Origin of the sequence: Pseudomonas agronomica, assembly GCF_025917275.1 — a bacterium.
Lineage (GTDB): Bacteria > Pseudomonadota > Gammaproteobacteria > Pseudomonadales > Pseudomonadaceae > Aquipseudomonas > Aquipseudomonas agronomica.
The window spans coordinates 1-42,560 of the sequence record NZ_JAOSHO010000008.1 but is presented as its reverse complement, the minus strand read 5'-3'; the positions used below and the strand labels follow the sequence as shown (position 1 = coordinate 42,560).

36 protein-coding genes and 1 pseudogene are annotated in these 42,560 nt (G+C 60.8%); 21 read left to right on the top strand and 16 right to left on the bottom strand.

The window, feature by feature from the left end; all coding sequences use genetic code 11:
• The 7 genes from OC610_RS01740 to argH all read right to left on the bottom strand — a co-directional run.
• Nucleotides 1-1,116 (bottom strand): MFS transporter (locus OC610_RS01740; protein ID WP_264426252.1); only part of this gene is annotated, 1,116 nt, incomplete at its 3' end.
• A gap of 132 nt (nt 1,117-1,248) precedes the next feature.
• Nucleotides 1,249-2,151 carry a polysaccharide deacetylase family protein gene (locus OC610_RS01735; RefSeq protein ID WP_264426251.1) on the bottom strand — a complete coding sequence of 301 codons (903 nt, stop codon included), beginning with the start codon at nt 2,149-2,151 and terminating at the stop codon, nt 1,249-1,251.
• Entirely contained in the window at nt 2,144-2,986 is an 843-nt protein-coding gene (locus tag OC610_RS01730) for a polysaccharide deacetylase family protein (protein ID WP_264426250.1), read from the bottom strand. The genes OC610_RS01735 and OC610_RS01730 overlap by 8 nt, the downstream gene beginning before the upstream one ends.
• Nucleotides 2,987-3,138: 152 nt before the next feature.
• Nucleotides 3,139-3,963 (bottom strand): ABC transporter substrate-binding protein, encoded by an 825-nt coding sequence (locus OC610_RS01725; RefSeq protein ID WP_264426249.1) that lies wholly within the window; start codon nt 3,961-3,963, stop codon nt 3,139-3,141.
• Nucleotides 3,964-4,002: 39 nt separating this feature from the next.
• Complete coding sequence (locus OC610_RS01720; RefSeq protein ID WP_264426248.1) at nt 4,003-4,767, bottom strand: amino acid ABC transporter ATP-binding protein; 765 nt, start codon at nt 4,765-4,767, stop codon at nt 4,003-4,005.
• Between the two features lie 10 nt (nt 4,768-4,777).
• Nucleotides 4,778-5,656 carry an amino acid ABC transporter permease gene (locus OC610_RS01715; RefSeq protein WP_264426247.1) on the bottom strand — a complete coding sequence of 293 codons (879 nt, stop codon included), beginning with the start codon at nt 5,654-5,656 and terminating at the stop codon, nt 4,778-4,780.
• A gap of 139 nt (nt 5,657-5,795) precedes the next feature.
• Nucleotides 5,796-7,223: an argininosuccinate lyase gene (argH, locus tag OC610_RS01710; protein ID WP_264426246.1), complete on the bottom strand. Its 1,428-nt coding sequence runs from the start codon at nt 7,221-7,223 to the stop codon at nt 5,796-5,798.
• Nucleotides 7,224-7,518: 295 nt separating this feature from the next.
• Here argH and OC610_RS01705 point away from each other — a divergent pair, with 295 nt between their 5' ends.
• The gene (locus tag OC610_RS01705) at nt 7,519-8,484 is read left to right on the top strand and encodes a LysR family transcriptional regulator (protein WP_264426245.1); all 966 of its coding nucleotides are present in this window, start codon (nt 7,519-7,521) and stop codon (nt 8,482-8,484) included.
• Between the two features lie 72 nt (nt 8,485-8,556).
• Here OC610_RS01705 and rtcR read toward each other — a convergent pair whose 3' ends face one another.
• Nucleotides 8,557-10,176, bottom strand: a complete 1,620-nt coding sequence (gene rtcR, locus OC610_RS01700) for an RNA repair transcriptional activator RtcR (protein ID WP_264426244.1) — start codon at nt 10,174-10,176, stop codon at nt 8,557-8,559.
• 202 nt (nt 10,177-10,378) lie between these two features.
• Between rtcR and OC610_RS01695 the strand changes: the two genes are divergently transcribed.
• From OC610_RS01695 to OC610_RS01660, 8 genes and pseudogenes are all read left to right on the top strand, one after another.
• Nucleotides 10,379-11,605: an RtcB family protein gene (locus OC610_RS01695; protein ID WP_264426243.1), complete on the top strand. Its 1,227-nt coding sequence runs from the start codon at nt 10,379-10,381 to the stop codon at nt 11,603-11,605.
• A 3-nt stretch (nt 11,606-11,608) separates the two neighbouring features.
• Nucleotides 11,609-12,019, top strand: a pseudogene (locus OC610_RS01690) (RNA 3'-terminal phosphate cyclase); the annotation flags it as partial.
• Between the two features lie 77 nt (nt 12,020-12,096).
• Complete coding sequence (locus OC610_RS01685; protein ID WP_264426241.1) at nt 12,097-13,470, top strand: sigma-54 interaction domain-containing protein; 1,374 nt, start codon at nt 12,097-12,099, stop codon at nt 13,468-13,470.
• A gap of 183 nt (nt 13,471-13,653) precedes the next feature.
• Nucleotides 13,654-14,802: an iron-containing alcohol dehydrogenase gene (locus tag OC610_RS01680; RefSeq protein ID WP_264426240.1), complete on the top strand. Its 1,149-nt coding sequence runs from the start codon at nt 13,654-13,656 to the stop codon at nt 14,800-14,802.
• A gap of 75 nt (nt 14,803-14,877) precedes the next feature.
• A complete protein-coding gene (locus OC610_RS01675) occupies nt 14,878-16,320 on the top strand; it encodes a hypothetical protein (RefSeq protein ID WP_264426239.1) in 1,443 nt (480 codons plus the stop codon).
• A gap of 443 nt (nt 16,321-16,763) precedes the next feature.
• Nucleotides 16,764-16,979 carry a tautomerase family protein gene (locus OC610_RS01670; protein WP_201181601.1) on the top strand — a complete coding sequence of 72 codons (216 nt, stop codon included), beginning with the start codon at nt 16,764-16,766 and terminating at the stop codon, nt 16,977-16,979.
• Nucleotides 16,976-17,632 carry a DsbA family oxidoreductase gene (locus tag OC610_RS01665; RefSeq protein WP_264426238.1) on the top strand — a complete coding sequence of 219 codons (657 nt, stop codon included), beginning with the start codon at nt 16,976-16,978 and terminating at the stop codon, nt 17,630-17,632. The genes OC610_RS01670 and OC610_RS01665 overlap by 4 nt, the downstream gene beginning before the upstream one ends.
• A gap of 51 nt (nt 17,633-17,683) precedes the next feature.
• A complete protein-coding gene (locus OC610_RS01660) occupies nt 17,684-18,397 on the top strand; it encodes an SDR family NAD(P)-dependent oxidoreductase (protein WP_264426237.1) in 714 nt (237 codons plus the stop codon).
• Between the two features lie 431 nt (nt 18,398-18,828).
• On the opposite strand, the gene OC610_RS01655 is transcribed toward OC610_RS01660, so the two are convergent.
• Nucleotides 18,829-19,425, bottom strand: coding sequence for a TetR/AcrR family transcriptional regulator (locus tag OC610_RS01655; RefSeq protein ID WP_264426236.1), 597 nt, complete (start codon nt 19,423-19,425; stop codon nt 18,829-18,831).
• A 456-nt stretch (nt 19,426-19,881) separates the two neighbouring features.
• Between OC610_RS01655 and OC610_RS01650 the strand changes: the two genes are divergently transcribed.
• From OC610_RS01650 to OC610_RS01615, 8 genes are all read left to right on the top strand, one after another.
• Nucleotides 19,882-20,898 carry an SDR family oxidoreductase gene (locus OC610_RS01650; protein WP_264426235.1) on the top strand — a complete coding sequence of 339 codons (1,017 nt, stop codon included), beginning with the start codon at nt 19,882-19,884 and terminating at the stop codon, nt 20,896-20,898.
• 74 nt (nt 20,899-20,972) lie between these two features.
• On the top strand, nt 20,973-22,466 hold the full coding sequence (locus OC610_RS01645) for a class I adenylate-forming enzyme family protein (protein WP_264426233.1): 1,494 nt from the start codon (nt 20,973-20,975) through the stop codon (nt 22,464-22,466).
• Nucleotides 22,456-23,067, top strand: a complete 612-nt coding sequence (locus tag OC610_RS01640; protein WP_030138880.1) for an HAD-IB family hydrolase — start codon at nt 22,456-22,458, stop codon at nt 23,065-23,067. The genes OC610_RS01645 and OC610_RS01640 overlap by 11 nt, the downstream gene beginning before the upstream one ends.
• Before the next feature lie 3 nt (nt 23,068-23,070).
• Entirely contained in the window at nt 23,071-24,861 is a 1,791-nt protein-coding gene (locus OC610_RS01635; RefSeq protein WP_264426231.1) for an FAD-dependent monooxygenase, read from the top strand.
• A gap of 74 nt (nt 24,862-24,935) precedes the next feature.
• Nucleotides 24,936-26,015, top strand: coding sequence for an acyl carrier protein (locus OC610_RS01630; RefSeq protein ID WP_264426230.1), 1,080 nt, complete (start codon nt 24,936-24,938; stop codon nt 26,013-26,015).
• An 85-nt stretch (nt 26,016-26,100) separates the two neighbouring features.
• Entirely contained in the window at nt 26,101-29,517 is a 3,417-nt protein-coding gene (locus OC610_RS01625; RefSeq protein WP_264426229.1) for a polyketide synthase family protein, read from the top strand.
• Nucleotides 29,518-29,576: 59 nt separating this feature from the next.
• Nucleotides 29,577-30,053 carry an SRPBCC family protein gene (locus OC610_RS01620; protein WP_264426228.1) on the top strand — a complete coding sequence of 159 codons (477 nt, stop codon included), beginning with the start codon at nt 29,577-29,579 and terminating at the stop codon, nt 30,051-30,053.
• Between the two features lie 70 nt (nt 30,054-30,123).
• On the top strand, nt 30,124-30,819 hold the full coding sequence (locus OC610_RS01615; protein WP_264426227.1) for an outer membrane protein: 696 nt from the start codon (nt 30,124-30,126) through the stop codon (nt 30,817-30,819).
• Between the two features lie 123 nt (nt 30,820-30,942).
• Here the strand turns inward: OC610_RS01615 and OC610_RS01610 are convergent, their stop codons facing one another.
• The 6 genes from OC610_RS01610 to OC610_RS01585 all read right to left on the bottom strand — a co-directional run bounded on the left by OC610_RS01610 (nt 30,943) and on the right by OC610_RS01585 (nt 37,830).
• Nucleotides 30,943-32,112, bottom strand: coding sequence for a TIGR03364 family FAD-dependent oxidoreductase (locus OC610_RS01610; RefSeq protein ID WP_264426226.1), 1,170 nt, complete (start codon nt 32,110-32,112; stop codon nt 30,943-30,945).
• A 68-nt stretch (nt 32,113-32,180) separates the two neighbouring features.
• Nucleotides 32,181-33,200: a putative 2-aminoethylphosphonate ABC transporter substrate-binding protein gene (locus OC610_RS01605; protein WP_264426225.1), complete on the bottom strand. Its 1,020-nt coding sequence runs from the start codon at nt 33,198-33,200 to the stop codon at nt 32,181-32,183.
• A gap of 30 nt (nt 33,201-33,230) precedes the next feature.
• Nucleotides 33,231-34,058 (bottom strand): phosphonoacetaldehyde hydrolase, encoded by an 828-nt coding sequence (gene phnX / locus OC610_RS01600; RefSeq protein WP_264426224.1) that lies wholly within the window; start codon nt 34,056-34,058, stop codon nt 33,231-33,233.
• Between the two features lie 19 nt (nt 34,059-34,077).
• On the bottom strand, nt 34,078-35,781 hold the full coding sequence (locus OC610_RS01595; protein WP_264426223.1) for a putative 2-aminoethylphosphonate ABC transporter permease subunit: 1,704 nt from the start codon (nt 35,779-35,781) through the stop codon (nt 34,078-34,080).
• Nucleotides 35,782-35,794: 13 nt separating this feature from the next.
• Nucleotides 35,795-36,823 carry a putative 2-aminoethylphosphonate ABC transporter ATP-binding protein gene (locus OC610_RS01590; protein ID WP_408636517.1) on the bottom strand — a complete coding sequence of 343 codons (1,029 nt, stop codon included), beginning with the start codon at nt 36,821-36,823 and terminating at the stop codon, nt 35,795-35,797.
• Between the two features lie 143 nt (nt 36,824-36,966).
• Nucleotides 36,967-37,830 carry a LysR family transcriptional regulator gene (locus tag OC610_RS01585; RefSeq protein WP_264426221.1) on the bottom strand — a complete coding sequence of 288 codons (864 nt, stop codon included), beginning with the start codon at nt 37,828-37,830 and terminating at the stop codon, nt 36,967-36,969.
• 159 nt (nt 37,831-37,989) lie between these two features.
• Here OC610_RS01585 and OC610_RS01580 point away from each other — a divergent pair, with 159 nt between their 5' ends.
• The 4 genes from OC610_RS01580 to phnE are packed head-to-tail and all read left to right on the top strand — an operon-like array spanning nt 37,990 to nt 41,220.
• Nucleotides 37,990-38,841 carry a putative selenate ABC transporter substrate-binding protein gene (locus OC610_RS01580; protein WP_264426220.1) on the top strand — a complete coding sequence of 284 codons (852 nt, stop codon included), beginning with the start codon at nt 37,990-37,992 and terminating at the stop codon, nt 38,839-38,841.
• Nucleotides 38,838-39,635: a phosphonate ABC transporter ATP-binding protein gene (locus tag OC610_RS01575; protein ID WP_264426219.1), complete on the top strand. Its 798-nt coding sequence runs from the start codon at nt 38,838-38,840 to the stop codon at nt 39,633-39,635. Before OC610_RS01580 ends, OC610_RS01575 begins: the two co-directional genes overlap by 4 nt.
• Nucleotides 39,629-40,456, top strand: a complete 828-nt coding sequence (locus OC610_RS01570; protein ID WP_030138865.1) for a PhnE/PtxC family ABC transporter permease — start codon at nt 39,629-39,631, stop codon at nt 40,454-40,456. The genes OC610_RS01575 and OC610_RS01570 overlap by 7 nt, the downstream gene beginning before the upstream one ends.
• Entirely contained in the window at nt 40,453-41,220 is a 768-nt protein-coding gene (gene phnE, locus OC610_RS01565) for a phosphonate ABC transporter, permease protein PhnE (RefSeq protein ID WP_264426218.1), read from the top strand. The genes OC610_RS01570 and phnE overlap by 4 nt, the downstream gene beginning before the upstream one ends.
• Before the next feature lie 16 nt (nt 41,221-41,236).
• Here phnE and OC610_RS01560 read toward each other — a convergent pair whose 3' ends face one another.
• Nucleotides 41,237-42,478: an OprD family porin gene (locus OC610_RS01560; protein ID WP_269807870.1), complete on the bottom strand. Its 1,242-nt coding sequence runs from the start codon at nt 42,476-42,478 to the stop codon at nt 41,237-41,239.
• Nucleotides 42,479-42,560 lie beyond the last annotated feature (82 nt).

The following is a 42,560-nucleotide window of genomic DNA, read 5'->3' as shown; positions in this document are numbered from 1 at the left end:
CAGTGCGCTCAAGGCATAGAACATGGTCGGGGCCGGGGTGTGCAGCAGCAGGTAGCCGCAGATCACCGGGCTCAGGGCGCCACCGAGGGCTGCGAGGTTTTGGGCGCCGTAGTAGCTGCCGCGCAGTTCTTCCGGTGCCAGGGTGTCGACGAAAAGGAATTCGGCCGGGTAGATGATCATCTCGCCGAGGGTGAAGATGAACATGGCCACGCACCAGCTCACCATGTCGTCCGCCAGGCTGAAGCCGACCAGGCCCAGGATGAACAGGCCGGTGCCCGCGGCGATCCAGTGGCGCAGCTTTTCGCGGTCGAGGAACCGACCGATCTGGTATTGCAGCAGGATGACCGTGATGGCGTTGCAGGCGAGCAGGGCGGCCATGATTTGCAGAGCGCGTTTGGAATCGTGGGTCACCAGCAGGTACTGCGACAGGTAGAGGGTGAAGCGGCCGTGTACGACGGTGCTGAGCAGGCAGCCGCCGGTGAACATGATCAGGGTGCGGTCGTTTTTCAGGGTCTTCAGCGTCTTGAGAAAACTGGGCGGTGGCGTCAAGGCTGGTTTCGACGTTGCGTCGCTGGGGATGCCGGTCATCAGGAAGATGCTCGCAAATGCGATGCCTGCGGCGATCAGGAAGGGCGCGATCGGATAGACGCCGGCAATCACCACACCGAGCATGGGACCGGTGGCGTAGCCGATGTTGGTCAGGGTGTAGCGCAGGGAAAACGCCTTGGCACGCTGGCCGATGGGCAGGTTTTCGCTGAGGATCGCTTTGGAGCCGATAAGGAACAACGCGGACGCTGTCTCGGTGATGACGACGGTCAGGGTGGTCAGGTAGAGGTTTTCGGCGAAGGTCAGCAGCACGAAGCCGATGGCGCTGGAGAGCATCGCCAGGATCAGCAACCGGCGCTTTTCCAGGCGGTCGATGATGTAGCCGCCGTAGAGGGCCAGCAGGGTGGCGGTGAACACCGCGATGCCGAGCAGCAGGCCGACGTCCTGTTGGTCCAGGCCCAACTTGTTGCTCAGGAACAGCGTGAGCAAAGGGCTGGTGATGGCACGGCTGACGACGATGGTCAGTGACACGATCATCAAGCGTCGAATAACGAGCGAGTAAGTGGCCACGGTGATGCAAATGTCCTTATTCAGATGTTGGCGTGCACCGCGATGACTCGCGAACCGGAGCCAGAGTGATCATGCCTGACACCGATCCAGCGTGCGACCGGACGAATTGCGCCAGGTGCTGCAAACGTTCGCTCATGAAACATCGCCCCATGCAACATAGTCCCGATAATGCCGCTCGTAGACCGACGCCGGATGGTCCTCGGCCACCGGCGCAGCGGTTGCTGCCCACCACTTAGCGACCTCAGCGCCCGTGGCGATCCACACGTCATCGTGTTGTTGGATGCCCTTGATCAATTCACGCAGCACGCCGATCCGTCCTGGCGTGGCGATGATTTCCGGGTGCAGGCGAAGCACGTAGCAAAGGCCAAACCGGTGAAACCCGGCGAAGTCCATCTGCAGGTTGCCCAAAGTGTGGCTGTAGGAGGCGATCCGCGATTGTGCGGGGGGTACCGCCGGGCTCAAGTTGAAGGCGAAGTAGGGCTCGTCCTCCAGTTCATAATGCAGCGGCACTTCAATCACGCTGGGCGCTGTCGGGTGGGCGAATGGCAAGTCATCGCCACGCCACGACGAGGACCAGCGAATGCCGTGGTCTTTCAAGGCCTCGATGAACCCCGGCGCGCCATTGCCCGCCGGGAGACGAAAGCCGACCGGGCGCTGTCCGGTCAGCCGGGCCAGGGTCTCGCAGCCCTTGGCGATGTCGTCGCGTTGCGCCGCCAGGTCCAGCGTGTCGTAGTCCTGATGTCGGTAGCCGGCGCAGGCGACTTCATGGCCGTCGGCCAGGATCGACTGGAGGTGCCCGGGGTTTTCCTCGGCAACGAGACCGGGGACGAACCAACTGCTCGGGACGCCGAGTTCCTTGAACAGGCCGAGCAACCGCTCCACGCCGCGTTGGGTGCCGTAGCGCCATACCGACAGGGTCTTGTCCCGCCTGGCGACTTCCGGGGCCTGCGTGAGGATGCCGTGGATGTCGTTGTAATCCACGGTCAATACCGCGGCGCAGCGATGGCCGTTCGGCCAGATTGGCGAATCAGCCATGATGATGCTCCTTGAGCCACCACTGGGCGACGTCACGGCAGGTGGCAAACCACACGTCGTCGCGGGTGCGCATGTGCTCGAAGAGTTTTTCCAGCAGCAGGATGCGGCCCGGCTTGCCGGTAATCTTGGGGTGGAAGAGGGTGGTCAGGCATAAGCCTTCATCCATGGCGCCGTCGTATTCGCGACACCAGTTATCCAGGGTCAGCGCGTAACTGGCCGTGCGATCCAGCCCGGAAGGGAAGTTCGGCGCACGGGTGTAGGCGAGGGAGGCGTAATCGTCCATCTCCCAGCGACCAGGAATCTCCACCAGCGGCGTATCGAACCCCGGCACGTTCACCAGGTACGGCCGGTCATCGCCGCGCATGCTGCTGGAGTAGGTCACACCGGCCTCGACCAACATGGCCGGGGTTTCGGCGCGCCAGTCGCCGGACGGCGTACGGAAGCCTTCGGCGCGGATATTCAAGTGCTGCCAGAACACCTCGCGGGAGATCTTCATCACGTCCTTTTGCTGTTCCAGCGTCAGGGCGTAGAACGATTCGTGCTTGTAGCCGTGATAAGCCACCTCATGGCCGCGCTCGACGATCGCCTGGCACTGTTTAGGCCAGTTCTCCACGACCCACGCCGGGACGAAAAATGTCGTCGGGATATGGAACTCATCCAGCAGATCGAGCAAGCGTGGTAGTGCCCGGTATGGGCCGTAGCCACCGAAGCCGAAGTATTCGGGCTTGCGCCAGATCGAACCATTTAGCATGGCATCGCCGGTCGGGCCATCGAGGTCGAAGGCCAGGGCGAGGCACGCTTTGTGCTGTTCGGGCCAGGTGGGTAAGGAGGACATCGCTAGTGCTCCATTGTTTATCGAAAAACACCAGCCCCCTGTGGGAGCGAGCTTGCTCGCGATAGCGGTGTGTCATTCACCAAACATGTTGAATGTACGGGCCTCATCGCGAGCAAGCTCGCTCCCACACTGGATTGATGTTGCCTGTACGATCACTTCCCGGCGTTGAGCGTCACGGTCTTGATCGCACCCAGCTCCAAGTCCCACTTCTTGAGGATCACCTGGTAGCTGCCGTCATCGATCATGCTTTGCAGCGCAACCTTCACCGCTTCACTGAGCTCAGGTTTTTGCTTGCTTACGCCCATGCCGCTGTACTGCGCCGAAATCGGCAGGCCGACGGTCTTGTACATGTCCTTTTCCTGGGTCTTGAGGTACGGCAGGGTTTCACTGCCTTGCATGGCTGCATCGATGCGGCTCTGGCGCAGTTGCGCACGGGCATCGGCCGAGCCTTCGGTGCCGATCACATTGATCGCGGGCTTGCCGGCGCCTTCACAGTTGACCTTGCTCCACGCTGCGATTTCCGCTGGGAAGTTGGTGCGGCGGCTGGTGCCGACTTTCTTGCCGCACAGGTCGACGATCTCGTTGGTGTCCTTGTTTTTCTGCAAGGTATAGAACTGCGGGCCGCTGGTGAAATAGTCGACGAAGGTCACGCTGGCCTGCCGCTCGGCGGTGTCGGTCATGCCCGACAGCACCAGGTCCACACGGTCGGTGGTCAGGGCGTTGATCATCTGTTCGAAGCCGGTTTCCTGCCATTTGATCTTCACGCCCAGGCGTTCGGCCAGGGCATTGCCCAGGTCGTAGTCGAAGCCGGTGAGGGTGTTGGTGGCCGGGTCCTTGAAGTCCATCGGCGGGTAGTTCGGCATGATCGCTACGACGATCTCGCCCTTGGCCTTGATGCTGGCCGGCAATTCGGCGGCGAAGGTGAAGCCGGAGGCCACGACGCCTGCGAGTACTGCGGGAATGATGAAGTTCTTCATGGTCGTTCTCTTATGAGTGTTGTGAGCGCCAACCGGCGCCTAGGTTCGAACGGCAGAAATGAAGCTCTGGGTGCGAGGGTTTTGCGGACTTATTAGTATTTCTTCGGGGCTTCCAGCCTCCACGATCTGCCCGTCGTCCATGAACACCATGCGGTTGGAAACCTCGCGAGCGAAGCCCAGTTCATGGGTGACGACGATCATGGTCATGCCGGTCTGCGCGAGATCGCGCATCACCGACAGCACCTCACCGACCAGTTCCGGGTCGAGTGCCGAAGTGGGTTCATCGAACAACATCAGCTTGGGCCGCATGGCCAGCGCACGGGCAATGGCAACGCGTTGTTGCTGGCCGCCCGAAAGCTCGATGGGGTAGCTGTTGCGCTTGTCGGCCAGGCCGACGCGGGCGAGCAATTCCAGGGCTTCTTCGTTCGCCTCTTTCGGGGAGCGCTTGAGCACCTGGCACGGCCCTTCGATGATGTTCTGCAGCACGGTCATGTGCGGGAACAGGTTGAAACGCTGGAACACCATGCCGGTGGACAAGCGCTGGCGTGCGACCTGTGTTTCGTTGAGTTCGTGCAGCTTGTTGCCGACGATCCGGTAACCCACCAGTTCGCCGTCGACCCACAAGCCGCCCTTGTCGATTTTTTCCAGCTGGTTGACGCAGCGCAGCAAGGTGCTCTTGCCCGAGCCGGACGGGCCGATGATGCACAACACTTCGCCTTGCTCGACTTCGATGTTGATGTCCTTCAGCGCGTGGAACTGGTCGTAATATTTGTTCAGGCCCACGGCCTTGACGATGCTTCTCATGTGGGGCTCCTCAAGAACGCTTGCCGGCGCCGCGGGCGAAACGACGCTCCAGGCGGCTTTGGCCAAAGGACAGGACGGTGACGGTGGCCAGGTACCAGATACCGGCGACGATCAGCAGCTCCATCACGCGGGCGTTGGCGTAGTAGATGTTCTGGGCGTTGTAGAGCAGTTCCGAGTACTGGATGACGCTCGCCAGCGAGGTCATCTTGACCATGCTGATGAACTCGTTGCCCACCGGCGGGATGATGATGCGCATGGCCTGGGGCAGGATGATCCGGCGCAGCGCTTGCAGGCGCGGCATGCCGATGGACTTGGCGGCTTCGTATTGCCCGGTGTCCACCGAGAGCAGGCCGGCGCGCACCACTTCGGCGGTGTAGGCGCCCTGGTTGATGCTCAAGCCAAACAGCGCAGCCACGAACGGCGTCATCAGGCTCACCGTGTCCATCTCGAACAGGCCAGGGATGCCGATGGTGGGGAAGATCAGCGCCAGGTTGAACCACAACAGCAGTTGCAGGATCAGCGGCGTGCCGCGAAACAGCCAGGTATAGATCAAAGCCACGTAACGCAGGATCGGGTTGGCCGACATGCGCATGATCGCGGTGATCACGCCGAACACGATGCCCAGCGCCATCGCCAGCACCGCCATGATGATGGTGTTGAGCAAGCCCCACATGATCGCCTGGGACGTCAGGAACTGGCCGATGTAGGACCACTCGATCTTGCCTTCGGCGAAGGCGCGCACCAGGCCGATGAGTGCGATGACGATCACCGTGGCGAAGAAGATCCGCCCGTAGTAGCGCCGGGGCACATGGTCGTACTGGGTGATATCGAACTGGTTTTCCGCCAGCTTGCGCTCCGCCTGGAGTCGTTCTGCCTGTGTCTGGCTCATGTTGGTTCTCCGTACTTGGTTTCGCCGCCATCACTGTGGGAGCGAGCTTGCTCGCGATTACAGTTTCACTTTCAACATCAACTTGGCTGATCCACCGCTATCGCGAGCAAGCTCGCTCCCACAGGTTTTATGTGCTGCTTTAGAGGCGAAATCCTTGATAGTCCTCGGTCCATCGCTGTTGGGCGGCGAGGGCGGTTTTCAGGCGGCCGATCTGTTCACGCACCTGTTGCGGTGCGGTGCCTCCCCAGCCGCTGCGCGCAGCGATGGCGGCCTCGAGGGTCAGGCTTTCGCGGACTTCCGGGGTCAGGCGCGGGTCGATTTCCGCCAGCAGCGCCGCGGAGGCGTCCCACAATTCGATGCCGTGTTTCTCGCACGCCTGGACCAGCGCCCCGGTGATTTCATGGGCCTCCTTGAACGGCACGCCGCGCACCGCCAGCCAGTCGGCGACTTCGGTGGCGAGGGTAAAGCCCATGGGTGCCTGGCGCCGCAGTTCCTCGATATCGACCTTCATCGTCGCAACCATTCCGGCCATGGCCGGCAGCACCAGCAGCAGGGTGTCGACGCTGTCGAGCACGCCGTGCTTGTCTTCGCTCAAATCGCGGTTGTAGGACAGCGGCAAGGATTTGAGCGTGGACAACAGCCCGGTGAGGTTGCCGATCAGCCGGCCCGCCTTGCCCCGCGCCAGTTCAGCGATGTCCGGGTTCTTTTTCTGCGGCATGATCGAACTGCCGGTCGCGTAGGCATCGTCCAGTTCAACCCAGCGAAACTGCCGCGACGACCACAGGCAGAACTCCTCGGCGAGGCGCGAGATGTTGATGCCGAGCATGCTGGCGATGAACAGGAACTCGGCGACGTGATCTCGGCTGGCCACGGCGTCGATGGAGTTCTCGCAGACACCGCTGTAACCCATTTCCTTTGCCGACTGCTGAGGTAAGCGAGCGATTGCCGAGCCCGCCATGGCCGCCGCACCCAACGGGGACAGCGACGTGCGCGCGTCCCAGTCCACCAGGCGCTGCACGTCGCGCAGCATCGATTGGGCATGGGCCAGCAAGTGATGGGCAAACACGATCGGTTGTGCTTGCTGCAGGTGAGTAAATCCGGGGCAGATGCTCTGGACATGCTGCTCGGCCTGGTCCACCAGCGCCTGCTGCAGGCCCAGCACCTCTACGGCCAGGGTGCGCACATGGTCACGCAGGAACAGCCGCAGGTCGTTGGCGGTCTGGTCGTTGCGCGAACGACCGGCCCGCAGCTTGCCACCCAGGGCACCCAGGCGCTCGGTCAGCAGCCGCTCGATGAAGGTATGGACGTCTTCGTCATCCAGGGTCGGGGCAATGCTGCCGGCGCGGTAATCCGCGCCGATACGCTCCAGCGCATCGAGCATCGTCAGGGTTTCCTGCTCGCTCAGCAGGCCGGCGCGCTGCAATTCCCGGGCATGGGCCTTGGACCCGGCGAGGTCGTACGGGGTGAGCCGGAAGTAACGCTCAGGGCAACGGGACAGGGCCGCCAAGGCTTCGGAAGGGCCGCTTTTGAAGCGGGCACCCCAGAGACGGTCGGTGGTTTGGGACATTGTTGTTTTCCTCGTCGGTAACGCGAACTGAAACGGGTACTCCAGGCCATGACGCCGCCACAAAAATCGGCGAGCGAAGTCAGGCCAGAGCAGTTTTCAAGGGGGCAGTTGCATCAGTGCGAGAGCTGATCGAAGTGTCAGCTTTTAATGTTTCCAGATCAGCGGTTTGGCGCTGATCCTCGGGATTTATTGGCAGTTGCCAAGCCTGGTTTTCTGTGATCATTATTATTAGGCCAGCGTGTTTTTGTTGTTGGGCACAGGTTGTTGAATAGGGCGCCAGAGGTAAATAAGCATTATGGAAACCCCACTTTCCAATTCCGGAAACCCGCCGCCGAAAGCGCCGCAACGGGCGCCATTGGCCCTCAGCGGGCTGGACTTCAAACTGCTCAAAGTCTTCAAGGCCGTGGTCGAGGCGGGCGGCTTCAGCGCCGCGCAGAATGAGCTGAATGTGGGGCTGGCAGCCATCAGCAAACAGATTTCCGACCTGGAAATCCGCATCGGAATGCGCCTTTGCACACGGGGGCGAGAGGGTTTTCACCTGACGGAAGAAGGACGCCTGGTGTATCAGGCGTCAATCGATTTATTTGCCTCGGTCGACAACTTTCGCGACCGACTTAGTTCCGCGCAAAACGAACTTGTCGGGGACTTGGGCGTTGGCGTTATTGATAACACGATCTCCGATACCAACTCCCCGTTAGTTGCCGCCCTTAGACGAATCAATGAACAGTCGCCCAAGGTCAGGTTTCAACTTCAGGCCACGCAACTTGATGAAGTTGAAAGAGGTGTCGTCGAGGGCCGGTTGGTAGCGGGAATCGTGCCGATTTATCAAAAGCGCGAAGAATTCGACTATTACGCACTTTATGAAGAACGCTCGGAGGTTTATTGCGCCGTCGGTCACCCGCTGTTTTCCATGGCGGATGCGGACATGGGCGAAGATGTGCTCAAGGAGCACGAGTGCATCAACCATCGCTATGCGGTTCATCGCGACAAATTGAAATTCGCCCGCTACGACAGCTTTTCCGCGTCGGCCACCCAAGTGGAAGCCGTTGCGCTGCTGATCAAGACGGGCCGTTTCCTGGGCTTCCTGCCCCAGCATTACGCCGCGCCGATGGTGGCGCGGGGAGAGTTTCGCGCCGTTCGTCCGGACCTGATCAACATTGTCACGCCGTTCAGTCTGATCCTGCGCCATAACATCGTGCGCAGCCCCTTGGTCAAGGCATTTGCCGAGGCACTGGGCGTGGATTTGAAAGTTACGGTTTGATTGTTTGTTGTACGCAACACTTTGTTATTCGATGGAGGATCAAGAAGGGCATCGGCGTGGTCTTCCCGACGCTCAACGACGCGGCGCTGAAAGTTCGTGAACCTGGCTCCAGGTGATATTGAATCGAGCCAGGAATTTTCGGATTCGATCGGAATCGTTAGGCGATGCCTTGGCTGTCCGGCTGTGGGCGAAGAGCTTGCGCCCGGCGTCTGCCTGGCTTGCCGCTGTGCGGCACACCCTCAAGACCGACTCCAGTTGCAGGCGATCGAACAGGTCGATCTCAAGTCCGGCGTTAGCCAAGTGCTCGGACAATGGATCGGAGGTTGCCGGCAATCGCCAGTCCTGGCGCAGTCGCTCCAACTCATCCTCCACAAGCGCCATGTCGATGCGGCCGCTATCCGCCAGGGTCGCCATGCGCGTGATTGACGCTGAGAGCTGCCTGAAGTTTCCGGACCAGTTCGCATCCCTACTCGTGGCGAACGACAAATATCGGCGCCGGGCTTCGGCACTGAAGCGAACCCTGTGGCCGTTGTCCCTGGCATATCGCTGTAGCTCGAAATCGATGTTTGGTTCGATGTCCTCGCTGCGGTTGGCCAGGCCAGGCAGGACGAATGTCCAGATGTTGATCCTGGCGAGGAGGTCCTCGCGGAACTGGCCTTCGTTGACACGCGCTTGCAGGTCTCGATTGGTACCGGCGATCAAGGTGAAGTCAGACTCGACTTCTTTATCGGAGCCCATCGGCAAGAATCTTTTTTCCTCGATTGCTTTCAGGAGCATCGCTTGTTCGTCGAGCGGCAGCTCGCCGATCTCGTCGAGGAACAACACGCCCTTGTGTGCCGAGCGCAACAACCCTTCTCGCGCCTGTTGCGCGCCGGTGAACGCACCTTTGGTATGGCCAAACAACGTCGACATCGCGGTATCGCCGCGCAAGGTGGCGCAGTTGACCTCGACGAACGCGCCATCGACCTGGTGGCGACCACGCTTGAGTTCGTAGATCTGCCGCGCCAGAAATGATTTTCCCGCCCCCGTGGGGCCGCTGATCAGGATGGGAGCCCGGGATCGAGCGGCGACCCGTTCAATCTGCTCGATGGTCCGGTTGAACGCCGCGTTGCGCGTCGCAATGCCGGACTTGAGCAACTCCGTGCCTTGCAGGCGTTCAGCCTGGAATCGCTTGGCGATCTGGTCGTAGCGCTGCAGGTCGAGATCGGTGACGACGTGTCTGCCTGCCGGGGCAGAATCGTCCTCCCGCGCGCCACTGGGTTGGGTCTGTATCAGTTTGGCGGGGATGTGGCGGGACTCGGCCAGCAGGAACCAGACGATCTGCTGGACGTGGGTACCCGTGGTGATGTGGACAAGGTAATCCTCGCCGGCGGTGTCAAACGGATAGCCCGCCGCGAAGTCATGCAGCGAGGCATACACCTCCTCGAAATCCCAGGGATTTTGCAGCGCCATGGGGTGCAGGCGAACCTCGGTTTCAGGCGATACCTGGGCGATATCCGCCGCGACTTTCAGGGCAAGATCGGTATCCCACCGCGCTTCCCCGTGAATCAGTTCAAGCCGATCGATCAGCAGGTCGGGCTGTTGGCACAGCGAGAGGGTGGGGCGCCATTTGTTCCAGCGCTGCGAACCTTTTCCCACACGGTCGAGCTTCGATCCTAGAATTCCGATGGCGACTGTCTTTTTGGCGCGCATTGCGATCTATCCTGAAAGATATGTTCCGATAGAAAAGTATAGATATTTTATCGTTTTATCGCATCGCAACGGGGCGCAGAATGCTTTAAAAGATTCAATAAACATTTATAAATCAATTAGATAAATAATTTTTGCTCCGCCAACGATCAAATTGGCATGCCGCTCGCTATGGAGCTCCCACACAAAAAACAGGAGCGAAACAATGACCACCCAAACCTATCAATTGCTTGAAGTCGAAAACGGCAAGCCGATCAAGATGTGGACCCGTGGTGTCCCGGTCGAGCCGGAGGCCAAGCAACAGCTGATGAACACTGCGCAGATGCCGTTCGTGTTCAAGCACATGGCGGTCATGCCCGATGTTCATCTGGGGAAAGGCTCGACGATCGGCAGCGTGATCCCGACCAAGGGTGCGGTGATTCCCGCAGCCGTCGGGGTCGACCTCGGGTGCGGAATGTCGGCAGTGCGCACTTCGCTTCGCGCCGCCGACCTTCCCGATAACCTGTTTGGCCTGCGTACGGCCATTGAGAAAGCTGTTCCGCATGGACGCACTTCCGGGCGCAACGGCCGTGACAAGGGAGCCTGGGAGACCACGCCGCAAATCGTCGACCAGGCCTGGTCGGCGCTCGAAGGCCGGTTCGACCTCATCACCGACAAGCACCCGCGCCTGAAAAAGACCAACAACCGCAAACACCTCGGGACGTTGGGCACCGGCAACCATTTCGTCGAGGTGTGCCTGGACGAAGCCGACCATGTCTGGGTGATGCTTCACACCGGTTCCCGTGGCGTAGGAAACATGATCGGCACCTACTTCATCGAGAAGGCCCGCGAGGAAATGCGCAAGCACATGGTCAACTTGCCTGACCAGGACCTGGCCTACCTGCGCGAAGGCACGTCCAGCTTCGATGACTACGTCGAGGCGGTCGAATGGGCCCAGGACTTCGCCAAGCAGAACCGCGCGGTCATGATGCTTGCGGTGCTCGACGCCGTGCGGTCGATCATCACCAAGCCTTTCGAGTCCCGGCTGGTCGCCGTCGACTGCCACCATAACTATGTGGAGCGGGGCACCTATTTCGGTGAGGACATCCTCCTTACGCGCAAAGGCGCCGTCTCTGCGCAGAAGGGGCAGATGGGAATTATCCCGGGGTCAATGGGCGCCAAGAGCTTCATTGTGCGAGGACTGGGGAACGAGGAGGCATTCTGCAGTTGCTCGCACGGTGCCGGCCGAGTGATGAGCCGTACCAAGGCGAAAGCGGTGTTCACCGTCGAGGACCAGGTTCGGGCGACCGCCCACGTCGAGTGCCGCAAGGATGAAGCCGTCATCGACGAAATCCCGATGGCTTACAAAGACATCGACGCGGTCATGGCGGCCCAGCGCGACCTGGTGGAAGTCGTCCATACCTTGCGCCAAGTCGTCTGCGTGAAGGGCTGATCGATGAGCCAAGATCTGATTCTGATCGACGGCACCCATGGAGGAGGGCAGGTGCTCCGTACCGCCCTCAGCCTTTCCATCATTACCGGTCGAGCGTTCCGGATGACGGGGATACGCGGCAAGCGCTCCCGTCCCGGATTGTTGCGCCAGCACCTGACCGCGGTGCAGGCTGCGGCTGAAATTTGTGGCGCCAGGATCCTCGGGGCGGAACTCAACTCGACAGCCATTGAATTCCGGCCCGGGAGCGTAAGGGCAGGGAACTATTCATTTGCAATCGGGACCGCCGGCAGCACGATGCTGGTGTTGCAGACCTTGCTGCCTGCGCTCTTGCAAGCTGATGGCCCCAGCACAGTCCGGATCAGCGGCGGGACGCATAATCCAGCCGCACCTCCCTTCGATTTCGTTGAATCAGCGCCAATCGTTTGTGTCGCCTCAAACCGCGGCTCTACGTTTACACTTGACGGCCATGCCCCCAGGAAGGAACGTCCCCGGTGAACCTCAACGACGCCAGTTTCGAAGAGCTGCTCAACGCTTTGCATGACGGCGTCTACATCACCGATGGCGACGGCAAGACGTTGAAGGTCAATCAGGCCTATGAGCGCCTGACCGGGCTTAGCGGCGCGGATCTCATCGGCCGATCCATGCGGGAGCTGGTGAAGGAGGGCGTCATTTCGCAATCGGCTACCTTGAGGGTATTGCAGGGCGGTCGGCCGGTGTCGGTGATGCAGAGCCTGAGCCAGGGCAAGAAGCTGCTCGTCAGCGCCACGCCGATTCTCGATGCTGGCAAGCGGATTTCATACGTGGTCAGTACCGTGCGCGACATGACGGAACTGCTGCGCATGAAGCATGAGCGCGATGAGCTGCAACAGCTCAAGCAACTGCGCAACAGCACCGCGAAGCTCCACGCCGGCCAACGAGACAATCTCCTGCGCTCGCCGCTGATGGCCGATCAGGAGGTGTCCGGCCGCGTCCTCTCGCTGGCTCGCCAGGTTGCCAGCAGCTCGGTCAAGGTGTTGCTCCAAGGCGAAACCGGCGTCGGCAAGACTCTCGTCGCGCAATTCATCCATAACGCCAGCCCCCGTGCCAGCGAACCCTTCCTCGCACTCAACTGCGGCGCACTGCCGGAAAACCTGATCGAAGCCGAGCTGTTTGGCTATGTGCCCGGAGCGTTCACCGGCGCCGGCCCCAAAGGCAAGCGTGGCCTGCTGGAGCTTGCGCATCACGGCACCTTGTTTCTCGACGAAATCGGTGATTTGCCGTTGCCGGTGCAGGTCAAGCTGCTCAAGGTGATCGAAGAAAACCGCTTCATTCCGGTGGGTGGCCTGGAGCTGAAGGAGGTCGATGTGCGCATCATCAGCGCCACCCACCATGACCTCAAGCAGCAGGTGGCGCAAGGCCGTTTCCGGGCTGACCTGTATTACCGGCTCAACGTGGTGCCGATCCACATTCCGGCACTGCGCGAACGTCGGGAGGAGATCGCGCCGCTGCTGCATTACTACCTCGACCGGTTCAACGCCCGCTATGAACGCCAGGTCCAATGGAGTCTCGAGGCCCTCGACCTGATGTGCGACTACGACTGGCCTGGCAACATCCGCGAGTTGATCAACCTGGTCGAGCGGCTGGTGGTGACCAATCAGACCGGGACCGTCGAGGCGCTTGATATGCCGGAAGAGCTCCTCGACCTCAATCCACCCAACACCAGTGACACTGGCCTGCCGCTGCGCAAGGTACTGGAAAATGCCGAGCGCAGTGCGATTCGTGCCGCGCTGCTTACGCACAAGACCACGCGCCTTGCGGCCAAGGCGCTGGGGGTGAGCCAGGCCACGGTAGTGCAGAAAATGAAACGCTGGGAACAGTCTGATTAGGATCCTGATCAGACCCAGCCAAATCGATCAGAAAACTAATCGCCACTGGTCCGTAAAAACCCTCCTGCTCTCGTGAAAATCGCGCAAAGCCCCGTGCAATAAGGGCCTTGTGGGCATTGGCACGCCTTTCGCTATCTCCTGTGGCACGTCTTCCAATAAAACAACATCAACTGGACGAGCCCGATGAATATCTCTGCTTTCAAAATCGCTAACAAATTGATCACCGGACCTGGCGCAATCGAGCAGCTTGGCGCGGAACTGACGCGCCTGGAGGTCAAGAATCCGCTGATCGTCACAGACGTCATCCTAGTGAATTCCGGCACCGTTGATCTCGCGCTCGCGCAACTCGGCGACCGCCGCTACGGCATTTTCGACCAGGTCAAGCCGGAGCCTGAAGTGGCCATCGTCGAAGACTGCACCCGTGCTTATCGCGAGGGCGGCCACGATGGATTGATCGCCGTGGGTGGCGGTAGCGCCATCGATATCGCCAAGGGCGTCGCGGCGTTTGTCGGACATGCAGGTCCGCTGAGCGAACTGTTCGGTGTTGATCTGGTGAAACGCAAAGGCCCAGCGTTGATTGCCATTCCGACGACTGCCGGCACAGGCTCGGAGGTCACCAACGTGGCGATTTTTTCCGACAAGCAAGCGCAGTTGAAGAAAGGCATCGTCAGCGATTACCTGCTGCCCGACGTGGCCTTGGTCAGCCCGGCCATGACATTGACTTGTCCGCGCAGCGTGACGGCGGCCAGTGGTGTCGACGCACTTGTGCATGCGGTCGAGTCGTATATTTCGGTAAACGCTTCGCCGATCACCGATGCCATCGCCCTGGGCGCGATCAGGCTGATCACCAAGGCGCTGCCGAAGGCTTATGCCAACCCAACCAACCTGCAGGCTCGGGAAGACATGGCCACCGCCAGCCTGATGGCCGGCATGGCGTTCGGCAACGCGGGGGTAGGGGCGGTGCATGCGCTGGCGTACCCGCTGGGCGGGCGGTTCAACATTGCCCACGGCGTCAGCAACGCCTTGCTGCTGCCGTATGTGATGGAGTGGAACAAGACTGCCTGCGTCGAGCGTTTTCGCGACATCGCCGAAGCCATGGGCGTGCGCGTTGAGAACCTGAGCGACAAGAATGCGGCAGACCAGGCCGTCAGGGCCATGGCCGATCTATGTGCCGCCGTGGATATCCCCTCTGGCCTGCGCAGTTTCAACGTGCCCGAAGACGCTATCCCCGCGATGGCCGACGAGGCCAGCAAGATCGACCGCCTGATGCGCAACAACCCGCGCAAGCTGACCGCCGCCGATATCGAGAAGATCTATCGCGCTGCCTATTGATCTTTGTCACTCACGACTCCGGTGCTGCCGGAGCATGCGCCCGCCATTACAAATCCAATAAAACAGGTGAACCGAATGTCCGACACTCCTGCGCAACGGAGCGAAAGCCCGTACATCCCGCTCGGTCCTTTCAAGGTCCGGCTACCGTTTATCCACTACAAGATCGAGCTTCCAGACTATCTCCAAGGCTTGCTCATGTGCGCCGTGGACCTGGCGGCGATTCCGCTGATGACCGAACTGCTCGGCATGCCTTTTGAGGTTGCGCTCGCCGTCGTGATGCTCAACGGCTTGCTGTACCTCGCGCACCATTTGCTTGGCGACCCGACCGTACCCGGATGGATCACCCCGGCGGTGCCGCTGTTGATGGCCTACTGCGCGCAGTTTCCGATGGGCTCGGAGCGTGTCCACGCCTTGATTGCCTTCCAGTTGATGCTGGGGATTTTTTCAATCGCCCTGGGGGCGACCGGCATGGCGAAGAAGGTGGTGGAGTATGTACCTTCGGCGATCAAATCGGGGATCATCGTCGGCGCTGGCTTGAGCGCGGTGATCGCAGTATTCCAGGTCGGCGGTAAATTCAATGTGCTGCCCTGGACCATTTCCATTGCGGTCGGTATCGCCTTCTATTTGATCTTTTCCCAGCACTTCAACGAGCTCAAGCAACGCAACCGTTTCTGGTGGAACTTCGCCAAGCTCGGCATCTTGCCGATCGTGCTGCTAGCCGTGGTGATTGCCCCATTGTTCGGTGAAGCGCCCTGGCCAACCCTCCAGTGGGGCATCAGCCAACCGGATTTCGCTGGCCTGTGGAACAACTACACGGTATTTGGCCTGGGCATGCCGCCGCTCTCGATGTTCATCTCCGCGCTGCCGACCATGCTCGCGGCCTACATCATCGTGTTCGGCGATGTCCTCAGCGCGAAATCATTGCTCGACGAAGCTGAAACCGTCCGCACCGACGAAGTCGTCGACTACAACGCCGATCGCGCCCACCTGATCTTCGGCGCACGCAATGCGTTCATGAGCATCTTCGGCCCGGACGTCGCGATGTGCGGCCCGAAATGGGCGGCGATGCTGGTGGTGGTGATCGAGCGATTTAAAGGCGGACCGAAGGCGATGAAGTCGATCATCGGCGGAGTCGGGTCGTTCCGTTGGGGGACCAACAGCGGTCTGCTGCTGTTGCCGGTCGTGACGTTGGTGCAGCCGATCCTCGGTGTAGCCCTGTCGCTGACGCTGCTGATCCAGGGTTACGTGAGCGTGCGTTTGGGCATCCTTGAAGCGCGTAGCCAGCGCGACCTGGGTATCGCCGGCGTGATTGGAGCGGTACTGGCGATCAAAGGCGCGAGCTGGGCATTCGGGATTGGCGTTGTGTTGTGCTTGCTGATTTATGGCAAGAATTTCTTCAAGGGGGAGGTGGATGGGACGTTTGCCAAGGATTTGAAGGCGGTGGGTGGCAAGCCGGGCAAGGATGTCGAGCCGGTTATGGTGAACAAGCGGGTAGTGGGGGAGGCTATGGCTGATTGATCGGGTTGGTATGCCCTGAACGGTATGGGCGCAAGGCGCATTGCATCATCGGGAATCCTGCTGGCGATCCGGTCCGGCCAGGCCGTACGCCAGCAGAACGCACCATGATTCTCGATGAGTCGAGCTGGGACGATAATCATGGCCCTTGTTATCCCGGCGGTTTGCACTACGCCGATGACAAGATCGATGCGTTCCTGCAAAGCCGGGTCTAGAGTTGGTGGGAAAGTCGCCGAGCGTCGATGAGGCCAGGCGAAGACGGGCGAGGAAGGTCCTAGGTTTGCGCCCGACTTTGCGGGTGTTTATACGTTATCCCCCGATGCATTTATTACACCGCATTACAAATGATGTTCCTTTCCCTGTATTTATTCATTCAAGGCAACATTCTAAAGTCCACTCCACTTGCCGCCTATCACTTCGATTGGGGACGAACTGGAGATTTTTGCATGCCTTTCATCAGCGTTCGTATCACCCGCGATGGCGTTACCAAGGAACAGAAAGCTCAGGTAATCGCCGAAATCACCCAGACCATGCAGACCGTCCTCAACAAGGACCCGCATCTCACTCATATCGTGATCGAGGAGGTGGATACCGATAACTGGGGCTATGCGGGCATCACCACCACCGAGTACCGCAAAAATCTGGCGGAATCTAAATCGTGACTCAGCCCGTCAAAATCGACTTTGTGTCGGATGTCGTGTGCCCGTGGTGCGCGCTTGGCGCCACAGCGCTGGAGCAGGCCATAACGAATCTCGCTGGTGAAGTCGCCGTCGAGCTGACGTTCAAACCCTTCGAATTGAACCCGGATATGCCGGTCGAGGGCGAGCACGCAGTCAAGCACATGATGCGCAAATATGGTCGCAGTGCTGAAGAGGTAGCCTCTCGCAATGAAATGGTGATCGCCCGTGGCGAGGCCATCGGCTTTCATTTCGATCTGGAAAAACGCAGTCATTTCTACAACACCTTCGACGCCCATCGCCTTCTGTTTTGGGCGGTAACGGAAGGTCGCCAGATCGAACTGAAGAAAATCCTGCTCAAGGCGTATTTCACCGACGGCCACAACCCCAGCAACCACGAAACCCTAGTACGTCTGGCCGGTGAAGCAGGACTTTCCACCACCCGCGCTCGCGAGGTGTTGGCAACCGGGATGTTCGCCATCGAAGTCCGTGAGCTCGAGAGCTTCTATCGTGAGGGCGGGATCAATTCGATCCCGGCCATGGTGCTGAACGGTCGTCAGTTGGTGGCTGGATCACAGTCAGTTGAACAATACGAAGAAGCCCTACGGCAGATGGCGCGAAAGCCGGCTACTGCCTGATGGCTTAGCTTATTCACTTAATTCGCATTCATTAATTATCAGGAAATTATCATGAGCAATGCAAAAAAAGTCGTTGTGGTGACTGGCGCATCCCAAGGTCTGGGCGCAGGCATCGTCGCGGGTTTCCGCAAACTGGGTTATCAGGTCATCGCGACGTCGCGCTCGATCAAGCCATCCACCGATCCGGACATCCTGACGGTAGTCGGTGACATTGCTGATCCGACCACTGCCGAGCGCATCATCCGGGAAGGCGTGGCTCGCTTCGGCCGCATCGACACCTTGGTGAACAACGCCGGGATCTTCCTGGCTAAGCCTTTCACCCAATTCACCGGTGAAGAATATGCTAACAATGTTGCCACTAACATGGGCAGCTTCTTCTACATGTCGCAGCAGGCCATCGCCCAGATGGAAAAACAAGGCCAAGGTGGTCATGTGGTCAGCATCACCACCACGCTGGCCGAGCACGCCATCGATGGCGTACCTTCAGTACTGGCATCGCTGACCAAGGGCGGCATAAACGCAGCCACCAAATCCCTGGCAATCGAGTATGCCAAGCGTGGCATCCGCGTCAACGCCGTATCCCCAGGCATCATCAAGACCCCGATGCATGGTGAAGAAACCCACGCAGCTCTGGGCAGCCTGCACCCAGTAGGCCACATGGGGGAAATCGCCGACATCGTCGGGGCCGTTCTGTACCTGGACAGCGCCGCATTCGTGACCGGGGAAATCCTGCACGTCGACGGCGGCCAAAGCGCCGGTCACTGATAACAGAAGTTCGCTAGACCACACAAAGCGGGCGACGGTTGGAAGCGATTCATTTGAACCGGATCCCCCGATGTCGCTTGCACATCAAGCCCACTGCCTGATGACTCGGGCAGTGGGCTTTCATATGGTGATTACTGCGACTTCAGCGTCTTGTTCGAAAACGTATCGACCAGGCTCGCGATTTCATCGGGCTTCTCATCAAGGGCGAAGTGCCCGGATTCCAGCACGTGAATCTCAGCTAAATTCGGATTTTAGGATGCAAGCGACACAGGTGGAGTAAGCGCATAAACATCTCGTTTAACATAATATACATTATGCGCACATTCGTGTTTAGGATTGGTCACCCTGACAGACCGCTTTTCAGCGTGCTCACGACAGCTTTCAAGCTCCATCTCCGTATCAATCATCGCTTACCTGACTGCATCCCACATCTACAACGGCTCCGCCGTTTGAATCAGTGAATTGAGCACCAGCTTGATTTCCGCAGCCGGATCTTTATGCCCCTGCAGGATCAAGCCTTCCGACAATGCGGTGAAAGTTCGCGCCAGTGCTGCGTATGCCAACGGAGGCTTCTTGCCGGCGTGATTGAAGATGATCGTGATCAGTCTTCCTAACGCCTCGCTGTTTTCTTCATGCAGGTCGTAATAATGCTTTGCGAACTCGTCATCACGCAAAGCGATCAACTGCATTTCGGCGTCGAGGATGGCGCAGTTGGTATTGTTTTTAAGCGTGTCGATGTAAGCATTCAGGCCTTGAGTCAGTTGCTCTGCGGTGTAGCCCGCCGCCAAGGTGCTGCCCAAGCGATCTATCTCGACTCTCTTGAAGCGCTGGGTAAGTTGAAGCAACAGTTCCGACTTGCTTGAGAAGTTTGAAAAGAATGCACCTTTCGAATAGCCGGCCTCTTCGGAAATTGTATTCACGCTGGCGGCATGAAAGCCTTTCTTGATCATCAGATCCGTAGCAGTGTCGAATAACTTATCTCTGGTTACTTGCTGACTTTCCTCTCGCCCCAATCTCTTCTTGATCACGCCCTCGGCTCCTTTGGCCCGATGTATATATTTGTAACTAGATGAAACGAATCAACGATTCAGCTAGCAAAACAGGTGTTTTCTACCTTACCACCCACCTTGGCTGTTTGCATTTAAAGTTTTGGAAGTGGCATCTAATGACGACGCATTCCAGGCTGTAACAGACCTTCGCAGGAAGACAATTTTCGGCCGGATTCCAGGGGCAAGCGCTGTGACACACCCTTCCCGCCCAGCGTGAAAAATCGCTGGAGTGCCTGGAAAATGGCGTCACTCGCATGACGAACACACTGAGACTTGCCGTCTCAGGCCCGAGCTAGACACCTCGTCTTTGTTCTTTTCACTAAATACCGCTTGATTTCCAGATACCGAATGGTTTTTACTTGCGCCGTTGGATCATCCGACACCTGTCCAGCGCCAACCGTGCCCGGGCAGGTACCTCAAAGGAGCTGGATTTTAATGGAATATGCCTTTGTTACAGGCGCTACAGGCCTGCTCGGAAATAACGTCGTCCATGCGCTTTTGAAACGAAACATCAAGGTCAAGGCCCTTGTACGCTCCGTTGAAAAAGCCAGGAAGCAATTCGGCGACCTGCCTGTTGAGTTGGTTGAAGGCGATATGCTCGATGTTGGCGCGTTTAGCCATGCGCTGGAAGGTTGCGACGCTTTGTTTCATACCGCCGCGTACTTTCGCGATAGTTACAAGGGCGGAAAACATTGGCAGAAATTATATGACACCAATGTGACCGGCACCGAGCGCTTGTTGCAGGCCGCTTATGCCGCTGGGATTCGCCGTGCCGTCCACACTTCCTCCATTGCGGTCCTGAAGGGCGACAGGGACGAGGTGATCGATGAAACCATGTCACGTGATGAAGCGGAAGCTGACGATTACTACCTGAGCAAGATCCTGTCCGAGCAGAAGGTTCGGGAGTTCCTGTCGTTGCACCCGGACATGTTTGTCGCGATGGTGTTGCCCGGCTGGATGTTCGGCCCTGGTGATATTGGTCCTACCTCGTCAGGTCAGTTCCTGCTGGATTTTGTCGGACAAAAGTTGCCTGGCGTTCTTCCAGGCAGCTTTTCGGTGGTGGATGCCCGGGACGTGGCGGAACACCAAATCGCGGCGATTACTCGCGGCAGATCGGGTGAGCGTTATCTGGCCGCCGGCAATCATATGGACATGAAAAGTATCTTCCGGGCGCTGTCCAGTGTCAGCGGCGTACAAGCACCTGAACGCCCTGTCCCATTGTTCATGCTACGGCTCATCGCCTTCGTCTATGAATGTTATTACCGCATCACGAAAAAGCCTGTGCTTATCAGTACTTCCACGGTCAAGCTTATAGAGCAAGAGCAAGGAAGAACGCACTTCAGTCACAGCAAGAGTTCAAGCGAATTGAAATGTGCATTCCGTCCCGTCACGGAAACACTGACCGATACGTTGGAGTGGTATCGGAAAAACAATTACCTGCACGTTAATTGAACCCATTCAAACAGTAGCCTGCCTCTGCAGTACTTTTTATCTAACCATGACTTCAAGGATTGAGAGGTTGGTGAATGAAAAGCCTTACCCATAAAGAAGGTTTTCTGCATCGTTTCGTCGATTTTTCCCATTCATTTCCCGAGCAGATCGCTATACGGGACTTGGATGCTGACGAAACTGTCACATACCGGGACCTGCGAATCAGGGCTGAAGAATGCAACGGCTTTCTCCACGCCCTGAAGGTATCGCCAGGGGAAAAAGTTGCCCTTGTGCTACCCAACAGCGTGGATTTCATCGCCTATTACCTGGCGGTGATTGGCCATGGTGCTGTCCCGGTGATTCTCAACTACAAACTGACGGCATTCGAGCTGGGCAATGTCCTGGGCATTTCCAAACCATCGCTGATCGTCACGACTGGCGCTCTGTTTGAGCAACACCAGGACCTATTCCAGCCGACCCACGCCTTGATCGTGGGCAATGGCGACGAGCCGCTTGAAAACGCCACGGTTGAAGCGACGCTGCCACGCCAGGCCCAGCCCCTGTCGCTACCAGACGATAACCCGATTGTCTCGATGCAGTTCACCTACCGTGGCATCGGCAAGCCGCTGGCGGTCTGTCACCGGTACCTCGACCTGACCCAGTCAAGCGATGGGTTGCATGAGCAGTTTCACCCCCAGGGCGTAGGGTCGGTTCACCTGGTGACACTGCCGCTGTACGCGATCTTCGGGTTGTCGGTGATGATGGTGTTCCCGCTGAGCATCGGCGCCACGTTGCTGATGACCAACACCCTGCTCAATCGGGACTTGGCGCAAGTGTTGTCCGAACACCAAGTCACCTTTGCCTGCCTGGTGCCGGACGTCATTCGTTATTTCAATTCGCGACTCGCCAAGCGCAAAGGCCCGCGATTGCCGCTGCATCCTCACTTGATGATGTATTCCGGCGGCAGTCATCTACCGGCCGATGAAGGCGAGAAACTCGGCAAGTTGTTGGGATGCGCGGCTGTACTGCAAGGCTACGGGCTGACCGAAAGCATGCCGGTGATCGTCCAGAGCTCTGTCGGCGAGGTTCATCGCGGCGCCATGGGACGACCGATCAGTGGCGTCGAACTGCGGGTGGTCGACGCGCAAGGGCAGGACGTTGTCGCTGGGCGTATCGGCGAGCTGTTGATACGCGGGTCGATGGTCATCCCGGGCTATGAGGCTGCGCCAGAGATCAATGCGCGATTTTTCCGGGACGGCTGGCTGCACACCGGCGACCTGGTCTGGCGAGACGAAGAAGGCCATGTCTTTTTCTATTGCCAGCGCCTGCGCATCTCGAAAATCAAAGCACAGATGGTCGATCTGGCGGAAATCGAATCCGTCGCCCTGAAGCACCCCGATGCGGTGCGTGCCAGGGCCTACATCGTCCCGGACCATAAGGAAGTCAATGTCTTGCACTTGTCAGTGGAAGGCGACGGTGAGTTGAGCCAGAACAGCGTGACCACCCTGCTCTCGCGTTACCTCTCCGGTTTCAAATTGCCAAAAATCATAGAGATTGTCCCTCTCAAGGAAGCGCTTCATGCACGCTGACAGCACACGACCGGTATTGGCCGTTTTCGATTTCGACGGCACGTTGACCGACAGGCACACGTTCTGGCGCTACATGCGCTTCATCGTCGGAACCCGGGCGTTCTGGCTCAGGATCATTCCCCTGTTGCCAAAAATGCTCAGCGTCATCCTGGGCATTACGCCGTTGATGCAAGCACGACTGGCCTTTATCGCCTGTTACCTGGGTGGCCTGACGGTGGAGCAGGAGCGCGAGCACGCGAGGTTCTTCATCACCGAGCAATTGCCACTCTGGCTGAGGCCGCAAGCGTTGCGCCGCCTGCAATGGCACCAGTCCATGGGGCACGTGACCGCGTTGGTCAGCAATTCGCCGGAGAACTACTTGATCCCGTGGGGCCACGCGGTGGGTTTCGACCACGTATGTGGGACCCGGTTGGCGACGGCCAAGAACAAGCTGACGGGCGGAATCTCCGGTACCAACTGTGTCGACCGGGAGAAAGTCGCGCGGCTCCGGGACTGCTTGAGCAACCTCGATGACTTCTACATCTACGCCTATGGCGACTCGTCCGGGGACGACGCGCTGCTCGGCATCGCCAACTCTCCCTTCTACAGAAACTGGTACTGATCGATGAACACTCTGAGCACTTCGGCCCCCAAGCATTTCAAACAGCCGGGCAACGCTGCGACGGTGATGATCGTCGGTGCCGGCCCCATTGGTCTGTCGCTGGCAATCATGTTGAAGCAATGGGGCGTGGCGTTTCGCATCATTGAAAAAAACGCCGGCCCCTCGACCGCGACCAAGGCGATGGCGATTCATTCCAGGACCCTGGAAATCTTCCGCGACCTCGGCATTGCCGAGCAGGCGCTGGCCGACGGTTTTACCATCAACCAGTTTTCGGTCCAGTCCAATGCAAAACGGGTGCTGAACTACAACTTTTCCTACCTGGACGCCACCTATCCCCTGCTCCTCAGCTTGCCGCAGCCGCAGACTGAAAAGATCCTGCTGGAGCGTCTGAACCTGCTCGGTGCGGATGTCGAATGGAACACTGAACTGGTCGATATCGAAAACCAGCCAGGCGCCGTGCACATGGCACTGCGTCATGCCGACGGCACCGAAGAACGCTTCACCAGTCGCTGGGCGGTCGCCTGTGACGGCGCCCGCAGCAACATCCGAAAACGCCTGGACATGACGTTCGAGGGTTCCTCCTACGACCGCTTCTTCATGCTGGCCGACGCCGACATCGAGTGGTCAGGCAGCAAGGATGAAGGCGCGTTTTTCCTTGGCGCGCAGGATGGGTATGTCGCGGTCGCGCCGATCAGCGACCAGTCCCGTTATCGCCTCTTTATCGAGATGCCCTACAACCTGCCGCCGGAAGGCGAGCGGCCGCCCCTCACCCTGGAGAATTTCCAGCGATTGTGCGAGGGGCGTGGACAGAAGATGACCCTGTCCAATATCTCCTCGACCACCATCGCCTCGTTCCAACATCGCCGAGTGCAATCGCTGCAGCAAGGCTCGATCTTCCTGGTGGGCGACTCCGCGCACATCGGCAGCCCGATCGGTGGCCAATGGATGAACCTGGGCATTTCCGAAGCTTATAACCTGGCGTGGAAAATGGCCTATGTTGATCAGGGCCTCGCCGATCCGTCGCTGTTGGAAAGCTACAACGACGAACGCTACCCGGTTGCCCTCGAAGTGGAAAACACCGCGCATCGCCTCACCGGGCTGATTACTGTCAGGCATCGCGCCCTGGTCTGGTTGCGTGACAATGTCCTGCCGTTGTTGAGCAACCGCCAGAAGATCCAGCGCAAGCTGCCGTCAATGATTTCCGGCCATCAATACCACTATGGCAAGAGCGAATACATCCAGGAATCGCTGACCAAAAAGCAGCGCAAGAGCTGGGGCAGGAAAGGCAGGAAAACCCCGTATCAGGCCCCCGCCCCTCGCTCGGGACAACTGGCACCCGATGTCGAGCTGTGGCAACACCAAGGGATGCCGCCCAAACGCCTGATCGATCTGTTCCAGGGCACCTTCACGCTGCTGATTTTCAGCGCGGCGGATCAATTTTCGCCGCTGTTGCCAAGTCATTACTCGCTGGCCGGCTCGGTGGAGCGCGACTACCCGGCGATCAAGGCGTACTGCGTGGTCGATGCCCTGAGCAGCGTCGGGTTGCCGGCGGAGCAATCCACCCTGCTGGACCCTGACTGGCGCCTGCACAAGCGTTATCACGCCAAGGAAGGCACGTTGATGCTGATCCGGCCCGATGGCTACATCGCCTTCCAGGGCGCCGATGCGATAACGCTGATGACTTACCTGAGCGTGAGGTCCGGGTTGCTCAAGGGCGCCGGGAAGACAGCCTTTTGCGAAATCGATGCGGTGGAGCTCCCACTTCAAGTCGTGACTGCCGATCTGCCCTGCTGATGCTCATGGCCCAGCCCTGGGCCATGCCTTGATGACTGAATAGAACCTACTCACTTATGGTTAAGGAGAACCTTATGCGCTTGCAGCTCAACGACGTCGTGCAGGAGTTCATCGTGTCCAACGGGAAGATAGCCCACAGCTATTTTTCACTGTCTGAAAAAATCATTGATTCCCTTTGCGAATCCAACATTGCGAAGGAATCCATCCTGATGCGCCTGCTGGAGCAGGCCGAAACCGTCACCGCGCACTACTTCAACGCTCATCAACAGGTGCTTGAGGGCGTCTACGCCCACGGTGTCCAAGCGCCTGTCCAGGACGACGTCGCGGCGCTTGAGCCGGTTATCTCGCAGCCATCGGTGCTGGCCGCGGCGCCGGTCGCCGAACAGCTGCCTGCACTCACCTTCGCGCAATGGCTGCGTGCGGAAATAAGCACGGTCACGGGCTTCAAAAGCGAGCAGATCGATTTCGACCAGAGCTTTGAGAGCCTGGGCATCGACTCGCTAGGGCTGGTCGATATCTTCGAGTCGTTGGCCCAGCACTTCCCGGAAAAGAAAGACCTCACTTCGCAGCTTTTCGATGCGCCGACACCGACGGCCTTGCTCGCCAGGCTAGAGGCCAACCCCCAGGCACCGGCAATGGACGTCCAGGCCTGGGTCCTTGATCAACTGGCCGGCATCACCGGTTTCACGGTCGATCAGCTCGATCACCAGCAAAGCTATGAAAGCCTGGGAATGGATTCTCTGGTGCAACTGGATTTCCTCGAGTCGGTGGTCGCGCTGTGGCCACAGCTCAAGGCTCGGAGCAGCGAGTTGGCCAACGCCAAATGTGCGCAGCAAACCATTGCGCTCATCGAAGACACCCTTGCCAATGACGCGCCACACAGCACTGCCGATGAGCCTGCAACCCGCACCGCAGACGCATCGACGCAGATCGGCGAGGTGTTGCTCGGCGCCCTTTCGCCACTGGTCGCGGACGCGCCATCGGCAGTGGATGTCGAGACGCCCTTTGCCCAGTTGGGGCTCAACGGTTTTGATCGGGAGGCGCTTTGCCAATCGATGGCCCAACGGTGCCCCGACAGTGAGTTCGCCGGCGAAGCGCTGATGTCGCGCCGCACGCCACAGGACGCGCTGTCGCTCCTGGAGAGAATGGGCTGAAGCCCGCTGGCAGGCGCTGCCAACACATGGAATGGAAACCGGGTGGCCGACAGGTCACCCAGCTTTATTGAATCAGGAGATAGCAATGAGTGGCGCGGTAACGACAGAGGGTGACTTGTGCTTCAGCGCGATGGCTGGCGAATTCCCGGGAGCGCCTTCGACGGATGCCCTGTGGGATGTGCTCCTCCAAGGCGAGATAGCATCCATCCAGGCCATGCCGGCACGTTGGGAGCTGGATAAAAGCGCGATATTTTCGGCCAAGGCTGGCGAGAAGGACCGCACCTACATGGACAGTGCCTTTTGCCTGACCGACGATGCATCGATTCCCTCGCGTCACGATGGCCGGCAGGTGGCGATCGGCAAGAAAGTCCTACGCACGCTGCTCGCTCAACTGGCGGCCCAAGGCTCGGTGCTGGATACCAAGCGCACGGCACTGGTGGTCGCCACGTCATGGTGCGACGAAAGTTATTTCGCGACAGGCACCGCGAACAGCGCCACCGCGCCTGTCGGGTTCACCCCGGGTGAACAAGTGGCCGCACTGGCCAGCGCTTTCGCCTTGGGCGGGCCGGTGTTGTCGGTGGATACCGCCTGCAGTTCCTTCCCCTATGCGATCGACATGGCCAAGGCGTTGCTCAGCAGCGGCCAGGCGGATAACGCGATCGTGATGGCCTTGAACACGGTCCTGCCGCCCGCGCTGTTCCTTGGCTTCTCGCAACTGACAGCATTTTCCGCCCGGGCCAGCATGCAGGCGTTCGGTCAGGACGCCGACGGCATCGTGCCCGGAGAATGTGCAGCGGCTTTCCTGGTCGAGCCAGTTTCCCAGGCATTGGCCGCCCGGCGGCAGCCGCTGGGGGTCCTGCGGGCGCTGGGCTTGTCCGCCGACGGCGCCGAAGGCTCGGTGTTCGCGCCGGGCAAACAGGCTCAATATTGCGCCTATGAGCGCGCCTATAGCGACCTGGACCCAGGCAGCGTCGACTATATCGAGACCCACGGCACCGGCACCCCGTTGGGTGACGCCACCGAGTTGGCCTCCCTGGACAGCTTCTTCGCCGCCCATCGCAACACCGGCGAAAAGTTGACCATCGGCTCGATCAAGTCCGTCATCGGCCATCCGCTGGCCGCGGCCGGAGGTGCCTCGCTCGCCAAGGCGCTGATGATCCTGCGCCACAGGCGCGTCCCTCCCCAACCCGACTACCGTCCCAGCACGAAAGTCGACGAAACCTGCCTGCAACTTGCCACACGGCAACCGCAGTCCCTGGCGGATCGCCAATCGGCGATCCGGATCGGAATCTCCAGTTTCGGCTTTGGCGGCGCCAACGCGCACCTGGTGGTGGATGAATACATCGGCGACGGGCACGCGCCCGCCGCCCAGGCAGTCCCGGGCGTGTTGACACTCGACCTCGCCGTTGTCGAGGCGGAAGCCGCCTTCAGCGGTTGTGATTCATTGCAGTCGTTCCAACAACAGCTCGATCAGCCACCCGCGCCCGCCGTATTGTTTCCTTACGGCCGCTTCGTCGACTACAGCGGCGACCTGACTCGGCCGTTGTCCGGGAAATTCCTCGCCCAGGACCAGCTCATCGACATCGCAGGTTTCGGCATGGGCCCCAAGCCCCTCGCCCATGTCGACCCGTTCAAACTGCTGGTTACCGATCGGGTGAACCACCTGCTGCGACGCCTGCCGGGCGTGGCGGGCTCCGCCGACACCGCCATGGTGATGTGCTGCAACATGGGCGGCGAACGGTTCAGCAATGCCTACAGCAGCGCCCAGCAGTTCTACGCCCGAAGCCAAGGCACACCGCCAGGCGTGGAGGTGACGGACGTGGCGACCATGCTGCCGAACATGCTCTCCGGTTATCCGGCGCAGATTTTCGACTTCAAGGGATTCCACCAGACGCTGGCCGGTACTCCAGGTCTGTTCTGGCAGACGCTATTGGCTTCCCGGCAATGGTTCAAGCAAGGCATTTCCACCCTGCTGCTCGGCGCCGGGCGGTTTATCAGCGGCGAAATCGAAATCGATCGCGCCCTGCGCAGTGCGACGGAACAAGGTGAAGGCCTCGGCGTGGTCGCCCTGCGTCCCTATCAGTCTGATTCCAGCGATACGCCGCTGCTGGTGATTCGTGCGGCCGTCCTCGCCCATGCTGCGAAGTCCTTGGACGAAGCGTGCCGGTTGGCAGGCAAAACGCGCGACCAATATGCGCACGTCGAGGTCTGCGAACTGCAACCGGAAACGCTCCGGTCCAATGGACCGCTGCGAGAAATGACCGGCTTCCTGGCGGAAGCCAGCGGCATCGAGACCTTGCTGGCAGTGATGTTGAAGGCATCGGCGCACACAGTGATCGAGGTTCGCGAAGGCGGCAAACCGGTCATGTGGCTGTTCACCGAAAAACTCCGGGACTGGAAACCGGTGCCGGCCGAGCTCGCCCCTCCCCTCAAGCACCCGTTCACCCTGCGTTTCGCTCATCAGGCGCCGCGCGCGTTGCAACCGCTCGTCGCGCCTGCGCGCCCTGCCCAACTCGTCCGTGAACCACAGCACGACGGCGTCGACGTCCTGCAACTCAGCGACATGCTGACGAGCACGGTCCTGGCCGTGTTGCGCGTTCGCGTCCGCGCCATGGAAGGGCTCTTCGCCTTGCACCAGGGGCCGGCGACCCAGCAGCCGACGCAATGGCCTCGCCGTCCCGAAAACACCGTGATCGCTCACGTTCAACGGGCCCCGCGTTCGCTGCGCGCACAATTGCTGGTGGATGAGGCGCACCCTTATTTCTTCGACCACCCGCTGGATCATGTGCCCGGTATTCTCCTGCTTGAGGGCGTGATGCAATTGATCGAGCAGGCCATGCCCCCGCTCAACGGTCGCGTCGCCTACGTCAAGACGCTGGGGATCAAGTTCCAGCAATACGTGCAGAAGGAAGGCATCATCGACCTGCACCTGGAGCAAGACCAGGACGCCCATGTCTTCCAGGCGAAGGTCATGCAGGGTGGGAAATTGATGTGCACGTGCGTGCTGGGAATGGCCTACAACTCGGCCTTCGAAACCGCACCGCCCGGCGAATTTACCGCCCGCCGGTGTGGCAACAAGGCGTTCCTGCACAAGGCCAGGGAAGAGAACGTGATCGTCAGCGAAATGAGCTCGGCGGCCCAGGGCTTGAGCGTCGACACCGTCAAGCTGCCCGAGGGGCACTTCTTCCACGAGGGCGACCCCGCGCATTTTTCGATGGTGTATTTCCTCGAAATCGCGCGCCAGTGCTACATGCAGATCGCCCACGGCCATCTGCAGATTCCGCTCAATATCCCCATGAACCTGTTGGCCCTGAGTTTCAGCCTGGACCGGCCCATCCCCCGCAACAGCCCGCTTTCGCTGGCACCGCAAGCCGGCATGGAAGCGCAGTTGCAGTCCTTCAAGACCAACCGTATCCACATCGATCTGTTCAACCGGGGCGAAAAAATCGGCCAGGCGAATATCACCGCGCAGGTGTTGAGCCAAGCCGCGCCTGCCGCCTGAAGCGTGGCTCGATGCCCAGTTTCGAGCACGACCGTGCCCCCAACAGCCGAGGTAAACCCATGAACGACGTCTACGTACAAGTCATAGTCAAATCACCACCGCCGATCATATGGAAAATATGGAGCAACTTTGCAGAATCGCCACTGTGGGACACCGACGTCCGCCACTGTGAACTCAATGGCCCGTTCCAACCCGGGACGCAGGGCAAATGCGTCCTGAACAATGGCCTGGAAATGCCCTTGAAGCTGGAGTCGGTGCTGCCACAAGAAAGCTATCGCAACAGCGCGAAACTGCTGTGGATGAACCTCGAATTCGATCATCGGCTGCGCAGGCTCTCGCCCAATGAAACCCAGGTGATCCATAGCGCGAAGATTTCCGGCCCCTTGAGCTTTCTGTACCGGGGGCTGATGCGCAAGGCATTGACCGTGGCGATGACCACGGCGTTGAACAACTTGAAGGCGTTGGCTGAGCTGCGAGCGGATGCCGCCCGCACGCCCGAAGGCGATCACGCTGAAACGCACCTGCACCTGGTATGACCCGCTCGGGACGCCATGTCCCGCGCGCGCTACCGCTAACTTTTTTGATAACGGCACATTCGGACCGAGCATGAACCTACTGAAAAACTCTCAATACCTGGCCCTGAGCATCATCGGCATGGGCATCTTCCCGGCGTCCAGCTTCGCCGACACGCTGGGCCCCTATGCCAGCCTGATGGGAGGCGTGAACTGGGTCGCCGACCAGAACCTGACCCAGAACAACCTGGATTTCGTCGAGATGGAATTCAACCAACCCACCCAATCCGGCTATGCCACGGGCCTGGCCTTGGGCTGGCGCTTCCCTGTCGGGCTGAGGCCCGAGGTGGAAGTGAGCTACCGCAAGAACACCCTGACCCAGTTCAATCATCGGGTCTATGAAGGCGGCGGGAGTATCGATGGCGAAGGCGAAGAAAAAGCCACGACGGTAATGGCCAACCTCTGGTACGACGTCTTGAACCTGCCGGCCCCCTTCAATCGTTTCACCCCCTACGTCGGTGGCGGCCTGGGCTATGCCACCCTCACAGTCAGCGGCCTCGAGGCCGGCGGCGTCGAATTCGGCGGCACCCATCGCGACACGGTCTCGGCTTATCAGCTGGGTGCCGGCGTGGGTTACGAGTTCACCGAGAACTGGTCCATGTCGGTGGATTACCGCTGCCTGAAGACCCGCGAGGCGCACTTCGGTGACATCGAGCGCTTGCCCCAGGGCGACGTGAGCACCGAGTACGAGGCCCAATCGGTGATGCTCGGCCTGCGTTACTGGCTCTGATACGACGGACCGGCGCCTTACTCGGCAAGGCGCCGGTCTCGCCAGCAGGCGGCTGCTTCAGATACCGGCAGCCCTGCGCTTCCCTCAGCCCTCACCCCGGCGCTCGCCTTGAGCGTCCACCGATCAAGCCGCGGTGCTGTGCCTCGGGACGATCGGCCCGGCTTCGCCCAACAGTGCGGTGACGGTACGCTCGCCAAGCGCCAGGCCGACGCTCATGCCCAGCCCGGTATGCATCACCACCGCGGTGACGCCGTCTGCAGCTTCAACCACGCTGAACGGCCCCGGCCCACGCGCGCCATAGACGCCCTGCCAGCGTTCCAGCACGTCGACTTCGCCGCCCAAGGTGTCCTGGGCCAGGTCAATCAGGATCCGGTCCACCTGTTCGGCGTTGAACGGCGAGATATCGCTGCCGTAGACGTGGGAATCGCCAATGATCAAGTCACCGTAGGGTGTCGGGCTGATGAGCAAATGGATGCCATGGGCTTCCAGTTCCGGTTGCTGGCTGCGGATCTGCGCGCGGATGGCATCCGCTTCGGGCAGGTCGGCAAAGGCACCGTAATGCACACAACTCAGCCCTGTCAGCAGCGCATGCCGCAGGGCCAGCGGCTGGCGTGGGCGCACGCGCAGCATTTGCAAGCCGCACACCTGCGGTCGCAGCGCGGCGAGTGGCTCGGCCAGCAGCGTCTGGTAGTCATGGCCTGAGCACACGACGATGTGCCTGGCGGTAAACCGACCGGCGCTGGTGACGGCACGGTGGGTCTCGACATCGCGTACCAGCGTCGAGAAATGGAACTCGACGCCCAGTGTCCGGGCCAGATAATCGACGATTTGCGGTAGCGCCTCGCGGGAATACAGCTGTTGGTCATCAAGGCCAAGCAACGCGGCACGATGATGGGCAAAACGACCGTCATACAGGGCCTCCAGCGCATCGCCGCGCAGCAGGTCGGTGCGATAACCCAACTCCGCGCCGCGCCCGTTCACGAACGCTTCGAGCAACGCCTCCTCGGCTTCCGTCCGGGCGAACAGCAACGAGCCTTGCTGATGCAAGTGCAAGCCGGCGGCCTGCCCCAACGTCTTCCACAAACCGTTTGCCTGGCGTGCCAGGTCAAGCATGACACCTGGCGCCTGGCCGCCGACCAGGGCTTGGCCGAAGTTGCGAATCGAGGCACCCAGCGGTGTATGGCTACGCTCGAACACCTTGACCTTGAGACCGCGCTTGGCACCGGCCCAGGCGTGGGCCAGGCCGAGAATGCCAGCGCCGACGACCAGAAGGTCGCAGTCGTGCTCAGACATGAAGACTCCTTGAATTTTCAATGACCAGGTGAGGCCCGCTCGACACCTCGGGCCTTGGAACAGCCGAATTACTGGGCGACAGGCTCGGACTTGCCGTCGTAACGCTTGCGCCACTCGGCCAGGATGTTGTCGCGGTTCTGCGACGCCCAGTTGAAGTCGTTGCGAATCAGCCGTTGCTCATAGTCCGCCGGCAGCTCCGGCAAGCGCTCGGCGATGCCCGGTTGTGCCAGGACGGCGAAGTTGGCTTTGTACAGATCCATGGCCTCGCGACTGGCGGAAAAATCGGCCAGTTTCCTCGCCGCCTCCAGGTGTGGCGTGCCCTTGATCACGGCGGTGGCTTCGATTTCCCAACCCAGGCCTTCGGCGGGCAGCACGATGTCCAGTGGCGCGCCCTTGCGCTTGAGCTGAATGGCCGGGTATTCGAACGAAATACCGATGGGGAACTCACCGGACGCCGCCAATTTGCAGGGCTTGGATCCGGAGTGGGTGTATTGGCCGATGTTGGCGTGCAACTTGTCCATGTAGGCCCAGCCCTTGGCTTCGCCGAATATCTGCAGCCAGGCGCTGACATCCAGGTAGCCGGTGCCCGACGACGCGGGGTTGGGCATCACGATCTTGCCTTGGTACACCGGGTTGGCGAGGTCTTCCCAACGGGTGGGTTTCGGCAACCCGAGCTTTTGCGCCTCTACGGTGTTGAAACAGATGGATGCGGCCCAGACGTCCATGCCCACCCAGGTCGGCGGCGTGTCGGCGTCACGGTAGCTTGCTGCAATCTGGCCCAGGTTCGCCGGGCTGTAGGCGTCCAGCAGGCCTTGCTGTTTGAGGATGGCCAGGCTGGAACCGGCAAGGCCCCAGACCACGTCGGCTTGTGGGCGATCCTTCTCAGCCAGCAGCTTGGCGGTGACGATGCCGGTCGAATCGCGCACCCATTTGATTTCGATGTCTGGGTTCTTCTGCTCAAAGGCTTGTTTGTAGGCCTTGAGCTGCTCGACTTCGAGGGCCGTGTAAACCGTCAGTTCGGTATTCGCCTGGGCTTGAAAAGCACAGGCGGCCAGCAGGCCGGCGGCCAAGGCAGTGCGTTTGGTCATGGTACGGCTCCGTATCGGTCAGTGGGGCTTTCAGGTATGGGACGGCAACATGCCGCGGGCCAGTCGCGCGTTGATGTCATCGATCACGGCGGGCAACTCGGCGATCGTGTCGATCAGGTAATGCGGGCGGCTCGCGGCGAACAGTCCGTCGATGCGCGTACGCTCGGCGGCCAACTGCCGGGCTGGCAGAGCCTGGAATTGTGCCCAGTCAAGCCCAAGGAAATTGCCGGAAAAACGCAGCGCCACGGTCCACATCCCTGCCCTGCGGCCCTCAAGGATGCCGGGCTCGGTGTCATCGACCTTCACGCAGCCGGCCACATCGTCCAGGCCCAGGGCGATGACGTTGGCCAATGCCTGCGCCGGGCCTGGCCGGCCCTTGGGCACGTCGTCGGTGGCCACCAGATGGTCGGGGCTGTAGCCTTTGGTCGCGGCCAATTCGACGACCTTGTCCATGACTTGCCGGGGATAACCGGAACAGCTGCCAATCTTGAGGCCTCGCTGGCGCAGTGCGGCGATGCTTTCCAGCGCGCCGGGGATCAGGTCCGAGTGCTCGGCGACCTTGGCGATCTGCAGCGGCATGAAGCGTTGGTAGATCGCGGTCACGTCGTCGTCGCTCGGCGTGCGCCCGAACCGGCGGACAAATCTTTCGGCCACGGCGGATTGATTGCACAGGGTGCGAATGTGATCCCACTTGCCCATGCCCATCGGGCCACGAGCCTCCTCCAGGCTCAGCTCGATGTCGAAACTGGCGAAAGCTTCGACGAAGATCCGCGTCGGGGCGAACGAACCGAAGTCCACCACGGTGCCCGCCCAATCGAGGATGGCGGCTTGCAGGCGGGTTGGCGTCTGGTAGTGCATCAGAATCTCCAAGAGGTTTTCAAAGACCCGGCGCCGGCTGACGCCAGGCCTGGGAGCGACGCAGCAGGCGCCGCGAGAACGTCGCAAGCAGCAGCGAGACACTGGCCGAGGTCAGCAGGATCAAGGTCGACATCGCGGCGGCCCCTCCTACGTTGCCGGCGTCGTCCATGTTCAGGACCGCCACCGCGGCCAGCACGCTGTCCGGGCTGTACAGGAAAATCGCCGCCGAGACCGTGGTCATCGCCGAGACGAACAAATAGCGGATGATGTCGAGCAAGGCCGGCAGGCACATGGGTAGCGTGACCCGCAGGAAATGCCGCGCCAACGGCACTTTGAGCGCCAGCGCGGCAGCCTCGAATTCGTCGTCGAGCTGGCGCAGGGCCGCGCTGGCCGTCATGTGCGCGGTCGTCAGGAAGTGAGCGACGGTGCACACCACCAACAGCGCCAGGCTGCCGTACAGATTGCCGAGCGGATTGCCCGGCAGATTGAAAAAGAAAACATAGCCAAGGCCCAGGACCAGGCCGGGGACCGCCATGGGCACGAAACTGAGCAGCCGCAGGATTCGGGTCAGTGCGCTCTGGCGGGTTTTCTCGATCAGGTAGGCACCGGTGAAGATCAGTAGGCTGCCGAATAACGCGCTGCACGTGGCCAGCACCAGGCTGTTGCGATAGGCCAGCCAGCCGCCGGGCAAATCGGAAAAGCCGTAGTTGTCCAGCGACAAGGACAAATCGTAGGGCCAGAACTGGACCAGCGATGCGTACACCGCCATGCCGAATACCCCGAGCAACACGCAGCAGACCATTGCCGTCACGCCCAGGAAAGCCGCGTCCCGCCCGGCCGCTGGCCGAGGGTGATAGACCTGGGCGCGGCCGCCCATGGCGTCGCGTTGACTGCGGCGCAGCCACACGTCCACCGCAAAACTGAGCAAGGCCGGCACCAGCAAAATCAGGCCGATCAACGCCCCGCGCCCGAATTGCTGTTGCCCAACGACGGCCTTGTAGGCTTCCAGCGCCAGCACCTGATAGTCACCGCCCACCGTGACCGGCACGCCGAAATCGGTGATGCACAGGGTAAACACCAGGCAGAACGCGGCAAACACACCCTGCCGGCTACCGGGCCAGGTAATGCTGCGAAATGCCCGCCAAGGCGAGGCGCCCATGCTTGAGGCCGCATCGAACAGCCGGGCGTCCGCCAGGGCCAGCGCCGACATCAGCACCATCAATGCGTGGGGAAACGTGTAGATCGCCTGCCCGAGGACGATGCCCCAGAAGCCATAGATGTTGTCCGTCATGAAGCCGCGCAGCAGCCCCTGGTTGCCGAACAGGTAGATAAGAGCGATTCCCGGCAGCATGGACGGTGCCAGCAGCGGCAACAGCGAAATGCCCCGCCATAGCGGCTTGGCGATGATGCAGGTGCGCTGCAACGCATAAGCGAAGGCGTAGGCCAGCGGCACGACGATCATCGCCACGGTCAGAGAAGCCGTCAGGCTGTTGCCCAGCAACCAGCGAAAGTTCGCGCTGGCAAACAATGTCAGTGCGGCGTGCACGCCCCCGCCCTGGCTCGCATCACCGCTGACGGCACGCCACAACATGGCGAGCAGCGGTAGCAGGACCGCCACGACCAGCAAAATGAGCAGCAACCATTGACCGCCGCGAATGAACAGGCGATCGGCAAAATCACCGGCCAACTGGCGTGGCTGGAACACGGTGGGCTTGAGGGTCATCGTGACGTCCATATCAAGCGAACACCTGCAGGCACTGGGGCGGCAGCGCGACTTTCAGGTGGGCGCCGGTCAATGGCGGCATGGCGTGCGGCTCCAGCTCAGCCAACAAACCATGGCCTGGCAGCGCATCGAGTTCGAAGCTCAGCCGGCAGCGATTGCCGAGGAAAGTCAGCTCCCGCAGTTGCGCATCGAACAGGTTGTGTTCCGGAGTGGTCGGATTGACCCGGACCGCTTCCGGACGGCAGAACAGGCGTCCGCGCGGTCCAATATCATTGCCGCCCAGGGTGAGGTTCAGTTCGCCAACCCGCACCTGCCCATCCTGGCCGCGCTCGAAGGGCAGCCAGTTGCCCTGGCCGATGAAATCGGCGACGAAAGCCGTCGCCGGCGCGCGGTAGATCTGTTGCGCGCTGGCAAATTGTTCGACGCGCCCTTGGTTGATCACCGCGATGCGATCGGCCATCAGCATCGCCTCGTCCTGGTTGTGAGTGACCATCAACGTGGTGATGCCCAGGCGCTTTTGCAGCCCGCGCAGCTCGGTGCACAAATGCTCACGCACCCGCGCATCGAGGGCCGACATCGGTTCGTCGAGCAGCAACAGCGAGGGCGCCGGGGCCAAGGCACGGGCCAGGGCGACCCGTTGCTGCTGGCCGCCGGAAAGCTGGCCGGGGTACTTTTTCTCGCTGCCACACAGCCCGACGAGATCAAGCATCTCATTGACCCGGCCACGAATGGTCTCGCGGCTATTACCCGCCAACCCGTAACCGACGTTCTGCTCCACCGTGAGGTTGGGAAACAGCGCGTAGGACTGGAACAGGATGCCGTAGTCCCGCGCTTGCGGCGCCAGGCTGGAGACATCCCGCGCGCCGATCATGAGGGTGCCGTGATCCTGCCGTTCCAGGCCGGCGATGCAGCGCAGCAATGTGGTCTTGCCGCAGCCGGACGGCCCGAGCAGGCACACCAGCTCACCGGCGGCAATGTCCAGCGATACCCCATCCAGTGCCTTGAAGGCACCGAAGCTTTTATGGATGTCGCGTATCTGCATGTCTACGGAGTGTGTTCTGGTCATGACGTTACCTCGATGAGCGGTCAGCTCGACGAGGGTCATGGTAGGCAGGCAGTACGAAGGCTTGATTGCAGTTGGCTAAAAGCTGCCGATAGTGCCATCGGCAAATTTGCGTAGCCGGCTCAGGACTCGGCCGTTTCCCGTGCCAGGCCAAGGAACGCCGAAGGCAGCCGAGCCTGGCGGCGCTCCTTCAGGCAATAGAGGTACTCGGCGATCAATGGCGCGCCCTCCAGCTCCACCACCTTGAGCTGCGGGTTCTCCGGTACCTCATGACGGGCGATGACGCTGATGCCGATGTTGCGCAGGACCGCTTCACGAATGGACTCGCGGCTGCCGATCTCCAGCAGCGGCCCGGTCACCACGCCGGCCTCGTGTAACAGCGCAATGGTGAGCGCGCGGGTGGTCGAACCCTTTTCACGCATCAGCAGGCAGTGCCCGGCCAACGCGCTGGGCACCACACGATCATGGCCCGCCAGCGGATGGCTGCGGTGCACCGCCACGACGAGAGGGTCGTGGCCCAATACCAATCGGGTCAGGCGGGAATCTTCCACCCGTTGCGAGGACGCGGCCAGGTCCACGCGGTACTCTTCCAGCGCCTCGATGACCTGCAGTGAGTTGCCGATTTCCAGGGTCACTTCGCATTGGGGAAATTGCTCGCGAAAGCCCTTGATGATATCGAGCACGTAATACGGAGCCGTGGCGCCGATTCGCAGCGTGCCTTGCACCTGGCCGCTGTTGCGCAGGAAAAACTCGATGTCGGCTTCCTGCTGCAACAGCTTCTGCACCATCGGCAGCAGCTGCGCACCTTCGTCGCTGAGCGTCAGCCGGCGACCGCCGCGAAAGAATAGTTCGACGCCATACTGGGCCTCCAGATTGCGAATCTGCGTGGTCACCGTTGGCTGGCTCAGCCCCAGTTTCTTGGCCGCCTGGGTGACGCTGGCCAGGCGGGCGACCATATGGAAAGACTTCAGCTCGGCGCTGAGCATGTCGTGGATGCTCCAGAAAGAGGATGGGGGCAAGCGACTATAAAGATTTACCTGATCACCGGAAACGATCAAAATCGCCCCACTCGTCTACCCTCACAACGCGCCCGGCAAGAATGCCGGGTGCTTGAATAGTCTTGCTTCCATGCACCGGAGATTTCCATGCTCAAGCGTACCCTGGCGTTGGCCGTCGGTTTCACCCTGTCCTGTTGCGCCGTCCTGGCGCAGGCCGCCGACACCTTGAAAGTCAGCGCAATCCCTGACGAGGCGCCAACCGAACTGCTGCGCAAGTTCAAGCCGCTGGGGGCTTACCTGGAACGGCAGACCGGCATGAAAGTCGAGTTCGTCCCGGTGAGCGATTACCCGGCCGTGGTCGAAGCGCTCGCCACCGACCGGATCGACCTGGCCTGGCTGGGCGGTTTCACCTTCGTGCAGGCCCGCCTGAAGACCGGCAACGCCATCCCCCTGGTCCAGCGTGAGCAGGACGCCCAGTTCACCAGCAAGTTCATCACCGCCGACCCGGCCGTGAAGTCCCTGGCCGACCTCAAGGGCAAGAGCTTCGCCTTCGGCTCGATCTCATCCACCTCGGGCAGCCTGATGCCGCGCTATTTCATGCTCCAGGACGGCATCAAGCCGGAAACCTACTTCAGCCGCGTCGGCTACTCGGGCGCCCATGACGCGACCGCCGCCTGGGTCCAGGCGGGCAAGGTCGATGCCGGCGTGCTCAACGCCAGCGTCTGGGAAAAACTGGTGGCCGCCGGCAAGGTCGATACCAGCAAGGTCAAGGTATTCGCCACCACCCCGGCGTACTTCGACTACAACTGGACCGTGCGCGGCACCCTCGACCCAGCGCTCGCGGCCAAGCTCAAGGCAGCGTTCCTGGCGCTCGACCCGGCGAATCCGGAAGACAAGGAAATCCTCGACCTGCAAGCCGCCAGCCGCTTCATCGAAACCAAGCCCGAGAACTACAAGGGCATCGAAGAAGCCGCTCGCGCCGCCGATCTGCTGAAATGACATTGCGCTTGACCCAGGCCAGCGTCATTCACGCCAACGGCGCTCACGCGTTGCGGGGCATGGACTTGCACATCGAGGCGGGTGAACAGGTCGCCATCATCGGCCCGTCCGGCGCTGGCAAGTCCAGCCTGCTCAATGTCCTGGCGACGGCCCTGCGGCCGGGTAACGGTGAGGTGCAGGTGTTGGGCGAGCGTGTCTGGCACCTGTCGGCCCGCCAGCGTCAACGCCTGCGCGCACGCATTGGCCTGATTCATCAAGCGCCGCCACTGCCGCCGCGCCAACGGGTGGTCACGGCGGTGTTGGCCGGCAAACTTGGCCAATGGGGCATGGGCAAGAGCCTGCTCAACCTGCTGCATCCACTGGACATTCCGGGGGCGCGGGCAGCGCTGGCGCGCTTGGACCTGGGCGACAAGTTGTTCGCCCAATGCCAGCAGCTATCCGGTGGCCAACTGCAACGCGTCGGCATCGCGCGGGTGCTGTACCAAGCGCCCGAGGTGTTGCTGGCGGATGAACCGGTGTCGGCGATGGACCCGGTCCTGGCCGAACACACCCTTTCGGTGCTCTGCCAGCATGCCCGGGAACACGCCGTGACCCTGGTCACCAGCCTGCACGCCGTGGAACTGGCGCTGGCGCATTTCTCGCGGATCATCGGCCTGCGTGACGGCCAGATCCTTTTCGATTTGCCCACTGAAGCCGTCGACCGCAAGCGGCTTGACGCGCTTTATGCCAACGAGCAACTGGCATCCATCTCGAACCCTCCTCCCCCTTCGAGCGTGCAGATTCCGCGATGCTGAAGCACGACGTCCGGGACCCTGCTGCCCGCCCTCGCCTGCTCCTCGGCCTTTTGGCCGTCGCCCTGCTGTGGCCGGGCATTCATTTCAGCGAGTTGGACCTGCGCGTATTGCTGGCCAGCGACAGCCAGAGCGAAATGGGTCGGTTCGTCGCGGCATTCTGGCCGCCGGCCCATGACGAAGCGTTCATCGAGCTGCTGCTGCAGGCCACGTTGCAGACCATTGCGATTGCCACGGCCGGCATGGCCCTGGCGCTGCTGTTGGCGGTTCCCGCGAGCCTGCTCGCCAGTCGTGCGTTGTCATTGTCGGCCGCCTACCGCGCCGGCAGGCCCGGCCTTTGGGGCCAGTGGCTGCGTTGGCCGGTCCGTGGCCTGCTCATTTTCCTGCGCAGCGTGCCGGAGATCGTCTGGGCCTTGCTCTTCGTCCGGGCCGTCGGTCTTGGCCCTACCGCCGGGGTATTGGCCATCGCCATTACTTACAGCGGGATGCTGGGCAAGGTCTATGCGGAAATCTTCGAGTCGGTCGACCAGCGTCCGGCACACGCGCTGATGCAAGCCGGCAGCGGTCGGCTCGCAGCGTTCTGCTACGGGATCTTGCCCAATGTCGTGGCCGAACTGCTGTCGTACACCGTGTACCGCTGGGAATGCGCCATTCGCGCCTCGGTGGTGATGGGCTTCGTCGGTGCCGGCGGCCTCGGCCAGCAGATGGACCTCTCGTTGCGCATGTTCGCGGGCGGTGAAGTCGCCAGCCTGTTGCTGACCTTCCTGGTGCTGGTGCTGCTCGCCGACCAGCTCAGCCGCCTGTTGCGCTGGAGGCTGGCATGAATCGCCTGCTCAACGTGCTTTTGCTGCTGGGCCTCGGCGCGGCGGTAGTTGCCTCGTTTGTCTATCTGGGTATCGACCTGGCCGCGCTCGGTGACCACTCGAACCTCAAGCAAATGAGCGCTTATGCGCAGCGTTTTCTCACGCCCGACCTGAGCCCTGCCTATCTGAAAGCGATCGGTCACGGCATGCTGGAAACCATCGCCATGTCCGCCCTCGGCACGCTGCTCGCGGCGGTACTGGGCCTGGTGTTGGCGCTGCCGGCCGCCGGGCGACTTGGCTGGCCTTTGCGAAGCGCCTCTCGGCTGATCCTGAATGCCTTGCGCGCGGTGCCAGAGCTGGTCTGGGCTGCATTGATGGTCTTTGCCGCCGGGCTCGGCCCCAACGCCGGGACACTGGCGTTGGCCTTGCACACCGTCGGCGTGCTCGGCCGGCTGTTTGCCGAAGCGCTGGAAAACACCCCGCCACAACCCGCCGACGCCATTCGCCTGCAAGGCGGCAGCGCGCTGTGGGCGTTTTGCTACGGCACGCTGCCCAACCTGATGCCGCAACTGCTGGCCTACACCTTGTACCGCTGGGAAAACAACATCCGCATGGCCAGCGTGCTGGGGTTCGTCGGCGCCGGCGGCCTGGGCCAGATGCTCTACGTCAGCCTCAGCCTGTTCCAGGAAGCCCAAGGCAGCACGGTGATCCTGGCGATGTTGCTGCTGGTCTTCACCGTCGATACGTTGAGCAGTTGGAGCCGTCAGCGCTGGGTCAAGGCCTGACAGTCCAGGCGGGCCGTCACCACAACGCCATCGTATAGCTGACGATTAGCCGGTTCTCATCCAGGTCATTGCCGAAGTTCGAGCGCACCGTCGCATTGCGCCACTTGAATCCCAGCCCCTTGAAAGTGCCGTCCTGGATCACGTAGGCGATGTCGGTGTTGCGCTCCCATTCCTCACCCTCCCCCGGCGCGGCGCGCTGCACGTTATCGCCGCTGATGTAGCGAGTCATGAAGGTCAGGCCCGGCACACCGAGGGCGGCAAAGTTGTAGTCGTAGCGAGCTTGCCACGAGCGTTCGTCGATGTTGGCGAAGTCGCCGATCTGCACGAAGTTGACCAGGTACGGATCGCTGCGGGAGATGTAGGGAAACGGATCGTCGCCGCTCATGCGCTGATAACCCAAGCCGAGTGCATGGCCGCCCAGGCTGTAGGTGAACAGCGCGCCGAATGCCTGGTTGTCGATCTTGCGGAAGCTGCCGTCCTCGGTGCTGCGGGAATAACGCGCGTCACTCTTCAATGACTGGCCGGCGCCCAGGTCCAGGGTATGGACGAAACCCAGGTAGTTCTGCTGATAGATATCCTCCAGCTTGCCGTAGCGGTATTGCGCCGTGAGGTTGGGCAGGAACTGGTAGTCGGCGCCGGTGAACTGGAACTTGTCACTGGTGCCGCCAATGCGGTTGGCGGTCATGTCCTGGTAGTCGGTGGAATCGACAAGATTGATCTGGGTGAGCTGTCCGGCGGTGAGTTTCAAGCGGTCGATTTCCTGCACGTTCAACAGCCCGCCCTTGAAGGTGCTCGGCAGCAGGCGCGTATCGTTGGAATTCACCATCGGATCCTTGATTTGTAAGGTGCCGACTTTCAGGGTGCTATTGGACATGCGCATCTTCGCGGTCAGGTCGACTTCACCGTAGCGGTCCTGGGAGCCGCCGGACAAATCCGCCGGCAGCAGGTTCGTGCCCGCCGTGCCACCGCCGGAGTCCAGTTTGAAACCGGCCATCGCCAAGGCGTCCAGACCGAACCCCACGGTGCCGGCGGTGTACCCCGACTCCATGCGCAGCAGGAAGCCCTGCGCCCACTCCTCGGCCTTGTCCCGGGCGCCTTCTTGCCTGAAATCGCGGTTGAAATAAAAGTTGCGGGCTTCCAGGCTGGCCTTGCTGTCGGCGATGAAATCGGCGTGGGCCATCGGCGCGCCGATCAGGCCCAGGCCGAGCAAGGGACCGACTGGTGAACGGCTCCAGCGGATGTCGATGAAACGGGGCATGGCGTGCTCCTTTTTATGAGCGCGAACGATCCCTTCGGGGACGGCGTACGCGCCTCGTTTATTGTTGGGGGCAGTGCTTGTA

What these genes read in the sequence shown, in the direction of transcription:
- rtcR (WP_264426244.1), bottom strand. Translation starts at nt 10,176, where the DNA reads ATGCGCGCCAAAAAGACAGTCGCCATCGGAATTCTAGGATCGAAGCTC.
- OC610_RS01615 (WP_264426227.1), top strand. Translation starts at nt 30,124, where the DNA reads ATGAACCTACTGAAAAACTCTCAATACCTGGCCCTGAGCATCATCGGC.
- OC610_RS01575 (WP_264426219.1), top strand. Translation starts at nt 38,838, where the DNA reads ATGACATTGCGCTTGACCCAGGCCAGCGTCATTCACGCCAACGGCGCT.
- OC610_RS01670 (WP_201181601.1), top strand. Translation starts at nt 16,764, where the DNA reads ATGCCTTTCATCAGCGTTCGTATCACCCGCGATGGCGTTACCAAGGAA.
- OC610_RS01725 (WP_264426249.1), bottom strand. Translation starts at nt 3,963, where the DNA reads ATGAAGAACTTCATCATTCCCGCAGTACTCGCAGGCGTCGTGGCCTCC.
- OC610_RS01720 (WP_264426248.1), bottom strand. Translation starts at nt 4,767, where the DNA reads ATGAGAAGCATCGTCAAGGCCGTGGGCCTGAACAAATATTACGACCAG.
- OC610_RS01735 (WP_264426251.1), bottom strand. Translation starts at nt 2,151, where the DNA reads ATGGCTGATTCGCCAATCTGGCCGAACGGCCATCGCTGCGCCGCGGTA.
- OC610_RS01675 (WP_264426239.1), top strand. Translation starts at nt 14,878, where the DNA reads ATGTCCGACACTCCTGCGCAACGGAGCGAAAGCCCGTACATCCCGCTC.
- OC610_RS01640 (WP_030138880.1), top strand. Translation starts at nt 22,456, where the DNA reads ATGCACGCTGACAGCACACGACCGGTATTGGCCGTTTTCGATTTCGAC.
- OC610_RS01630 (WP_264426230.1), top strand. Translation starts at nt 24,936, where the DNA reads ATGCGCTTGCAGCTCAACGACGTCGTGCAGGAGTTCATCGTGTCCAAC.
- OC610_RS01620 (WP_264426228.1), top strand. Translation starts at nt 29,577, where the DNA reads ATGAACGACGTCTACGTACAAGTCATAGTCAAATCACCACCGCCGATC.
- OC610_RS01605 (WP_264426225.1), bottom strand. Translation starts at nt 33,200, where the DNA reads ATGACCAAACGCACTGCCTTGGCCGCCGGCCTGCTGGCCGCCTGTGCT.
- OC610_RS01595 (WP_264426223.1), bottom strand. Translation starts at nt 35,781, where the DNA reads ATGACCCTCAAGCCCACCGTGTTCCAGCCACGCCAGTTGGCCGGTGAT.
- phnE (WP_264426218.1), top strand. Translation starts at nt 40,453, where the DNA reads ATGAATCGCCTGCTCAACGTGCTTTTGCTGCTGGGCCTCGGCGCGGCG.
- OC610_RS01570 (WP_030138865.1), top strand. Translation starts at nt 39,629, where the DNA reads ATGCTGAAGCACGACGTCCGGGACCCTGCTGCCCGCCCTCGCCTGCTC.
- phnX (WP_264426224.1), bottom strand. Translation starts at nt 34,058, where the DNA reads ATGCACTACCAGACGCCAACCCGCCTGCAAGCCGCCATCCTCGATTGG.
- OC610_RS01585 (WP_264426221.1), bottom strand. Translation starts at nt 37,830, where the DNA reads ATGCTCAGCGCCGAGCTGAAGTCTTTCCATATGGTCGCCCGCCTGGCC.
- OC610_RS01645 (WP_264426233.1), top strand. Translation starts at nt 20,973, where the DNA reads ATGAAAAGCCTTACCCATAAAGAAGGTTTTCTGCATCGTTTCGTCGAT.
- OC610_RS01580 (WP_264426220.1), top strand. Translation starts at nt 37,990, where the DNA reads ATGCTCAAGCGTACCCTGGCGTTGGCCGTCGGTTTCACCCTGTCCTGT.
- OC610_RS01560 (WP_269807870.1), bottom strand. Translation starts at nt 42,478, where the DNA reads ATGCCCCGTTTCATCGACATCCGCTGGAGCCGTTCACCAGTCGGTCCC.
- OC610_RS01610 (WP_264426226.1), bottom strand. Translation starts at nt 32,112, where the DNA reads ATGTCTGAGCACGACTGCGACCTTCTGGTCGTCGGCGCTGGCATTCTC.
- OC610_RS01730 (WP_264426250.1), bottom strand. Translation starts at nt 2,986, where the DNA reads ATGTCCTCCTTACCCACCTGGCCCGAACAGCACAAAGCGTGCCTCGCC.
- OC610_RS01715 (WP_264426247.1), bottom strand. Translation starts at nt 5,656, where the DNA reads ATGAGCCAGACACAGGCAGAACGACTCCAGGCGGAGCGCAAGCTGGCG.
- OC610_RS01705 (WP_264426245.1), top strand. Translation starts at nt 7,519, where the DNA reads ATGGAAACCCCACTTTCCAATTCCGGAAACCCGCCGCCGAAAGCGCCG.
- OC610_RS01650 (WP_264426235.1), top strand. Translation starts at nt 19,882, where the DNA reads ATGGAATATGCCTTTGTTACAGGCGCTACAGGCCTGCTCGGAAATAAC.
- argH (WP_264426246.1), bottom strand. Translation starts at nt 7,223, where the DNA reads ATGTCCCAAACCACCGACCGTCTCTGGGGTGCCCGCTTCAAAAGCGGC.
- OC610_RS01680 (WP_264426240.1), top strand. Translation starts at nt 13,654, where the DNA reads ATGAATATCTCTGCTTTCAAAATCGCTAACAAATTGATCACCGGACCT.
- OC610_RS01590 (WP_408636517.1), bottom strand. Translation starts at nt 36,823, where the DNA reads ATGCAGATACGCGACATCCATAAAAGCTTCGGTGCCTTCAAGGCACTG.
- OC610_RS01660 (WP_264426237.1), top strand. Translation starts at nt 17,684, where the DNA reads ATGAGCAATGCAAAAAAAGTCGTTGTGGTGACTGGCGCATCCCAAGGT.
- OC610_RS01695 (WP_264426243.1), top strand. Translation starts at nt 10,379, where the DNA reads ATGACCACCCAAACCTATCAATTGCTTGAAGTCGAAAACGGCAAGCCG.
- OC610_RS01635 (WP_264426231.1), top strand. Translation starts at nt 23,071, where the DNA reads ATGAACACTCTGAGCACTTCGGCCCCCAAGCATTTCAAACAGCCGGGC.
- OC610_RS01625 (WP_264426229.1), top strand. Translation starts at nt 26,101, where the DNA reads ATGAGTGGCGCGGTAACGACAGAGGGTGACTTGTGCTTCAGCGCGATG.